Source organism: Pseudomonas sp. 3-2 (assembly GCF_019710535.1).
Classification (GTDB): Bacteria; Pseudomonadota; Gammaproteobacteria; order Pseudomonadales; family Pseudomonadaceae; genus Aquipseudomonas; species Aquipseudomonas pharyngis.
On record NZ_CP081200.1, the window covers coordinates 5,935,515 to 5,991,899 of the forward strand.

Consider the following 56,385-nt stretch of genomic DNA (forward strand, 5'->3'; position numbering starts at 1 on the left):
CTCGACCGGATTCTCGGCGACGAGCGCAATTACGCCGGCACCAGCTTCGTCAAAGCCTCGGATTTCGGCAGCCTGCAATACGGCTCGAAACTGCTCAATGTGACGTTCGATCCGGACATTCCCGAAGAACTGGCGAGTTACGGTCACGATGACGACGGCTCCAAAGCCAGCAAACAATTCCTGATTCGCGAAGGCCTGCTGGTCCGGCCATTGGGCGGTGCCTTGTCGCAATTTCGCGCAGGTCTCGACGGCGTCGCCAACAGCCGCGCCTGCAGTTGGAACCGACCGCCGATCGACCGCATGGCCAACCTCAACATCGAGCCGGGCGACCAGTCGCTGGAGCAACTGATCGGCGGTATCGAAAACGGCATTCTGATGAGCACCAACCGCTCATGGTCGATCGATGATGCGCGCAACAAATTCCAGTTCGGCTGCGAATGGGGCCAGTTGATTGAAAACGGCGAACTCAAGGGCGTGGTGAAAAACCCGAACTACCGGGGTATTTCCGCGCACTTCTGGAAGAGTCTGCGCGCCGTCGGCAACGCCGCCACCACCCAGGTGCTGGGCACGCCGAACTGCGGCAAGGGCGAACCGAACCAGGTGATCCGCGTCGGCCACGCTTCACCGGCCTGCGTGTTCAGCAATGTTGATGTGTTTGGGGGAGACGCCTGATGAGTATTTCCAAGAGCCAGTCCGAGGCGTTCAAGCTGCTGGTCAACTGGCTGCGCGATGCCGTGCGCGAGCCGGAACAGTTCACCCTGAGTTACGACGCCGAATCGTCGGCCTTCGTCCGTTTCAACCACGCCAAGGTGCGTCAGGCCGGGCAAGTTCAGCAAGCCGGTATCGGTCTGAAACTGATCGACGACGGTCGCCATGCCGATCTGCAGATCACCTTGTCCGGCGATCAGGAAGCCGACCTGCAACGCCTTGCCGAAGGCCTGCAACAGCTGCGTGAAACCCTGCCGCTGCTGCCGCAGGACCCGTACCTGCTGCTCAACCACAACGGCTGGCAGAGCCAGAATGTGCAGGAGCATCCGCTGCCGGACACCGAGCAGGTCGTGGCGCAAATCGCCCAGGCGGCCGAAGGTCTGGATCTGGTCGGCTTCTATGCCGCCGGCCCGATCAGCCGTGGTTTTGCCAGTTCTTCCGGGGCGTACGGCTGGCATCAGGCCAACAGCTTCAACTTCGACTTCAGCCTGTTCCACGAGAACGGCGAAGCGGTGAAGGCCAGCTACGCCGGACATGACTGGAACAGCGAAGACTTCGCCCACCGCTTCCAGCAGGCCCGCGAGCAACTCGAATTTCTCGGTCGCCCGCTGCGCACCTTGCCGCCCGGCCAGTACCGCGCCTATCTGGCGCCGGCGGCGCTGGAAGAAATCATGGGCATGTTGTGCTGGGGCGGTTTCTCGGCGCAGTCGATTGCCAGCAAGAGCAGCCCGTTGCAGAGGCTGTATGCCGGCGATCAGGCGTTCAGCCCGCTGGTGTCCCTCGACGAAAAAGTCAGTGGTTCGCTAAGCCCGGCGTTTTCCGGCGAAGGTTACCCGCGCAGCGATCTGCGGCTGATCATCGAAGGTCAGGCCGGCGAGCAACTGGTCGGTTCGCGCAGCGCCGCCGAATACGGCCTGACCGCCAACGGCGCCGGCGGCGGTGAATCGCCCAGCGCGCTGAACATGGCCGCCGGCGACTTGTCCCAGGCCGAGATCCTCAAGCAGTTGGGTACCGGGTTGTATATCAGCAACCTTTGGTACCTGAACTTCTCGGATCAACCGGCGGCGCGCCTGACCGGCATGACCCGATTTGCCACGTTCTGGGTGGAAAACGGCGAGATTCAGGCGCCGGTCAGCACCATGCGTTTCGACGACAGCGCCTACAGCCTGCTGGGTTCGCAGCTGGAAGCGTTGACCGCCGAGCGTGAGTTGCTGCTGTCGGCGAGCACCTATAGCCAGCGCAGTACCTCGTCGGCGTTGTTGCCCGGGGCGCTGGTGAGCCGTTTGACCCTGACCCTGTAACCCCCGGATCGGCGGAACACCGCAGATCTACTGTGGGAGCGGGCTTGCTCCGGGCGGCGATCCGACGAAGAGGCCACTTCATTCAACATTGATGTCGACTGATTTACCGCTTTCGCGAGCAAGCCCGCTCCCACATTGACCGTGCTCGACCATGGATATGCATTAACCCCAACCACAAGAGGTTCCATGCCCAACCGCCCGCCTCTCGACGCCATCACCGCCCGCTGGTTGCCATGGGTCGTCGCCATCGCTTTCTTCATGCAGTCCCTCGACGGGACTATCCTCAACACCGCCTTGCCGGCCATGGCCCGGGACCTGGCCGAAGACCCGCTGCGCATGCAGGGCGTGATCATCGCCTACATGCTCACCGTGGCCCTGCTGATCCCGGCCTCGGGCTGGATCGCCGACCGCTTCGGCACCAAGAAGATCTTCTTCGGCGCAATCCTGCTGTTCAGCCTGGGCTCGCTGCTCTGCGCCTTGTCGAGCAGCCTGAGCATGCTGATCGGCGCGCGCGTGATCCAGGGCCTCGGCGGTGCCCTGATGCTGCCGGTCGGACGTTTGGTGGTGCTGCGCGCCTACCCGCGCTCGGAACTGGTGCGGATCATGGGCTTCATCACCATTCCCGGCCTGCTCGGCCCGCTGATCGGCCCGACCATGGGCGGCTGGATGGTGGAATACCTGACGTGGCACTGGATCTTCCTGATCAACCTGCCGGTCGGCGTCATCGGTTGCTATGCGGTGTGGAAGTTCATCCCCGACCTGCGCGGCACCGAGCGCACGCGTTTCGATAGCCTGGGGTTCCTGCTGTTCGGCGCGGCGATGGTGCTGATCACCATCGCCATGGAAGGCCTCGGCGAACTGCACCTGCCGCACCTGCGAGTGATGCTGTTGCTGTTCGGCGGCATGGCCTGTCTGGCGGCGTACTGGCTGCGCGCCGGGCACATTGAAAACCCGCTGTTCGCGCCGTCGCTGTTCAAGACCCGCACCTTCGCGGTCGGCATCCTCGGCAACCTGTTCGCCCGCCTGGGCAGCGGCGCCCTGCCGTTTCTGGTGCCGTTGCTGCTGCAAGTGGCGCTGGGTTATTCGCCGTCCCAGGCCGGGATGAGCATGCTGCCGCTGGCGGCTGCGGCGATGGTCGCCAAATGGGGCGCGCGGCCGCTGATCGAGCGCCTGGGCTATCGCATCGTGCTGACCGGCAACACCCTGTTTCTGGGGATCATGCTGGCGAGCATGGGGCTGGTCAGCGAGCAGACGCCGTACTGGCTGCTGCTGTGCCTGCTGGCGGTTCTCGGGGCGATCAACTCGCTGCAATTCACCGCGATGAACACCGTGACCCTGATCGACCTCGACGACGCCAGCGCCAGCAGCGGCAACAGTTTGCTGTCGGTGGTGGCGCAGTTGTCGCTGAGCCTTGGCGTGGCGTGTGCCGGTGCGCTGCTCGGCGGCTTTACGGCGGAGATCGGCAACGATGGCGTCGAGACCGTGTTGGGCGCTTTCCAGCTCACGTTCGTGACCGTCGGGATCATGGCGATGCTGGCGGCGACCATTTTCTCGCAGCTCTCGAAAGAGGACGGACGGCGCGCCAAGCGCCGGGAGGAACACATCGAGCATTGACCGGGGTCTGCGTGGCGAGGGAACCGGCCCTCGTCACAGGCTTTGCGTTCGTCCAGAACTTTCGAGGAAAGTGGCCAGAGGCTGCTACACTGCGCGACATTTTGTTTTGCAGGCCAGTCCCGTGACCACCATCGCCACCGCTTTTAATACTTTGCCGCTGTCCGCCGCCATGCTGGCTAACCTCGACTCCCTCGGTTATGCCCAGATGACGCCGATCCAGGCGCAGAGCTTGCCGGTGATCCTCAAGGGGATGGACCTGATCGCCCAGGCCAAGACCGGCAGCGGCAAGACCGCCGCGTTCGGCATCGGCCTGCTGAACCCGATCAATCCGCGCTACTTCGGTTGCCAGGCGCTGGTGATTTGCCCGACCCGTGAGCTGGCCGACCAGGTCGCCAAGGAAATCCGTCGTCTGGCCCGTGCCGAAGACAACATCAAGGTCCTGACCCTGTGCGGCGGCGTGTCCTTCGGCCCGCAGATCGGCTCGCTGGAGCACGGCGCGCACATCATCGTCGGCACCCCGGGCCGCATCCAGCAACATCTGCGCAAGGGTTCGCTGGTCCTCGACGGCCTCAACACGCTGATCCTCGACGAAGCCGACCGCATGCTCGACATGGGTTTCTACGACGCCATCGAAGACATCATCGAACAGACCCCGGCCCGCCGTCAGACCCTGCTGTTCTCGGCGACCTACCCGGTGGGCATCAAGCAGCTGGCGTCGAAGTTCATGCGTGATCCGCAAACGGTGAAAGCCGAGGCGTTCCACGACGACACCCAGATCGAACAGCGCTTCTACGAGATTTCCCCGGAAGAACGCATGAGCGCGGTGACCAAGGTCCTGCACCACTTCCGTCCGGCCTCCACCGTGGCGTTCTGCTTCACCAAGCAGCAAGTGCAGGAAACCGTCGATCACCTGACCTCCAAAGGCATTTCCGCCGTCGGCCTGCACGGCGACCTGGAACAGCGCGACCGCGATCAAGTACTGGCGATGTTCGCCAACCGCAGTACTTCGGTACTGGTCGCCACTGACGTTGCCGCCCGTGGTCTGGACATCGATGCGCTGGACATGGTGATCAACGTCGAACTGGCCCGCGACTCGGAAATCCACATTCACCGCGTCGGCCGTACCGGTCGTGCCGGCGAGAAAGGCATCGCGGTCAGCCTGGTGGCGCCGTCCGAAGCGCACCGCGCGCAAGCCATCGAACAACTGCAGAAAACCCCGCTGAACTGGGATCAGGTGGATAACCTCAAGTCCCAGGGCGGTGCCCCGCTGCAACCGCCGATGAGCACGCTGTGCATCGCTGGCGGCCGGAAAGACAAGGTACGTCCGGGCGACATTCTTGGCGCACTGACCGGTGAGGCCGGGATTCCGGGCGCCCAGGTCGGCAAGATCGCGATCTTCGACTTCCAGTCCTATGTAGCCGTTGAACGCACCGTGGTCATGCAGGCGCTGCAGCGCTTGAACAACGGCAAGATCAAGGGCCGTTCGCTGCGCGTTCGGGTCTTGTAAACGATCTACCATCCAAAGTAGATCCTTGTGGGAGCGGGCTTGCTCGCGAAAGCGGTCACTCAGGCGACCTATGTGTCAACCGACACACCGCCTTCGCGAGCAAGCCCGCTCCCACAGTTTGTTTTGTGGTGAACAACGTGAGGACACCGTTTTGCGCTCTACCGAAGTCGTGATCATTGGCGCTGGCGCCGCAGGGTTGATGTGTGCACTGACCGCCGCGGGGCGCGGGCGTCAGGTGTTGCTGCTCGACCACGCGAACAAGGCCGGCAAGAAAATCCTGATGTCCGGCGGTGGACGCTGCAACTTCACCAACATGTACACCGAGCCGAGCAATTTCCTCTCGCAGAATGCGCATTTCTGCAAATCCGCGCTGGCCCGCTACACCCAGTGGGATTTCATCGGCATGGTCGCCAAGCACGGCGTGCCGTATCACGAGAAGAAACTCGGCCAACTGTTCTGCGATAACAAATCCAGCGACATCCTCGGCATGCTGCTGGACGAGTGCGATCAGGTCGGCGTCAACCTGCACCTCGACACCTCGATCCAGACCATAGAGAAAATCGAGGGCGGTTACCTGCTCGACACGACTCTCGGCCAGATCCAGTGCCAGTCGCTGGTAATCGCCACCGGCGGCCTGTCGATCCCGACATTGGGCGCGACCGGTTTCGGATATCAGGTCGCCAAACAGTTCGGCCATGAACTGCTGCCGACCCGCGCCGGTCTGGTGCCGTTCACCATCACCGATCAGCTCAAGGATTTGTGCACCGAACTGTCCGGCACCTCGGTGGATTGTCTGGTCAGCTGCAACGACCAGAGTTTTCGCGAGAACATCCTGTTCACTCACCGCGGCCTCAGCGGCCCGGCGATTCTGCAGATTTCCTCGTTCTGGGAACCGGGCGACACGGTCGAAATCAACCTGCTGCCCGATCATGACGCCGCAAGCTGGCTGCAACAGCAGACCGCCGAGCGCCCGAACAGCGAACTGAAAACGTTGCTCGGTGAAATCTTCACCAAGAAGATGGCCAACCTGCTGGCGGACAACTGGTTCGTCTCCAAACCGATGAAGCAGTACACCCACGCCGAACTGGCGGACATCGCCGAGAAGCTCGGCAGCTGGAAAGTCGTGCCGGCCGGCACCGAAGGCTACCGCACCGCCGAAGTCACCCTCGGTGGCGTCGACACCCGCGAAGTGTCGTCCAAAACCATGGAATCGCTGAAAAGCCCGGGCCTCTACTTCGTCGGCGAAGTGCTGGACGTCACCGGGCATCTGGGCGGGTTCAACTTCCAGTGGGCGTGGGCCTCTGGCTACGCTGCCGCGCAGTACGTCTGACCCAAAGCCATACACAAAACCCTGTGGGAGCAAGCCCGCTCCCACAGTGGTGTGTGGTGCATGAAAGGAACACTTTTTGCTGTCAGATGTGATCGGCGCCATTGCGTCGGCGTCATTACTGGCTCAATTTAGCGGCATCGCCTCGGAAGGCCTTCGCACTTCATGTCCTCGACCTCGTTTCGTCAGTCTTTGCGGCGCCTGTGGGCGCTGGATAAATTCAGCTACAGCGTGCGGGTGTTCATCGCCCTGACCGGCAGCATGGCGCTTTGCTGGTATCAGGATGAAATGGGGCTGCTGATCCCGTTGTTCCTCGGGATCATCGCCAGCGCCCTGGCCGAGACCGACGACAGTTGGCAGGGCCGTCTCAACGCACTGGCGGTGACGCTGGTGTGTTTCAGCGTCGCGGCGCTGTCCGTTGAATTGCTGTTCCCCTACCCCATCGTGTTCGTGATTGCGTTGGCACTGGCCAGTTTCAGCCTGACCATGCTCGGCGCACTCGGCGAACGTTACGGGGCGATTGCTTCGGCGACCCTGATTCTTTCCGTCTACACCATGATCGGCGTCGACCAGCGCGGCGGCGCGGTCACGGATTTCTGGCATGAGCCGATGCTGCTGGTGGCCGGCGCCGCGTGGTACGGCCTGTTGTCGGTGCTGTGGCAGGCGATGTTTTCCAATCAGCCGGTGCAGCAGAGTCTGGCGCGGCTGTTCCGCGAACTCGGCTATTACCTGAAGCTGAAATCCTCGCTGTTCGAGCCGATCCGTCAGATGGACGTCGAAGCACGGCGACTGGAGCTGGCCCAGCAAAACGGCCGGGTCGTCGCAGCCCTGAACAGCGCCAAGGAAATCATCCTGCACCGGGTCGGCAACGGTCGTCCGGGCTCGAAAGTCAGCCGTTACCTGAAGCTGTACTTCCTCGCTCAGGACATTCACGAACGCGCCAGTTCTTCGCACTACCCGTACAACGCCCTGGCTGATGCGTTTTTCCACAGCGATGTCTTGTTCCGCTGCCAGCGCCTGCTGCGCCAGCAAGGCAAGGCCTGCCGGGCGCTGGCGGAATCGATCCAGATGCGCCAACCGTTCACCTACGACGCGAGTTTCGCCGAAGCCCTGAGCGACCTGCACGCCTCCCTCGAACACCTGCGCATCCAGAGCAACCCGGCCTGGCGCGGACTGCTCCGTTCGTTGCGCGCACTGGCGGCCAACCTCGGCACCCTCGACCGTTTGCTCAGCGACGCCAGCAACCCCGATGCCCTGGCAGATGCCACCGACAGCAGTCTGCTTGACCGCTCGCCGCGCAACTTCAAGGACGTGTGGATTCGTCTGCGCACGCAGCTGACGCCGACCTCGCTGCTGTTCCGCCATGCCCTGCGCTTGCCGCTGGCGTTGAGCATCGGCTACGGCATGGTGCACCTGATACACCCGTCGCAGGGTTACTGGATCATCCTCACCACGCTGTTCGTCTGCCAGCCGAACTACGGCGCCACCCGGCGCAAACTCGGCCAGCGGATTTTCGGCACGGCGATCGGCCTGACGATTGCCTGGGCGCTGTTCGATCTGTTCCCAAGCCCGCTGGTGCAGTCGTGCTTCGCCATCGCCGCCGGCGTGGTGTTCTTTACCAACCGCACCACCCGCTACACCGTGGCCACCGCCGCGATCACGATCATGGTGCTGTTCTGCTTCAACCAGGTCGGTGACGGCTACGGGCTGTTCGTGCCGAGACTGTTCGATACCTTGCTCGGCAGCCTGATTGCGGGGCTTGCGGTATTCCTGTTCCTGCCGGACTGGCAAGGTCGGCGCCTGAACAAAGTGCTGGCCAACACCCTCACCTGCAACAGCATCTACCTGCGCCAGATCATGCAGCAATACGCCGCCGGCAAGAGCGACGACCTCGCCTATCGCCTGGCCCGGCGCAACGCGCACAACGCCGACGCCGCACTATCAACAACCCTGGCGAACATGCTGATGGAGCCGGGGCATTTCCGGAAGGAAGCCGATGTCGGCTTCCGCTTCCTGGTGCTGTCGCACACCTTGCTCAGCTATCTGTCAGGCCTCGGCGCGCACCGGGAAACCCAACTGCCGGCGGAAGTGCGCGAACACCTGATCGACGGCGCCGGGGTGAGTCTGGCGTCGAGCATCGATGAGATCGCCCAGGGTCTGGCGAGCAAACAGCCGATTGCCATTCAAAGCGATGAGGAAGAAGCGCTGGCCAATGAGCTGGAGCAGATGCCGGACGAAATCGACGAAGGCCAGCGACTGGTGCAGACGCAACTGGCGCTGATCTGCCGCCAGCTCGGCCCGTTGCGCACGCTGGCGGCGCATCTGATCAAGGACACAGCCGAAGATTGAGCCGCCTCACATCCCGTGCTGCCTGAGCAACTTGTCATAGCTGCCATCGGCCTTCATCGATGCAATCGCCTTGTCGAACCCGGCCACGATCTGTTCGTGCTGCGGGTTCTTCAGGCTGACCAGAATATGCAGGCTGTTCTCGCTCAGCGGCTTGGGCAGAAACTCCACCGCGTTACGTACCTTCTGTGATTCCCGGGCCAGGTAATAGCGGGCCACGTATTCGTCTTCCAGGGTCAGCTTGACCCGGTCCGCCGCGAGCATGCGCACGGCCATGGCGAAGTTATGCACAGGGACTTTCTGCAACGCGGTGTCGGCATCGAACGGCGCCGAATAGGCATAGCCGCGCACTACCGCAACCGGATAGGTGTGCAGTTCCTGCAGGTTGTTGTATTCGATGGGCGCGTCTTTGCGCTTGAGGAAGCGCACGCGATTGAGCAGGTACTCGGCGGAAAACTGCCCGATCTTCGTGCGCTCGTCGTTGTACCAGGCGTTGACCAGCACGTCGTAACGCCCTTCGCCAACACCCAGCAACGCCCGCGCCCACGGCACCTGCTCATAACCGCTGGCATAACCGGCACGGGCCAGGGCCGTGCTGACGATGTCGGTCGCCAGCCCACCGTTGACCAGCGTGTCATCGGTAAAGGGCGGCCAGACGTCGAACACCAGACGCAATTTCTCCGCTGCCGCGCTTTGACCCAGCAACAGCAATCCGATCAAAGCAAAGGCTCGATGCAATCGCGGCATGCTTGAAAATCCTTAGCGGGCGGGCCGCCCGGCGTGTTTTCAGTCAAAACCCCAAGGCCCCTTACCGGCGAATCCCAGGCCCTAACCTTAGCTCATTGAAGCCATTGCACAGTGCTTCCCAGCAGATTACACAAAGTACGGCGAGCCGCGATATTGGAATGATGGCATTTTGGCCTTTGTCACAGATTTCTCAGCCATACAGACATATTTCGGCGGGACGCTTAGTATCGGGCGACGTTGTTCAAGGAATCGGAAGATGACAATCGAGTGGGTCTGCAAACATCACAGCGATCTGGGACTGGAGCAGCTGTACGCCATCTTGAAATTGCGCTCGGAAGTGTTCGTGGTCGAACAGCGCTGCGCGTACCTGGATCCGGACGGTCAGGATCTGGACGGTGACACCTGCCATTTGATGGGCTGGGACGATGATCAACTGGTGGCGTACCTGCGCCTGCTGGACCCGGAATCCCAGGGTGGCGACGTGGTGATCGGCCGCGTGCTGACCGCGCCGGCCGGGCGTGGCAAAGGGTTGGGGCATGAAATGATGGAGCAGGCGCTGAAACAGGCGCAGAAGCGTTGGCCTGAAGTGCCGATCTATCTGTCGGCGCAGGCGCATTTGCAGGGGTATTACGGGCGGTACGGGTTTTTGGTGGCGGGTGAGGAATATCTGGAGGATGACATTCCGCACATCGGGATGCGGCGCTCCTGAGATTCCCCCTTCGCGGGCTTGCCCGCGAAGGGGCTGCAAAGGTCAGGGATACTCGAGAACAGCCTTGATCTGCCGCAAATTCCGCTCGATCCACCCCCGATCAATCGCCCCCCAGTCGCGAATCCGATAGCGCCCCGCATGATTGCGCGCGCCCTCTTCCTGTTCGAACTCACAGACGATATCCAGATCCGCCAGCGCCGCAATCGTGTCCTGCGCCGTACGCCGGGGCATGCCGGTGACCTCGGTCAACGCCGGCACGCTGCTGGCCAGGCCGCTGTCGATCAGGTACGCCACGTACAAGCGCCGGTAGAAACTGCTCTTTGTCTTGCTCACGTCCATGCATGCGCTCCGTTGTTTGATGTCTTATTGCATGTCCCGCCACGTCAGGTACACCCGCAGGTCGAACTCGACCTGGTGGTAGCCCGGCAGCATGTGCTCACATAACTTATAGAACGCCTTGTTGTGATCCGACTCCTTGAAGTGCGCCAGCTCGTGCACGACGATCATCTTCAAAAACTCCGGCGCGGCGTCCTTGAACAGCGAGGCGATGCGAATCTCTTTCTTGGCCTTGAGCTTGCCGCCCTGCACCCGCGACACCGTGGTGTGCAGGCCGAGGGCGCGATGGGTCAGGTCGAGGCGGTTGTCGAACAGCACCTTGTCAATGGCCGGGGCGTTGCGCAGGTATTCCTGCTTCAAGTCCAGCGCGTAGCCGTACAACGCCTTGTCGCTCTGCACATCGTGGCGGCCCGGGTAGCGTTGGCTCAGGTAATCACCGAGGCGGTTGTCGGCGATCAATTGGCGCACCTGATCCTGCAAATTCGCGGGATAGGCCTGGAGGTATTTCAACGCAGTCATGGGGCGGCACGGGTCATGAAAAGGCCGCCAGTGTAGCGAATTCAACCGGCCAACGCGCTCCAGTCGAACGGCTCGGTAAAGCGTGCGGTGTCCTCGGCGACCAACGGCCGCGCCACCAGAAAGCCTTGCACGTACTGACAACCATGGGCTTGCAGCCACTGGTATTGCTCGACGGTTTCCACGCCTTCGGCAATCACCAGCAAGCCGTATTCCTTGCATAAGTCGATGACCGTGCGCACCAGTGAAGCGTCGCGGGACGAGTCCGGCAATCGGGCGATCAGGTGGCGATCGAGTTTGAGGGTATCCAGCTCCAGATCACGCAGATGCGCCAGCGAGCAGGCGCCAGAACCGAAATCATCCAGCGCCACCCGCACCCCGAGATTGCGCAGCAGCTTCAGCTGCTTGCGGGTCTCGTCCGGGTTGATCGTCAGCGCCTCTTCGGTGACTTCCACTTCCATCTGGTGCGGCTGCAAACCATGGCGCTCCAGCACCTGGCGCAATTCAGTCACCAGATTCGGCAGGCCGAACTGAGTGTTGCTCAGGCTCACGCCGATCACCAGATCCTTGGAGAACGCGGCCTCCCACGCCTTACGCTGCCCGGCGCTGCGGTGATAGATCCAGCTGCCGAGGCGGCTGATCAACGTCGCCTCTTCCAGCAACGGCAAAAACAACCCCGGCGGTACGTCGCCGACGCTCGGGTGCTGCCAGCGCAGCAACGCCTCGAAACCACGAACGCGACCATCGCCAATGGCCACCTGCGGCTGATACACCAGATTGAAATCGCGGTTCTCGATGGCATTACGCACGCTTTCTTCCAGCATCAGCCGCGACCGCGCGCGGCCGTTCATTTCATGATCGTAGAAGCGATATTGCTGACGCCCGGCACGCTTGGCCTCGTACATGGCGATGTCCGAGGCGCGCAGCAAACCGTCGAGGTTGTTGCCGCAATCCGGATAAGTGGCGATGCCGATACTCGCACCCAGCGCAATATCCAGCCCTTCAATCTGCTGACAGATCGACACCCGCTCGATGAGCTTCTCGGCGATCTTCGCCGCTTGCTCGGGGAATTCCAGATCCAGCAGCGCGGTGAACTCGTCACCGCCCATCCGCGCCAGAATGTCGAACGGCCGCAGGCAGGCTTTCAATTGTTCGGAGACCCAGCGCAACACCCGGTCCCCGGCATCATGGCCGAGGGAATCGTTGACCCTTTTGAAGCCGTCGAGATCGAGGTACATCAACACCCAACTGCTGTCCGTGCGCTCGCCGCGCAACAGCAGGTTTTCCACAGTCTGGTAAAAACCCCGTCGATTGAGCAGCCCGGTCAGCGGGTCGGTCACAGCTTGAAATTCCAGCTGCTGATGCAAATGACGCACCACCGACATGTCCAGCACCGTCACCACCATCGCGTGCTGTTCACTCGGCAGCGGCGCACAGGACAAGGCCACCGGCACCTGCTGCCCCGGTGCGGTGCGCAGCGACGCATCGTGTAGACGCAGCGTCTCGCCACGTTTGTAACCGGCGTAAAACTCGGAATCGGCCCACAGCGGAATATGCGGTTTCTGCAGGTAATCGAGAAACTCCTGCCCTTCCAGCTCCTTCACCGGCGCATTGAGCAGCCGGGAAATCGCCGGGTTGGCGAAGCGGATCAAGCCATCCTCACCCAACACCAGAATGCCTTCGGCGGCGTTATCCAGCACCGAGGCATTGAAGGCCCGCGCCGATTCCAGATCCTGACTCAAACGCTGCAACGCCCGACGATTGCGCTGGTGTTCCAGCAGCGCCTGGACTTTCGGCTTGAGAATCTGCGGATCGAAGGGTTTGAACAGGTAATCCACCGCACCGCTGGCGTAACCCTTGATCACGGCGTCCTGGGACTGCTCGTTGGCGGTAAGGAAAATGATCGGGGTCAGGCGCGTGCGCTGACTGCCGCGCATCAGCCGCGCGACTTCGAAACCGTCCATCCCCGGCATCTGCACATCCAGCAGCACCAGGTCGATGTCGTGTTCGAGCAACAGGTTGAGCGCTTCGTAACCGGAAGCGGCGGTCAATACCTGCCAGTCCTGGCGCTGCAGCAACGCGCGCATGCTGATCAGGTTTTCAGGGTAATCATCGACGATCAAAAGGACTGAGCTGCCTTCACCTGGCTGGGGTTGCGCGCATTCCATGCTGCTTCTCTTGTCGGGACAACTCGTGTCGGGGCATCTCGGGTCAGTGTTCCGGGCGGCTTCTCGTGAAAACCGTACAGTCACCGAGTCTTCACTCTAGTCCGGGATCTGTAAAAGCAATAGCTGTCATCCAGCCATCATTTAAACAAACCAGCAGGCAGCCGACTAACGGTCACCGCTGAAGCCCCCGAAAACCGGGAAAGGTGGCATTTCGACAGGATGTTGACGCCAATCATCTGCCGGACGGCCATTAACAAAAAATCCCTCTACGCTTATAAAGGCCGCCCCCAAGAGGCGCGGGCTAGAGCTTCTGGCACGCGCGTGCAAGAGAAATAGAGTGGAAGAACCGACATGATCGACCTCGCAACCTGGAACCTCAGCGTTCCCGTTGGCAGCCCGCCCTACACCGTCGAAACCTCCAAACTGGTGAACGGCTTCAAGGATCAGTACTTCCATTCCGACACCGGCACCCTGTTCTTCTGGTCCCCGGTGACCGGCTCGAAAACCGAAAACGCCATCTACCCGCGCACCGAACTGCGCGAAACCTACAGCAACGGCACCCTGCGCAACTGGTATTACCCCGACGCCGACAACCTGCTGCGCGCGACCCTTTCGGTCAACAAGGTGCCCAGTTCCGGCAAGATCGTCATCGGCCAGATCCACGCCTACGAAAGCCAGAAGCCGATGCTCAAGCTTGAGTACCAATACAAAGAAAAAACCGAGACCGGCAACCTGGTGATCAAACTGCGCACCCATCCGGATCAGGACGAAAGCCGCGTTATCACCCTCGCCACCGGGATCAAACTCAATCGCGAGTTCAACTACCTCATTCACCTGAGCCCCGGCGGTGCACTGGGCGTGAGTGCGGCCGGGTATCAGTGGGATTCGCAGATCAGCGCGACGTGGCGCAACAAACCGCTGTATTTCAAGGCGGGGGTGTATGTGCAGGACAACACCGGTTACACCAGCGAGGGTGGGCAGGTGACGTTCAGCAAGCTGGATATCGATCACGATAAATAGCAGCCGCGCGACCGTTTAAGGCTTCTGTTTAAAGGCAGTGCGCGTAACGTCCCGAAGCCTACAACGGCTTGCGTCACGGCCTACCGGTACGCCAGAATCCGCCGGCTTGTGCGCCTGGAGGGCCATCGGTAACTTGATTCGGGTCACTGATTCGCAGTGATCGGGTTTAGTAGCCCGTGGCTTCGAGCTTGTGCACAAGCATCTATCAGTCAGGAATTTCGATTCCTGCACCTGATGGCGACTGTGCGCAGGGCACCTTCGGGTGCGCCGGCTTGCTCGAAACCCCGGTCTACTAACCTGCGTACAGTTGCCTCCACTTTGATTAGTAGCCAGAGCGGGGGCACTCCAATCAGGTTTCGAGCAAATGACTAAATCTACGCCTCATCCGCCGGTCACAGACCCGGCCTCCCCCTACGACTCCATCGACCCCAAAAAACTCAACGAAGCCGCCGAACGCGCCCTCGACCACTACCTCTGCCCCGGCGCCCGCATCATGGCCACGGTCAACGAACCGGACCGCATGTACTTCGCCAACCCCGCCTACAACACCGAATCCCTCCTGGCCAACGCCAGCGAAACCCTCGGCTCCGCCAGCGAAATGCTCAACAACTTCGCCGCCTCCCTCACCCCCGCCGACCGCAAAACCGCGATTGGCATTGCGCAGTTGGTAATGCTTGGAGAACTGGCGGTGAATCAGGCGCTGGATCACGTTGAGCCGAAATAATCCGCTCTATCTAAAAAAACCCGCTTCACGGCGGGTTTCTCGAAATGAAATGTTGTGTTTACACAACATGAGCCTTCAAATGTTGCGATAGCGGAACATGGACTACGTCTTATTGATCAGCCGTCTAGGTAATCAACTACGCGAAAAACGTATAGCTCGTGGCCTGACGCAAGTACAACTTGCCGAGCTCGCAGGGCTGACACGATACAAAATCATCGCAGTGGAGAAAGGCGCTCCATCTGTCAGCATGATCACCTACGCACGCACCCTGGCGGCTCTGGATAGTGAGCTTGTTGTCATTCCAGCGGTTATGCCGACTCTTGAAGAGCTCGCGGAGGTATTCAAATGATCTCCGATTTTTGGATAGTTCTTAATCCACGCAAAAATCACCACCCACAAAAAACCCGCCTCACGGCGGGTTTCTTTCAAATCAGCTAAACACCCAGTCTCAATTGACCTTTGCGTTCAACTCACCCTTCAGGTAACGCTGATACATGCTTTCCAGCGAGATCGGCTTGATCTTCGAAGCGTTGCCGGCAGTGCCGAAAGCTTCGTAACGAGCGATACATACATCGCGCATCGCCTTCACGGTTTCGCCGAAGAATTTACGTGGGTCGAACTCGCTCGGGTTGGTGGCCATCAGGCGACGCATGGCGCCGGTGGATGCCAGACGCAGGTCGGTGTCGATGTTGACCTTGCGCACGCCGTGCTTGATGCCTTCGACGATTTCTTCAACCGGTACACCGTAGGTTTCTTTGATGTCGCCGCCGTACTGGTTGATGATCGCCAGCCACTCTTGCGGAACCGACGAGGAACCGTGCATCACCAGGTGAGTGTTGGGGATGCGTTTGTGGATTTCCTTGATGCGGTCGATGGCCAGCACGTCACCGGTAGGTGGCTTGGTGAACTTGTAGGCGCCGTGGCTGGTGCCGATGGCGATGGCCAGGGCATCAACCTGGGTCTTCTTGACGAAGTCAGCGGCTTCTTCCGGGTCGGTCAGCATCTGGCTGTGATCCAGAACGCCTTCGGCGCCGATGCCGTCCTCTTCACCGGCCATGCCGGTTTCCAGCGAACCCAGGCAGCCCAGCTCGCCTTCAACCGAAACGCCGCAGGCGTGAGCCATGGCGACGGTTTGTTGGGTCACGCGGACGTTGTATTCGTAGTCGGTCGGGGTCTTGCCGTCTTCGCCGAGGGAACCGTCCATCATGACCGAGCTGAAGCCCAGCTGGATCGAGCGCTGGCAGACGTCAGGGCTGGTGCCGTGGTCCTGGTGCATGCACACCGGGATGTGCGGGAATTCTTCGATTGCCGCCAGGATCAGGTGACGCAGGAACGGGGCGCCGGCGTATTTGCGGGCACCGGCCGAAGCCTGGACGATCACCGGGGAGTCAGTCTTGTCAGCGGCTTCCATGATGGCGCGCATCTGCTCAAGGTTGTTGACGTTGAAGGCTGGAACGCCGTAGCCGAACTCGGCTGCGTGGTCCAGCATCTGGCGCATGCTGATAAGTGCCATTGTGTGTGTCTCTCCCGGTTTGGGTCGTTAATCGTGCCAGCCTGCCGGAGCGGCGGCGGCTATTCAAGTGATTGCAGATCGGGGGTTGAGGCCCGGCCTGGTGATTCGATAAAGCAAATTCTGTTTTATTCGGCTTTGCAGCCCCGACCGATCAAATCATTGGTGGCGACCCAGTAGACCAGGCCTTCATTACCTTTGATGTGAAACGCCAGCATGTCGTCGCTGTACAGCGCGCCCGAGGCGCCCGGCTCTTCTTTCAGGTGATAGACCTGATCACCGCCGCCCAGACGCACATCGACTTCCTTGCGGGCGGCATCGGTGAAGCGCCACAGCACCTTGGCCTGGCTGTCGCAGGTCCAGGTGGTCCAGTTATCCACAGGGGCGGACGACTGGAACGGGTTCCACTGCGCGCAACCACCCAACAATCCCAGTGCCGCAACGGCGATCAAGCCTTTCATCCGTGTTCCTCGACCGACAGCGCACGCCGCCGGACTTGAGTAAAGAGTCAGACCGGTCAAGGACAACCATGTTCCTTGGCCGGGGTTTGCGTCTCGTATTTGTCCAGACCGTCCGGGCCCGAGCGCTTGTTCAGCACCGGGTTGGTTTCGGCCTGCCAGTCGGCCTGGTAGCAGCCTTTCTGGGCCTCGCCCGGTGCCGGTGTCGGCTCGGCCTTCGGGTTGCTCCCGCAGGCCGCCAGCGTACCGGTCAGCAGCAACAGCGCTAACGACTTGACCATCTGAACACTCCTTTGCCTGGCCAATCGGGCGGCCTCAGGCCTTGGCCCGGCTTTCCAGGACTTCAACGGCCGGCAGTACCTTGCCTTCGACGAATTCGAGGAACGCGCCACCGCCGGTGGAAATGTAGGAGATCTTTTCAGCCACGCCATATTTATCGATGGCCGCCAGGGTGTCGCCACCGCCGGCAATCGAGAACGCCGCGCTTTCGGCGATGGCTTCGGCGAGCACTTTGGTGCCGTTGCCGAACTGGTCGAATTCGAACACGCCGACCGGGCCGTTCCACAGGATGGTTTTCGACGACTTCAGCAGTTCGGCGAAGTTGGCCGCGGTTTGCGGGCCGATGTCGAGGATCATGTCGTCGGCAGCCACGTCAGCGATCAGCTTGACGGTCGCTTCGGCGCTTTCAGCGAATTCCTTGGCAACCACCACGTCGACCGGCAGCGGCACGCTGACCTTGGCGGCGATGGCGCGCGCAGTGTCCAGCAGGTCCGGCTCGTACAGCGACTTGCCGACCGGGTGACCGGCCGCCGCGAGGAAGGTGTTGGCGATACCGCCGCCGACGATCAGTTGATCGCAGATTTGGCTCAGGCTGTTCAGCACGTCGAGTTTGGTCGACACCTTGGAGCCGGCAACGATGGCCGCCATTGGCTTGGCCGGGGCGCCCAGGGCTTTGCTCAGTGCGTCCAGCTCAGCGGCGAGCAGCGGGCCGGCAGCGGCGACTTTGGCGAACTTGGCGACGCCGTGGGTCGAACCTTCGGCGCGGTGAGCGGTGCCGAAAGCGTCCATCACGAACACGTCGCACAGGGCGGCGTATTGCTGGGCCAGTTCGTCGGCGTTCTTTTTCTCGCCCTTGTTGAAGCGCACGTTTTCGAACAGCACGATGTCGCCGGCCTTGACGTCAACGCCGCCCAGGTAGTCGGCCACCAGCGGCACTTCGCGGCCCAGGGCCTTGCTCAGGTAGTCAGCGACAGGCTTGAGGCTGTTCTCGGCGGAGAATTCGCCTTCGGTCGGACGACCCAGGTGCGAGCAGACCATCACGGCCGCGCCTTTTTCCAGGGCCAGCTTGATGGTCGGCAGCGAAGCCAGGATACGCGCATCGCTGGTGACAACACCGTCCTTGACTGGGACGTTGAGGTCTTCGCGGATCAATACGCGCTTACCTTGCAGATCGAGGTCGGACATCTTCAACACGGTCATGGGTCGCACTTCCTACGGTTTTTTTGAAGTCGCTGTTTGCAGATAGTGTTCTGCAACATCCAGCATTCGGTTGGCAAAACCCCATTCGTTGTCGAACCAGGCCAGGATGTTCACCAGCCGAGGGCCGGAAACGCGGGTCTGACTGGCATCGACGATGGCCGAATGTGGGTCATGGTTGAAATCACAACTGGCGTGAGGCAATTCGGTGTAGGCCAGCAGACCTTTGAGCGGGCCGCTGGTGGCGGCGTCGCGCAGGATCCGGTTGACCTCGCCGGCGTCGGTGTCGCTCGCGGTCTGCATCGTGATGTCGAGGCAGGACACGTTGACCGTCGGCACGCGTACGGCTTTGGCCTGAATTCGCCCGGCAAGTTCCGGCAGCAGGCGCTCGATACCACGCGCCAGACCGGTGGACACCGGGATCACCGACTGGAACGCCGAACGGGTGCGGCGCAGGTCTTCGTGGTGATAGGCGTCGATCACCGGCTGATCGTTCATCGCCGAGTGAATCGTGGTGATCGACACGTAATCCAGGCCGACCGCCTGATCCAGCAGACGCAACAGCGGCACGCCGCAGTTGGTGGTGCAGGAGGCGTTGGACACCAGCAGTTCGTCGCCGGTCAGGCAATCCTGATTGACGCCGTAGACGATGGTGGCGTCGACATCCGCCTCGCTGGCCATCGGCTGCGAGAACAGCACACGCGGCGCGCCAGCGTCGAGGAAACGCTGGCCGTCTGCACGGGTGTGCCAGGCGCCGGAGCATTCGAGCACCAGATCGACGCCCAGCGACGCCCAATCGATGCCTTCGGGGGTGGCACTGCGCAGGACCTTCACGCAGTCGCCATTAATATGCAGACAATCGCCGTCGACCTTCACTTCGCCGGGGAACCGGCCGTGGGTGGAGTCGAAGCGTGTCAGGTATTCGATGCTGGCCATGTCGGCCAGATCGTTGATCGCGACAATTTCAAACCCTGCCGCCGGGCCTCGCTCGAACAACGCACGCAAGACGCAACGACCAATCCGGCCGTAGCCGTTGAGTGCAACTTTGTAGGGACGCGGTTGAGGCATGGGGTTCTCGATTACCGTGGTAAATCAGGCAGTGCAATGTTGCCTGAACCACCGCTTTCGCGGGCAAGCCCGCTCCCACAGGTTCTTTGGTGTACACAAAATGTGTGATCAACCTAAAACACTGTGGGAGCGGCGGTGCGACGATTCGACTTGCTCGCGAATACGCCAGTTCAGGCGACACCTTTTCTGGATCAGTCTTCCAGCAGCTCTTCAGCCTGACCCAGGATGTTTTCCAGGGTGAAGCCGAACTCTTCGAACAGTGCCGAAGCCGGAGCTGATTCGCCGTAGGTGGTCATGCCGATCACGCGACCTTCCAGACCCACGTACTTGAACCAGAAGTCGGCGTGGGCCGCTTCGATCGCGATACGCGCGCTGACCTGCAACGGCAGGACCGATTGCTTGTAGCTGGCGTCCTGAGCGTCGAACGCGCTGGTGCATGGCATGGAAACCACGCGCACTTTGCGGCCCTGCTCGGTGAGTTTGTCGTAGGCCTGAACCGCCAGGCCAACTTCCGAACCGGTGGCGATCAGGATCAGCTCAGGCTCGCCAGCGCAGTCCTTGAGCACGTAACCACCACGGCGGATGTCGGCGATCTGGCCGGCATCACGGGTCTGATGCTGCAGGTTCTGACGCGAGAAGATCAGCGCCGACGGGCCGTCCTTGCGTTCCAGAGCGTTTTTCCAGGCCACGGCCGATTCAACGGCATCGGCTGGACGCCAGGTGTCGAGGTTCGGCGTGCTGCGCAGGCTGGTCAGTTGCTCGATCGGCTGGTGCGTCGGGCCGTCTTCGCCCAGACCGATGGAGTCGTGGGTGTAGACGTGGATCACGCGCTGCTTCATCAGGGCGGACATGCGCACTGCGTTGCGGGCGTATTCCATGAACATCAGGAAGGTCGCGCCGTAAGGCACCAGACCGCCGTGCAGGGCAACGCCGTTCATGATCGCGGTCATGCCGAATTCGCGCACGCCGTAGTACATGTAGTTGCCGCTGGCGTCTTCGGCGCTGACGCCTTTGCAGCCTTTCCACAGGGTCAGGTTGGAACCGGCCAGGTCAGCCGAACCGCCCAGCACTTCCGGCAGCAGCGGGCCGAACGCGTTCAGGGCGTTCTGGCTGGCCTTACGGCTGGCGATGGTTTCGCCTTTGGCCGCAACGTCGGCGATGTAGGCGTCAGCCTTCTCGGAGAAGTCGGCCGGCAGCTCGCCGCTCAGGCGACGGATCAGTTCGTTGGCTTCGGTCGGGAACGCGGCGGAGTAGGCAGCGAAACGCTGGTCCCACTCGGCTTCGGCGGCGCGGCCTTTTTCCTTGGCATCCCACTCGGCATAGATGTCGGCCGGGATTTCGAACGGGCCGTGGTTCCAGTTCAGCGCCTGACGGGTCAGGGCGATTTCCGCGTCACCCAGCGGGGCGCCGTGGCAATCTTCCTTGCCTTGCTTGTTCGGCGAACCGAAACCGATGGTGGTCTTGCAGCAGATCAGGGTCGGCAGCGGGCTCTTGCGAGCGGTCTCGATGGCGGTCTTGATCTCTTCCGGGTCGTGACCGTCGACGTTGCGGATCACTTGCCAGTTGTACGATTCGAAACGCTTCGGCGTGTCGTCGGTGAACCAGCCTTCGACTTCGCCATCGATGGAGATGCCGTTGTCATCGTAGAAGGCAATCAGCTTGCCCAGGCCCAGAGTGCCGGCCAGGGAAGCGACTTCGTGGGAAATGCCTTCCATCATGCAGCCATCACCCAGGAACACGTAGGTGTGGTGGTCGACGATGTTGTGGCCTGGACGGTTGAACTGCGCGCCCAGTACTTTTTCTGCCAGGGCGAAGCCCACGGCGTTGGCCAGACCCTGACCCAGCGGGCCGGTGGTGGTTTCAACGCCCGGGGTGTAACCGAATTCCGGGTGGCCCGGCGTACGGCTGTGCAATTGACGGAATTGCTTCAGGTCGTCGATCGACAGGTCGTAGCCGGTCAGGTGCAGCAGCGAGTAGATCAACATCGAGCCGTGGCCGTTGGACAGCACGAAGCGGTCACGGTCGGCGAACGATGGATTGCTCGGGTTGTGCTTGAGGTAGTCGCGCCAAAGCACTTCGGCGATATCTGCCATACCCATAGGGGCACCGGGATGGCCGCTGTTGGCTTTTTGCACGGCATCCATGCTGAGGGCACGAATGGCGTTGGCACGCTCACGACGGCTAGGCATCGCTGATCTCCTGGGTGTGAATAGATTGAAACGGAAAAAAGGAGGGCATTTTCCCTCACCCGAGCGCCTCGGGGCAATGACAGATAGTCATCCGGAGACGTTTTTCCAATGGATAACATCGGTTTCGGTTGGTGAAACCTTTCCGCTGTTGGTTTGTAGAGTTAACCGGGCGGTGAGAAGTGCAATCGAATGCGCCATCCATCGAGCAATATCAAAACTTTTTGATATAGACCTTGCGATGCCTTCAGGCCGTCACTAGACTGCCAGCCCTATGAACCTACGCGTGCCTTCCATTCGCCATGACGATTGCGACGAGCTGGCGGCCCTGTGCAAGGCCGGCGGCGATCCGCTGCGGCTGAATGTATTGCGCGCTCTGGCCAACGACTCGTTCGGCGTACTGGAACTGGCGCAGATTTTCGGTATCGGCCAGTCCGGCATGAGCCATCACCTTAAAGTGCTGGCGCAGGCGGATCTGGTGGCGACTCGCCGCGAAGGCAATGCGGTGTTCTATCGCCGCGCCCTGCCCCACACCGAGTTGCTGGGCGGCAAGTTGCACGCTGCATTGTTAGAAGAAGTCGACAATCTGCCGCTGCCGGCCGACGTGGAAACCCGGATCGCACAGGTTCATGGGCAACGCGCGGCCAACAGCCAGGACTTTTTCGCCCGGGTCGCGGAGAAATTCCGCGCCCAGCAAGATTTGATTGCCGGCCTGCCGCAGTACCGTGAAAGCGTGCTGGCCCTGCTCGACAAACTGAATTTCGATGGCGCAGCCACGGCCATTGAAGTCGGCCCCGGCGATGGAGCTTTCCTGCCGGAACTGGCGCGTCGCTTCGGCACCGTAACCGCACTGGACAACAGCGCGGCGATGCTCGAACTGGCCCGTCAGGTATGTGAACGTGAACAGCTGGCTAACGTCAGCCTGCAATTGGCCGATGCATTGAATGGCGTGAGCCTTCAGGCCGATTGCGTGGTGTTGAACATGGTGTTGCACCATTTCGCCGCGCCGGCCGAAGCGCTCAAGCACATGGCCAGCCTGCTGCAACCGGGCGGTAGCCTGCTCGTGACAGAGTTATGTAGCCACAACCAGAGTTGGGCCAGGGAGGCCTGCGGTGATCTGTGGTTGGGGTTTGAACAGGACGATCTGGCCCGTTGGGCCACCGCTGCGGGACTCGTTCCCGGGGAAAGCCTCTATGTAGGCTTACGTAATGGTTTCCAGATCCAGGTTCGCCATTTTCAGCGACCGGCTGGCGACACTCACCATCGGTAAATTCAGGAAAACATCGAGATGAGCGAATACTCCCTCTTCACCTCCGAGTCCGTGTCTGAAGGACATCCGGACAAAATCGCCGACCAGATTTCCGATGCAGTGCTGGACGCCATCATTGCCCAGGACAAGCACGCACGCGTTGCGGTGGAAACCCTGGTCAAGACTGGCGTGGCCATCGTTGCCGGTGAAGTGACCACCAGTGCCTGGGTCGACCTGGAGCAGATCGTTCGTGACGTGATCTGCGACATCGGCTACACCAGCTCCGACGTCGGCTTCGACGGCGCGACCTGCGGCGTGATGAACATCATCGGCAAGCAGTCCCCTGACATCAACCAGGGTGTTGACCGTGCCAAGCCTGAAGATCAGGGCGCCGGCGACCAGGGCCTGATGTTCGGCTACGCCAGCAACGAAACCGACGTGCTGATGCCGGCACCGATCACCTTCTCGCACCAGCTGGTGCAGCGTCAGGCCGAAGCCCGTAAATCGGGTCTGCTGCCTTGGCTGCGTCCGGACGCCAAGTCGCAAGTGACTTGCCGTTACGAAGGCGGCAAGGTTGTCGGTATCGACGCCGTGGTTCTGTCGACCCAGCACAACCCTGAAGTGTCGTACAACGACCTGCGCGAAGGCGTGATGGAGCTGATCGTCAAGCACGTGCTGCCTGCCGAACTGCTGAGCAAGGACACCCAGTTCCACATCAACCCGACCGGCCAGTTCATCATTGGCGGCCCGGTAGGTGACTGCGGTCTGACCGGTCGCAAGATCATCGTCGACAGCTACGGCGGCATGGCCCGTCACGGCGGCGGCGCGTTCTCCGGCAAGGATCCATCCAAGGTTGACCGTTCGGCGGCCTACGCTGGCCGTTACGTTGCCAAGAACATCGTGGCGGCCGGCCTGGCCGAGCGTTGCGAGATCCAGGTTTCCTACGCGATCGGTGTGGCCCAGCCTACCTCGATCTCGCTGAACACCTTCGGCACCGGCAAGATCAGCGATGACAAGATCATCAAACTGGTCCGCGAAGTGTTCGACCTGCGTCCATACGCGATCACCACCATGCTCGACCTGCTGCACCCGATGTACCAGGAAACCGCAGCCTACGGCCACTTCGGCCGCGCTCCGCAGACCAAGACCGTTGGCGAAGACACCTTCTCCACGTTCACCTGGGAAAAAACCGACCGCGCCGACGCTCTGCGTTCCGCTGCCGGCCTGTAATTTTCCTGGCGGTACAAAAAGCCCCGCACGGTTCGCCGTGCGGGGCTTTTTCATGGCCGCGAAACAACCGGCAAAACAGCCGCCCGGCCCGCTTGGAAATCCCGGCTAGCCTTGAGGTATCTCTCTGAGCAAGGACGCTCACGATGCTTGCCACACTGCGCCTGTTTCTGTTTTTCCTGCCGTTTTTCCACCTCAACACCTTCGCTGCCGACTGCCCCGACTGGGCCGCCGCCCGGGCTTCGAGCGAAGTCGCCGCCCTGCAACAACAGATCGACCGCTGGGACGACGCCTATCATCGCGAAGGCCGGTCGGTGATCGCCGATGAGCTCTACGATCAGTCACGCCTGCGCCTGAACGAATGGCGCCGGTGCTTCAAGCTTCCCGCACCGCCCGAGCCGGTGCGCACCGCATCAGGCCCGGTTGCGCACCCGGTCGCTCACACCGGTCTGGACAAACTTCATGACGCGGCGGACATCGCCACCTGGCTGCACGACCGCCAAAACGTATGGGTGCAACCCAAGGTCGACGGCGTGGCAGTCACCCTGATCTATCGCAACGGCCGACTGCATCAGGCGATCAGTCGCGGGGATGGGGTTCGCGGGCAGGACTGGACCGTATCGGCAAAAAGGATCGGAGCCATTCCGCAACAGCTGACGCAACCGCAGGATCTGCTGGTGCAAGGCGAACTCTACTGGCGTTTGAACGGCCATAAGCAGGCACGTGCCGGCAGCGCCAACGCCCGCGCCACCGTGGCCGGTTTGTTGGGGCGCAAGGAAATCGACGCGGAACACGCTGCCGGCATCGGGCTGTTTGTCTGGGACTGGCCGCAAGGGCCGAAGGACTTGCCGGAGCGAATCGCGGCCCTTACGCAGTTCGGTTTTCCTACCACGGAGCCCTACACCCAGGCCGTCGCCAGCCTGAACGACGCGCAACACTGGCGCGATCACTGGTATCGCTCGCCACTGCCATTTGCCACGGACGGAGTGGTTCTGCGCCAAAGCCTGCGGCCACCGGCAGAGCGCTGGCAGGCTCGTCCGCCCTACTGGGCTGTCGCCTGGAAATACCCTTTTGCCCAGGCACTGGCCGATGTGCGCAAGGTGAACTTCAAGATCGGCCGCACCGGGCGCATCACGCCAGTGCTCGAACTGTCGCCGGTGATGCTCGATGACCGGCAGATCAAACGGGTCAGTGTCAGTTCGCTCAGGCGCTGGCAGGAACTGGACATTCGCCCCGGCGATCAGGTCGCGATCAGCCTGGCCGGACTGACGATTCCGCGCCTGGACAGCGTGGTGCTGCGCAGCACCGAACGCGTGGAGCTGAACGTTCCGCTCGCCCGCGACTTTCACGCCCTGAGCTGCTGGCAACCGACGCCGGGCTGCGAAAGCCAGTTCCTCGCCCGCCTGACCTGGCTCAGCGGCAAGCAGGGACTGGCCCTGCCCCATGTCGGTCGCGGCACCTGGGAGAAACTTCTGGAAACAGGCCGCCTGAACAGCCTGCTGGATTGGTTGACCCTCGACGGGCCGGAGCTTGCTAACATTGCCGGTCTCGGCGAGCGCAGCAGTGCCCGCCTGCTGCACAGTTTTCACAGCGCCCGCCAACGGCCGTTCCTGCAGTGGCTCAAAGCCCTGGGGCTGCCACCGACCGGTCAGGCAACACTCGCCGGTTCATGGCAAACGCTGGCACAACGCAACACCGAACAATGGCAGGCAGAAGCCGGAATCGGCCCGGGTCGCGCGGCGCAATTGAGCGCCTTTTTTCGTGACCCGCAGGTACTGGCCCTGAGTAAAACCTTGCAAGCCGCCGGTGTCGACGGCTTCTGAACACGCAATCCCCGGCCCACCGGGAACCCAAGTCCGCCGGAGCGCTCCAACAGCGCAGTGCTTCACCGATACGATTGCCTTTGCACATGGAGCTTTTATGAAATTTCTCGCACCGCTCGCCCTGCTGTCTTTCTGCGCAGTCCTCGCCGCCCCCGTGATGGCCGACGAAGACGCGCCGGGCCTGACCGGTTGTGCTGCCAAGAAGCAGGGCATCATCAATCAGATCGAACAGGCCAAGTCCCGCGGCAATGCCGACCAGCAGGCCGGCCTCGAAACCGCCCTGCGCGAAGTCACCGAACACTGCACCGACGCCGGCCTGAAGAAAGAGCGGGAAAACAAGGTACTCGACGCCAAGCACGAAGTGAGCAGGCGTCAGGCTGATCTGGACAAGGCCATGAAGAAGGGCGATCCGGAGAAGATCGACAAGCGCAAGAACAAGCTCGCTGAATCGCGCAAGGAATTGCAGGACGCGCTGGACGAACTCGACAAGTAAGAAAGCCGGGGATCACGGCCAAAGGCTGTGATCCCTTGAACATCAGTGGTCGCGAAACTCTTTATGGCAGGCACTGCAGGCTTCTTCGACTTTCTGCACGGCCGGCCCCAGGTTGCTGGCCTTGTAGGGTTGAACCTTGCTGGCGATCACCAGTTCACCGGTGGCCGCCTCAAGGGTGCGGGCCATTTCCTGGAAACGGGCCTGTTTCTGCCAGACATCGTCCTTGGCGCTGGTGTGATCTTCTTCGCGCACCTGCGGAAAATGTTTCCACGGCTCATGAGACAACGCATCGAGCTTGACCGCGCCTTCGGCGAATTTCGCTCCGTCGAACGGGATGCGCCCACGCAACATGCCACCCAGGTCTTCGCCGGTCCTGAGCATCTGCTTGAAGATCGCCTTGCGCTGGCCCAGCGGGGAATTCGGGTCGACACCGCCACAGGCGGACAAGGTCAGACAGGCCAGCAATACAACAGAAGTTCTTTTAAGAGTCATGGTGGCTTCAGGTCACGGAAATCGGCGGCCAGTATCCTCGGGTCACCGCCAAACACCAATAGCCCTATTAACAATAAGGGTTGCTTGAGCGCATGGAGCACTTCAGCAACCGGCACAGGAAATTCTCCATGAACAGCCGCTTCAAGGCTTGGCGTCATCCGCTCATCGTCACCCTGCCGCTGCTGGCGATCCTCGCCGGCTGCACCGGTGGCGACAGCGCCAAGCCGAAAACCCACGCCCTGGCCACCTACTCCAGCGCCACTTGGGAAGCGTTGCCTGCGGTGTCCGACAGCGATCTGGTGGCCGGTTTCGGTTCGTGGCGCAGCGCCTGCACCCGGCTCAAGGCTGACCCGGTCTGGGGCCCGACCTGTGCAGCCGCCGCCAATGTCCCGCAAAGTGCCGGCGACATCCGCGCCTTCCTCAAGCAGAACCTCGACGTCTTCGGCCTGCGCGCCGAAAACGACAATCCCAACGGCCTGATCACCGGCTACTACGAACCGGTCTATCCCGGCAGCCTGACGCAAACCGCCACCGCCACCGTGCCGGTGTATGGCGTGCCCGAAGACATGATCATTGTCTCGCTGGACAGTATTTACCCGGAACTCAAAGGCAAGCGCCTGCGTGGCCGCCTCGAAGGTCGCGTGCTCAAGCCTTACGACGATGCGGCGACCATCGAAAGCCAAGGCGCCAAGGCGCCGGTCGTGGCGTGGCTGACCGATCCAATGAACCTGCAATTCCTGCAGATTCAAGGTTCGGGGCGGATTCAGACCGATGACGGTCGCCAGCTGCGCATCGCCTACGCCGACCAGAATGGTCACCCGTACCGACCGATCGGCCGCTGGCTGGTGGAACAGGGCGAGCTGAAAAAAGAAGAGGTGACCATGGGCGCGATCAGCAACTGGGCCAAGGCCAACCCATCGCGCATTCCGGAACTGCTGGCGAGCAATCCGAGCTACGTGTTTTTCACCCGCAACCCGGACAGCAACGAAGGGCCGCGCGGCTCGCTGAATGTGCCGCTGACCGCCGGTTACAGCGCGGCAGTGGACCGCAAGGTGATTCCGCTGGGCAGCCTGTTGTGGCTGTCGACCACTCGCCCCGACGGCACGCCGCTGGTACGCCCGGTGGCTGCGCAGGACACTGGCGGCGCGATTGCCGGTGAGGTTCGCGCGGATCTGTTCTGGGGCACCGGCGATGCCGCCGGGCAACTGGCGGGCGACATGAAACAGCAAGGACAGATCTGGATGCTCTGGCCGAAAGGCGCGGCGTTGCCGCAAGTGCCGCAGGTAGCCGACAAGCCGTAAGCACAATGCAAAAGATCGCAGGCCTCGTCAGCCTGCGATCTTTTCAGGTTCAGATCGAAACGAAGAAGAAGCTGGCAATCAGCACCATCCCGACAAACCAGACCAACGAGCGCAAAGCCGCCCAGTCCGCCAGATAGCAAATGATGTAGAGCAGTCGACTGGTGATGAACAGCACCGCCAGCACATTGACCGTCACCAGCTCTGCCGTGCCCACCAGGTGCGCGACGATCACCGCCGCCGCAAACGCCGGGGTCACTTCAAAACTGTTCAGCTGCGCCGCATGGGCACGGCGCGCCACGCCATCCACGCTGTCCAGAAAGTCCCGGGGATCATGATTGTCCCGCAGTCTGAAACCACCCGAGGCCTTGGCCACGACGGTGCACAGATAGGGCAGAAAAATCGCGATCAACACACACCACAAAGCCACCGTCATAACACCGTCCTTCTTTCGAGTTTTAGAGTTGCCGGGCGCTCAGAACTTCATCACCAACATGCCGATCAGCACCAGCCCACAGGCTAAGAGCCGCGGCCGGCCGAAAGGTTCTTTCAGGTAACGCATGCCGAACAGCACCACCAGGATCACGCTGATTTCACGCAACGCCGCTGCTTCGGCAATCGAGCCCAACTGCATCGCCCACAGCACCAGAGCGTAGCTGAACAACACGCAGAACCCGACCGCCAGTCCCAGCTTCCATTGCTCGCGCCAGAACAGCTTGAACGCCGGCCGCTTGGCCACCCACGCCAGCAACGGGAAAGGCCAGGCACTGAGCAGCGTGACCCAGACCAGGTAATCCAGCGGATGCGACCAGCGCCGCAACGCCTGACCGTCGATGTAGGTGTAGCAACCGATGCACAAGCCGATCAGCGCCACTACCGGCAGCATCGCCCACGGCAAATGTTTCCCGCCGCCGCCCTGCCAGAGCAGGCAAGCCATGCCCAGCGGGATCAACAGGATTCCGAAGATTTGCTGGGTGGTCAGCACTTCGCCGGCGAAGATCAGGGTCAGCGCCAGCACCACCAGCGGCGACAATCCGCGCATCAACGGATAGACCAGCCCCAGGTCGCCGACCCGATAGGCCTGGATCAACAGGTAGCGATAAAGCAGCTCGAACGCCGCCGACGCCAGAATCCACGGCCAGATTTCCGCCGGCGGCAGGCTGATGAAAGGCATCGCCAGCGCCACGAACAACAGCGCCACGGTGTCCATGCAGGCCACCACCAGCAGCCGTTCGGCGCTGAACTTGATCAACGTGTTCCACGCTGCGTGCAACAGCGCCGCCACCAACACCAGAGCTGTCGCCAGCACGTGCCACTCCTTTGTTCTTGTTGTTGAACCTGAGCCAATTAGTCAGATTATTGATTCGCGATGTGTCAGCAGCTGTTTATACTGCAAGCGACCACGCCGCACTCAGTTGCGCACAGATAAATTCCAATAATTCCTGCCTGCCCCGTTCTCGCCCGAGACCGGTCGCCGGCCTGCGTATGCCTGATCAAAGCGTCAAGACTACCGACAGAGACCTTGCGCATGCCACTCGCTTTGCTTGCACTCGCTGTTGCCGCTTTCGGCATCGGCACCACTGAATTCGTCATCATGGGCCTGCTGCCCGATGTCGCCCGCGACCTCGCGGTGAGCATTCCCCACGCTGGCCTGTTGATCACCGGCTACGCCCTGGGCGTAGTGTTCGGTGCGCCGATCCTCGCGATCGGCACCGCCAACATGCCACGCAAGGCCACGTTGCTGGGCATGACGCTGATGTTCATCCTCGGCAACGTGCTGTGCGCACTGGCGCCGAACTACGCAACGCTGATGGCGGCGCGAGTGGTCACCGCGCTGTGCCACGGGGCGTTCTTCGGCATCGGTTCGGTAGTGGCCGCCGGGCTGGTCGCACCGAACAAGCGGGCGCAGGCGATTGCCATGATGTTCACCGGCCTGACCCTGGCCAACGTTCTCGGCGTACCGCTGGGCACCGCGCTCGGCCAGTACGCCGGCTGGCGTTCGACCTTCTGGGCGGTCTCGGTGATCGGTGTGATCGCCGCCCTCGCCCAATGGCTGTGGTTGCCGAAACATATCCCGATGGACAAGGCCAACCTCGCCAGCGAGTTCAAGGTGCTGGGCAAGGTCAACGTGTTGCTGGCACTGGGCATGAGCGTGCTGGCATCCACCAGCCTGTTCAGCGTGTTCACCTACATCGCGCCGATTCTGCAGGACATCACCGGCGTAAGCCCTCACGGCGTGACGGTGATGCTGCTGTTGTTCGGTGTCGGTTTGACCGGCGGCAGCATGCTCGGCGGACGCCTGGCCGACAGCCGCCTGCTGCCGTCGCTGGTGGGTGTTGCGCTGGCGGTGGTGGTGATTCTGGCGGCGTTCAGCCAGACCAGTCGCTCGGTGGTTCCGGCGGCAATCACATTGGTGCTGTGGGGGATTTTTGCCTTCGCCCTGTGTCCGATCCTGCAACTGCTGATCATCGATCAGGCGCATGAAGCACCGAACCTCGGTTCGACCCTGAACCAGAGCGCGTTCAACCTCGGCAATGCGGCCGGCGCTTGGATCGGCGGATTGGTGGTGGCCAGTGGCGCGGATCTGGCGGACCTGCCGTGGACCGGCGCGCTGGTAGGCGTGCTGACCGTGCTGACGGCGCTGTTTTTCATCTACCTGCAACGTCGGGGTGTCGCTGCGGTCAATGTGTCCGGCTGATTTTCCCGGGGGACACAATTGTGTCCCCACCCGCCGTCAGCCCATCCAACCCTTGCGTCCATGAATGGGCGCGCTGTCTTTTCACCCCCCATCCAAAGGACCCCGGATGCTTGAACTCGTCGCCGCTTTCATCTGCCTCACCACCCTCCTCACCTTTGTGAATTTCCGCTTCATCGGCCTGCCCCCGACCATCGGCGTGATGGTTACCGCACTGATGTTTTCCCTGTTGCTGCAAGGCTTGAGCCTGCTCGGTTACCCCGGTCTGGAAGAGCGCGTGCAGCAACTGATCGGCCAGATCGACTTCGGCGATCTGCTGATGAACTGGATGCTCTCGTTCCTGCTGTTCGCCGGCGCCTTGCACGTGAACCTGAACGACCTGCGCAGCTACCGTTGGCCCATCGGCCTGCTGGCGACCTTCGGCGTACTGATCGCCACCGCCGTGATCGGCAGCCTCGCCTATTACATTTTTGCCCTGTTCGGCTGGCACGTGAGCTTCCTCTACTGCCTGTTGTTCGGCGCGCTGATTTCCCCGACCGACCCGATTGCGGTCCTCGGCGTGCTGCGTACGGCCAATGCCTCGAAGCCGCTGAAGACCACCATCGTCGGCGAATCGCTGTTCAACGACGGCACCGCCGTAGTGGTGTTCACCGTGCTGCTGGGCATCGCGCAACTGGGCGAAACCCCGACTATCGGCGCCACGGCCATGCTGTTTGCTCATGAAGCCATCGGTGGCGTGCTGTTCGGCGGGCTGATCGGTTATCTGGTGTACCTGATGATCAAGAGCATCGAGCAGCACCAGATCGAAGTCATGCTGACCCTGGCCTTGGTGATCGGCGGTTCGGCGATGGCCACCGAGCTGCACGTGTCTGCGCCGATTGCGATGGTGGTCGCCGGTCTGATCATCGGCAACCTCGGTCGCAACCTGGCGATGAACGACATGACGCGCAAATATATGGACGGTTTCTGGGAGTTGCTCGACGACATGCTCAACGCCTTGCTGTTCGCGCTGATCGGGATGGAGCTGTTGCTGCTGCCGTTCAACTGGCTGCACGTGGCGGCGGCGAGTTTGCTGGCGCTGGCGATTCTGCTGTCGCGCCTGCTCACCGTGGCCCCGGCCATCGTCTTGCTGCGGCGCTGGCGCACGGTGCCGCGCGGCACGATCCGGATCCTGACCTGGGGCGGATTGCGCGGCGGTGTTTCGGTGGCACTGGCCCTGGCCCTGCCGTTGGGCCCGGAGCGCGATCTGCTGCTGAGCATCACTTACATCGTGGTGCTGTCGTCGATCCTGTTGCAGGGCCTGACCATCGGCAAACTGGTCAAGCACGCAACCCGCGATGAGCCGGCGACCGCTGCCGAGCCCGCGCACCATTGATCATTTCTTGATCCGCTGCGGATCGGGCTTTTCGGCCTGGTCCGCAGATTCCTTCGGCGCATCCGTTTCTTTCGGCGCACCGCTTTCACTGCGGATCTGCGCATGACTGATCAGGGCAAAGATGAAACTGCCGCCGATGATGTTTCCCGCCAGCGTCGGCCCGGCAAACACCGCCCAGAAGTCACTCCACGGCAACTCGCCGGCAAACACCAGATACGACACCTCCGCCGACCCCACCACGATGTGAGTGAAATCGCCCAGTGCCATCAGATAGGTGATGAGGATGATGATCCACATCTTCGCGCTTTCCATGGACGGGATCATCCAGACCATGGTGGCGATCATCCAGCCCGAGACGATGCCCTTGGCGAACATCTGACTCGCATGGTTCTCCATGACCTTGCGGCCGATTTCGAGGAAGGCCTCGTCGGTCTTGCTGTCGAAGATCGGCAGTTCGAGCATCACGTACGCCACCAGAATCGTCCCGCACAGGTTGCCGAACAGCACCACGGTCCAGAGCCGGATCAACCGGCCGAAATTGGCCAGGGTCGGCTTGGTCATCACCGGCAGCACGGCGGTCAGGGTATTTTCGGTAAACAGTTGCTGGCGGGCGAGAATCACCGCGAGAAAGCCTGCGCAGTAGCCGAAGCTGGCAATCACTTTGAATTCGTCGCCGTCGGGCAGACGCGAGTTGAGCAGGCCCATGCCCATCAGCGACAGGCCCATGGTCAGCCCGGCTGCCAGCGCCGACCACCACAGCGCGGCGATGCTGCGCTCCAGTTCCTGGTCGCCTTGTTTGCGGATGATTTCATGCAGGACCGCCGCCCGGGGCGGCTGGTTTTTCTCGACTTCGTGTTGTTCCTTGGCCGAGAGGTCGGGGGTCTTGCCGTCTGTTGGGGTGGTCATGGCGTGGGAACCGTAGAGGGGCTTTTAGCTACGACCCCTGCGGTTCATGGCTGTTCAGTAGCCAGATAAATCTTCGGTGACTGCACAACCGCTTTCGCGAGCAAGCCCGCTCCCACAGTTGACCGAGTTGCGGGAGGAGCACGGGGTCTAATGTGGGAGCGGGCTTGCTCGCGATGGGGGCACCGCCGATATCATTCGGTAACGGGCACGTCATCCTTGAACTGGTCTTTTACGTACCTGATTTCGGTTCGCCCGTGCGGCGCCGGCAGGCCGTCTTCGCCGAGGTTGACGAAGACCATCTTCTCGACGGTCAGGATGCTCTTGCGGGTGATCTTGTTGCGCACTTCGCAGGTCAGGGTGATCGAGGTGCGGCCGAACTCGGTGGCGGTGATGCCCAGTTCGATGATGTCGCCCTGGCGCGAGGCGCTGACGAAGTTGATTTCGGAAATGTACTTGGTCACCACACGCTGGTTGCCCAGTTGAACGATGGCGTAGATCGCCGCTTCCTCGTCGATCCAGCGCAGCAGGCTGCCGCCGAACAGGGTGCCGTTGGGGTTGAGGTCTTCGGGTTTTACCCACTTGCGGGTGTGGAAATTCATCTTCACTCCTGAGCGTCTTGCCGAATGATGGCGCCATCTTGGCAGACTGAGCGGTCATGCTCCATGAGGCTTCTACTATGGTCGCGATTGGCGATCTTCATCTGGCCGACAGAAACCCTTTGGAAGATCAGTCTAGACGGCTATAATCGCCCCCGTTTCAAAACGGTAACCTTCACTTGCTACCGTTTTCCCGCCACCTGTCCGAGGGGCGCTGCAGCAGGTTCAACCTGTCAGGCTCGGATGGGGCGTTGACCGGCTCAGGCCGGACACTAAACGCACAACGGCGCCCATTCGCATACATTACGAATGGAGGCTCTTCATGAGCGCTGTTATCACGCCTGCCGATTTTAACGATTACAAAGTTGCCGACATGTCCCTGGCTGCCTGGGGCCGTCGCGAAACCATCATCGCCGAATCGGAAATGCCGGCCCTGATGGGTCTGCGCCGCAAGTACGCTTCCGAGCAGCCTTTGAAAGGCGCAAAAATCCTCGGCTGCATCCACATGACCATTCAGACCGCCGTGCTGATCGAAACCCTGGTTGCCCTGGGTGCCGAAGTGCGCTGGTCGTCCTGCAACATTTTTTCGACTCAGGACCAGGCCGCCGCTTCCATCGCCGCTGCCGGCATCCCGGTTTTCGCCTGGAAAGGCGAGACTGAAGAAGAGTACGAGTGGTGCCTGGAGCAGACCATCCTGAAGGATGGCCAGCCATGGGACGCCAACATGATCCTCGACGACGGCGGCGACCTGACCGAGCTGCTGCACAAGAAATACCCACAGGTTCTGGACCGCGTCCACGGCGTGACCGAAGAAACCACCACCGGCGTACACCGTCTGCTGGACATGCTGGCCAAGGGCGAGCTGAAAATCCCGGCCATCAACGTCAACGACTCGGTGACCAAGTCCAAGAACGACAACAAGTACGGCTGCCGTCACAGCCTGAACGATGCCATCAAGCGCGGCACCGACCACTTGCTGTCCGGCAAGCAAGCGCTGGTCATCGGCTACGGTGACGTGGGCAAGGGTTCGGCCCAGTCCCTGCGTCAGGAAGGCATGATCGTTAAGGTTTCCGAAGTCGACCCGATCTGCGCCATGCAAGCCTGCATGGACGGTTTCGAACTGGTTTCGCCGTTCATCGACGGTATCAACGACGGCACTGAAGCGAGCATCGACAAAGCGCTGCTGGGCAAGATCGACCTGATCGTGACCACCACCGGTAACGTCAACGTTTGCGACGCAAACATGCTCAAAGCCCTGAAGAAGCGCGCCGTTGTCTGCAACATCGGTCACTTCGACAACGAAATCGACACCGCTTTCATGCGCAAGAACTGGGCATGGGAAGAAGTGAAGCCACAGGTACACAAGATCCACCGTACTGGTGCTGGCTCGTTCGACCCACAGAACGACGACTACCTGATCCTGCTGGCCGAAGGCCGTCTGGTGAACCTGGGCAACGCTACCGGTCACCCAAGCCGCATCATGGACGGTTCGTTCGCCAACCAGGTGCTGGCGCAGATCTTCCTGTTTGGCCAGAAGTACGCCGACCTGTCGCCAGCCCAGAAAGCCGAGCGCCTGACCGTTGAAGTACTGCCGAAGAAACTCGACGAAGAAGTGGCCCTGGAAATGGTTCGCGGCTTCGGCGGTGTGGTCACTCAACTGACCAAGCAACAGGCTGACTACATCGGCGTGACCGTCGAAGGCCCGTTCAAGCCGCACGCTTACCGCTACTGATTGACGCGGCGGCCTGCTCTCCCTGTGGGAGCGGGCTTGCTCGCGAAAGCGGAATGTCATTCAACATTGATGTTGCCTGACCCACCGCTTTCGCGAGCAAGCCCGCTCCCACATCGGCGGTGCAAGCCTCACAGGCTTCGTGTTTCCAAGGGTATTCCCATGTCCCAAGACCGTCGCTACAGCTTCGAGTTCTTCCCGACCAAGACCGATGCTGGGCATGAAAAACTGCTCGCCACTGCCCGTCAGTTGGCCACCTACAACCCTGACTTCTTTTCCTGCACCTACGGCGCGGGCGGTTCGACCCGTGACCGCACGCTGAACACCGTGTTGCAGCTGGAAAGCGAAGTCAAAATCCCCGCCGCCCCGCACCTGTCGTGCGTCGGCGACAGCAAGGACGACCTGCGCGGCCTGCTGAACGAGTACAAGGCCGCCGGCATCAAGCGCATCGTCGCCCTGCGCGGTGACCTGCCGTCCGGCATGGGCATGACCAGCGGCGAGCTGCGTCACGCCAATGAACTGGTTGAATTCATTCGTGAAGAAACCGGCAATCATTTCCACATCGAAGTCGCCGCCTACCCGGAGATGCACCCGCAAGCGCGCAACTACGAGGACGATCTCGCCAACTTCGTGCGCAAGGCCCGTGCCGGCGCCGACAGCGCGATCACTCAGTACTTCTTCAACGCCGACAGCTACTTCTACTTTGTCGACCGTTTGCAGGCGCTGGGCGTGGACATTCCGGTCGTGCCGGGGATCATGCCGATCACCAACTACAGCAAACTCGCGCGTTTCTCCGATGCCTGCGGTGCGGAAATCCCGCGCTGGATTCGCAAGCAGCTGGAAGCCTACGGCGATGACAGCCAAAGCATTCAGCGTTTTGGCGAACAAGTCGTCACGGAAATGTGCGAACGCCTGCTGCAAGGCGGCGCACCCGGCCTGCACTTCTATTCCATGAACCAGGCCGAACCGAGTCTGGCGATCTGGAATAACCTGAAGCTGCCGCGCTAAAAAGACGTCACCGCAGGACCAGAAGATCGTAGCCGCGACAGCGCCAACAGCGTTTTCGCCGCTGCGATCTTTTGCTTTTAACGCCCGAAACAGAGCTTCTGCGGCCAGTTTCTGGCTCTTTGCCGTTTCTCGTCGTAATCTCAAGCCATGCCTTTGATCACGCAGTTATTCGCCGTGCTGGTTTTTGCTTGCCTGAGCTTTGCGGCTCGGGGCGAGAAGCTGCGTATCGTCACCGAACCGTGGGCGCCGTACGTCTATGAACAAGGCGGCAAGAACCTCGGTCTCGATTACGAAACCACCGCCATCGTGTTCAAGCGCCTGGGCATTGAAGTCGAATGGCAGTTCCTGCCGTGGAAACGCTGCCTGTCGATGCTCGAAACCGGCCAGGCCGACGGCGCGCTGGATATCTTCCACAGCGATGAACGCGACGCCACCCTGCTCTATCCGAGCGAACCGCTGTCGGACGTCGAGTTCGTGATGTTTTACGCCAACGACCGCCCGCACCCTTTTCGCAGCCTCGAAGACCTCAAGGGCCTGACCATCGGTACGTCGCCGGGCTATCTGTACAGCCCCGACTTTCGCGAATCGACGCTGTTCACCCGCGAGCCGGCCCCAACCCACGAAGCCAACTTCGGCAAACTGGTGCGCGGGCGTATCGACCTGCTGATTACCGACCGCCGCGTGGGCCAGCATTTGCTCGATGAATTGGATATCCGCAACCAGATCACTGAAAACCCCACGGTCATCAGCCGCCAGAGCCAGTTTCTGGCCGTGCGACGCAATGCGGGGATGGATTTGCTGGTGCAGCGTTTCGGTGCCGAACTGAAGCGTTTCAAGCGCGAACCGGCCTATGCGGAGCTCAGCGCCCGCTACGGCGCAGCCCCCGCCCTGGCGGCACCGCTGGGCAACGCCACCGCCAGCGGCAAAACCGTTGAGCAGCAGGAAAGCGGCGCGCAGTGATTGCTCTGTTATACTCCGGCGTTCCCGCCAGGCTCACGCCCGGACGCCCGGAACCGTAACAGGCCTCCCGACCCGCTACAGCGCAGCTTTTCAGCCCGCGCGAGCGCTCCGGACGTGCCTTCGGAACCGCAGCAGGACCGGACGGGATTGCGTCCTCTTAAACGCCATTCGCGCCAGGCAAGACTCCCATTGGGCCAAGCCCTAACTAAAACAGGATTACTCATGTCCTTTGCTTCCCTCGGTCTCTCCGAGGCTTTGGTCCGCGCTATCGAAGATGCGGGCTATACCGAGCCTACTCCGGTGCAACAGCGGGCCATTCCCGCCGTGTTGCAAGGTCGCGACCTGATGGTTGCGGCTCAGACAGGTACTGGTAAAACCGGCGGTTTCGCCCTTCCGATCCTGGAGCGGCTGTTTCCCAACGGTCACCCGGACAAATCCCAGCGTCACGGCCCGCGCCAACCGCGCGTGCTCGTGCTGACCCCTACCCGCGAACTCGCGGCGCAGGTTCACGACAGTTTCAAGATCTACGCCCGCGACCTGAAATTCGTCAGCGCGTGCATCTTCGGCGGCGTCGGCATGAACCCGCAGGTTCAGGCCATGTCCCGTGGCGTTGACGTGCTGGTGGCGTGCCCCGGTCGTTTGCTCGACCTGTGCGGCCAGGGCAGCGTCGATCTGTCCCACGTCGAAATTCTCGTGCTCGACGAAGCCGACCGCATGCTCGACATGGGCTTCGTCCATGACGTGAAGAAAGTCCTCGCGCGCCTGCCGGCCAAACGCCAGAACCTGCTGTTCTCGGCGACCTTCTCCAAAGACATCACCGATCTTGCCGGCAAGCTGTTGCACAACCCGGAACGCATCGAAGTGACGCCGCCGAACACCACGGTCGAGCGCATCGAACAACGCGTGTTCCGTCTGCCGGCCAGCCACAAGCGTGCGCTGCTGGCCCACCTGATTACCGCCGGAGCGTGGGAACAGGTGCTGGTGTTCACCCGCACCAAGCACGGCGCCAACCGTCTGGCCGAGTACCTGGACAAACACGGCCTGCCGGCTGTGGCGATCCACGGCAACAAGAGCCAGAACGCCCGCACCAAAGCCCTGGCCGACTTCAAGGCCGGTGAAGTGCGCATTTTGGTTGCCACCGACATCGCCGCCCGTGGCCTGGACATCGACCAGTTGCCACACGTGGTCAACTTCGAACTGCCGAACGTCGATGAAGACTATGTGCACCGTATCGGCCGTACCGGCCGGGCCGGTCGTTCGGGCGAGGCGATCTCCCTGGTCGCGCCGGACGAAGAAAAACTGCTGAAAAGCATCGAACGCATGACCAAGCAGAAAATCGCCGACGGCGACCTGATGGGCTTCGATGCCAGCACCATCGAGGCCGAGAAGCCGGAAGCCCGTGAACGTCCGGACATGCGCAACCCGCGCAATGCCCGTGGCCCACGCGGCGACGGCCCGAATGGCGGCGGCGGTGGCGGCGGTCGTAAAGACAAAGGCAAAGACAAGGGCAAGGAAAAACCGGCCGGCGAACGTGGCGAGCGTCCAGCCCGTCAACAGAAGCCGCGTGAAGGCACCCCGGCCCGCGAACAACGCCAGCCAAGCCAGCCGCCACGCGCCGCTGCTGACCGTGCTCCGGACGAATTCCTCGACGACGATATCGATAACTTCGGTAACCGCGTTGATTACGTGCCGAAGCAGGCTCCGGCCGGTGGTCGCAACCGTCGTCCAGGCGCTCCGGCGCAAGGCGCAGGTTCGGGCGCACCACGCGGCGGTCAGTCGCAAGGTCGCCAGAACGGCCCGCGCAACAGCAACGGCTCGAGCACCGGCACCCCGCCAGGCAAACGCAGTGGCCCACGCAACGGTGCTCCGCGTGACGGCCAGGGTCGTCGCGATGAGAACCCGCGCAACCGCCGTCCGGCCCGTGACGACCAGCAACGCGCTGAACCGGCCGTGCAGAACCCGCGCAGCAGCGGCCCGAAGATCATGCACAAGGAATCGAAAGCCGACCGCTTCCCGACGCCTGAGCAGCTGGATCAACTGCCAAGCCGCCCACGCGGTGAAAAACCGGCCTTGCTGACCCGCAATCGCTGAGTTTTCGACTGCAATGAAAAATGCCCCGGCCTGAAAACCGGGGCATTTTTTGTGCGCCGCTGAAACGAAAGTGGCGGCAGGCAATAAAAAACGCCCCCGATCGCAAGACCGGGGGCGTTTTTGTATGGCCGGCGAAAATTACTTCGCTTTGACACCTTCGAACGAGATGTACAGGTCGACTTTGTCAGACTGTGGACCCAGGTCCATCATCTTGCCGAAATCAGAACGCTTGATGCTGGTAGTGCCTTCGAAGCCGGCACGGTAGCCGCCCCATGGATCCTTGCCTTCACCCAGGAAAGTGGCCTTGACCACGATCGGCTTGGTCACGCCGTGCAGGGTCAGGTCACCCGTCACGTCGGCAGTGTCTTTGCCATCGGCGTTCTTGCCGGTGGACTTGACGCTGGTGGAGACGAACTTGGCATCAGCGTATTTGCCCACGTCCAGGAAGTCTTTGCTGGAGATGTGCTTGTCACGCTCGGCGTGGTTGGTGAACACGCTGGCGGTCTTCACGTCGAACTCGATCTTGCTGTCTTCAGGCTTGGCAGCATCGAAGCTGAACTTGCCGCTGATGTCCTTGAAGGTACCGGTGATGTAGCTGTAGCCCAGGTGGCTGATCTTGAAGTCGACGAAGGCGTGCTGGCCTTCTTTGTCGACTACGTAGTCAGCGGCCATCACGTTGGCGGACAGGACGGCAGAGCCGATTGCCAGAGCGGCCAGAGTCTTTTTCAACATGCTTTGTTTTCCTTTGGAGTCGAGGTTGAACATCAGGCTTTGCGTCCCAGCATTCGTGTCAGGGTCGCATCACGATCGATAAAGTGGTGCTTCAATGCTGCCAACGCATGGAGACCGGAAAAAATTACCAGCGCCCACGCCAGCCAGAGATGAATCACACCGGCGGTATCTGCCTGATCCGGTAGTCCGGAAACCAGTGCAGGAACTTCAAACAGGCCAAACACCGGAATCCCGACACCGTCTGCGGTGGAAATCAGGTAACCGGCAATCATCACGGCGAACAGCGCAAGGTAAAGAAACCCATGGCCGAACTTCGCACCGATGCGGGTCATGCGGCTGTAGCTTTGCAACGTTGGCGGCGGTGGACTGACAAAGCGCCACAACACCCGCAACACCATCACACCCAGCAGCACCAGACCGATGCTCTTGTGCAGATCCGGCGCGTCTTTGCGCCAGGTGCTGTAGTAATCCAGCCCCACCATCCACAGACCGAGCGCGAACAGCCCGAAGACCGCCAGCGCCACACCCCAGTGCATGAAGATGCTGACCCAACCGTAGCGCGAAGAAGAGTTACGTAGCTGCATTGCCCAAATCCTGTGAGAACTGCGAACCAAGACTAGCGAGTTATCTATCGAATTAAAGCGGAAAATTTTGCTTTGAAATATCGAGAAATACGATCAAGAGTCTTGAACAGGGGAGTTAAGGAAAGATTAAAGACAAAAGTGTGGCGGGATGTTGTGAATCCCACGCAAAAAAAAGCGCGGCTTGAAAGCCGCGCTTTTTCATTCACCGCAAAGCCTTACTGCGCTTTGGTCTCGGTGGTTGCCGCCGGTTTGGCCGCTGGCTTCTTCGCCGGCTCAGCCTTTTTCGCTGCAGGTTTGGCCGGGGTTTTTTTCGCCTCGGTCTTGGCCGCCGGTTTCTTCGCTGCTGGTTTGGCTGCCGCTTTCTTCGCCGGCTCGGCTTTCACCGGGGCCGCTGGCTTCGGTGCTTCCACCGGGGCTGGCGCAGGGGCCGGAGCCGGTGCAGGCGCTGGAGCGGCTGGAGCAGGTGCCGGCTCTGGCGCTTTCACTGGCTCTGGCTTCTTGTCGTCGTCCGAACCGCCGAACAGGTTGGTGAAGAAGTTGCCTTTCTTCGCCGCTACTGCCGCGCCCGCACCCGCTGCTGCGGCGGTGGCCGCTGCCGGGCCGACTTTGGCCGGTTCGAAGGATTTGCCCGCCGCCAGGTCTTCAACCTGACTGGCTGCACGCTGGCCGGTGCGCAGTGCGCCTTCCAGCGTGCCCGGGTACAAGGTGTCGGTGTGTTCGCCGGCAAACGCTACGCGCTGCAGCGGACGCTCCCACAGGCGCCAGTATTTGCTGATCTGGCCAGGGCCGAAGGCCAGGTAGGAACCACCGGTCGATGGATCGGTGCTGTAGCGACGGATTTCATAACCGGTAAACGAACCACGAGCCTGTGGATAAAACGTGTGCAGGCGAATCAGCACCTGATCGACCATCTGCTTGTCGCCGAAGGCCTGCATGACGCGGGCGTTATCGCCGGACAGGTTGATCACCACGTTGGCGCCGCCCTTCAGGGCCGGCTCGATCCACAACATGCCAAGGCCGGTATTGCTGTAGATCTCGCCGGACATCCGCGCCTTGCTTTCCCATACCGGCGTCTTGAACTTCAGCATGATCTGGTCGCGCCAGCCGTAGTTGGTGCCTTTGATCGCGGCCAGGTGCTGGGCGTCCAGCGCCGGAGTCAGCTGGATCTTGTTGAGGGCGCGCAACGGCACCGCCAGCACCACGTAATCGGCCTGGTAGCCGACGCTGCCGACCTTGACGGTCACGCCGTCCTTGTCCTGGGTGATGGCAGATACTGGCGAGTTGGTCTTGATGGTTTTCAGCTGTTTGACGAAGGCCTGGGCCAGCACCGGGCTGCCACCGACCAGACGCGAAGCGCGCAGGTCACGGTCGGACACACCGCGATACACCCGGCTCTGCTGCGCGAAGTACAGCAGCGACAGGCGCGAAGGCTCGTCGTAGTGGGTGCGGATATCCTGGTTGATCAGCTGACGTGCGGTGGCCGGCAGGTTCTGCTTGTCGAGCCAGCTCGAGACGTTGATCTGATCCAGGGCGTGCAGGGTGTTGGTCGCCGCCGGGTTCTGCGGATCGTCGATCGAGCGCGCCAGATCGTCACGGGTTTTCTCGTAACGCTTCAGCGCTTCAGCCGTGGCAGGCTGTTTGGCGGTCAGGTCGGCGGCGGAGAAATACTCGCCGTCGATCAGGTAACCCGGGGTCCGTACGAATTCAGGGGCCGGCGTGGTGCTCAGCTTGAACGTCGAAACGTACTTGTTCAGCACCGGTTGAGTCTTGTCGTTGCCGATCCACTCGCTGGTGGCCATGCCCGAGCGACCGCCCAGGCTCGGCTTGGCTTCGAGCAGCGTGACCTGCCAGCCCTTGTTCTGCAGTTCGTAAGCCGCCGTCAGGCCCGACAGGCCGCCGCCGATCACGATTGCGGTTTTATCCTTGGCCAGCGCCGTAACGCTGAACAGCCCCAACACCACCAGCGCACAGGCGCGCAGCCAACCGACAGACATTCAGCGAACTCCGGAAATACACGTAGGAAAAAGCAGTTTTGCGGGTCAGACGACCCAAAGAACCGCGAAGAATACGTCAGCCATCAAAACGCCGCCAGCGACGTCTATCGGCCCATACAAAGTAGCTCAATCGACACAATGGGTTGTTCCGGCGCGATGCATTGCATAGGCTTGCGCGATTGTTTGCCCGCGCCTGACGCGAGCCGCCTCGAGGAGACTGAACATGGGCCTGAACAACCAGTGGATGCAACGCGATCTCGCGGTGCTGTGGCATCCCTGCACCCAGATGAAAGACCACGAACAGCTGCCGCTGATCCCGATCAAGCGCGGTGAAGGCGTCTGGCTGGAAGACTTCGAGGGCAAGCGTTATCTGGATGCGGTCAGCTCCTGGTGGGTCAACGTGTTCGGCCACGCCAACCCGCGCATCAACCAGCGCATCAAGGATCAGGTCGATCAACTGGAACACGTGATTCTGGCCGGTTTCAGCCATCAGCCAGTGATCGAACTGTCCGAGCGTCTGGTGAAGATGACGCCGGAAGGCCTGAACCGGGTGTTCTACGCCGATAACGGTTCGTCCTGCATCGAAGTCGCGCTGAAAATGAGCTTTCATTATTGGCTCAACCGCGGTCAGCCGAACAAGAAACGCTTCGTCACCCTGACCAACAGCTACCACGGCGAAACCATGGCGGCGATGTCAGTCGGTGACGTGCCGTTGTTCACCGAAACCTATAAAGCGCTGCTGATGGACACCATCAAGGTGCCGAGCCCGGATTGCTACCTGCGCCCGCAGGGCATGAGCTGGGAAGAGCATTCGCGCAACATGTTCGCGGCCATGGAACAGACGCTGGCGGAAAACCATGACAGCGTCGCTGCGGTGATCGTCGAGCCGCTGATCCAGGGCGCCGGCGGCATGCGCATGTATCACCCGGTGTACCTCAAGCTGCTGCGCGAAGCCTGCGACCGTTACGGCGTGCATCTGATCCACGACGAAATCGCCGTCGGCTTCGGCCGCACCGGGACGATGTTCGCCTGCGAACAGGCCGGCATCCGCCCGGACTTCCTGTGCCTGTCGAAAGCCCTGACCGGCGGCTATCTGCCATTGGCCGCGTGCCTGACCACCGACGAGGTGTACAGCGCGTTCTACGACGACTACCCGACCCTGCGCGCCTTCCTGCATTCGCACAGCTACACCGGCAACCCACTGGCGTGTGCGGCGGCGTTGGCGACTTTGGATATCTTCGAACAGGACAACGTGATCGAGAACAACCGGGCGTTGGCTCAACGCATGGCTTCGGCCACGGCGCATCTGGTGGATCATCCGAATGTTTCGGAAGTCCGGCAGACCGGCATGGTCCTGGCGATCGAGATGGTCAAGGACAAAGCCACGAAAGAGGCTTATCCGTGGCAGGAACGTCGCGGCCTGAAGGTGTTCCAGCATGCGCTGGAGCGTGGCGCGTTGCTGCGCCCGCTGGGCAGCGTGGTGTATTTCCTGCCGCCGTACGTGATCACCCCGGAGCAGATCGACTTCCTCGCCGAAGTCGCCAGCGAAGGCATCGACATCGCCACTCGTGACAGCGTCAGTGTGGCGGTGCCGAAGGATTTCCATCCCGGGTTTCGTGATCCGGGCTGATCCAAATTATTCAAGATCTGTGGTGCCTGGACTTCCGCTTTCGCGAGCAAGCCCGCTCCCACATTTGGAATGCATTTCCCTGTGGGAGCGGGCTTGCTCGCGAATGAAGTCGACACCGTTTTAACTGATTCACATCTTTCCAGAGACTCCGAATGAGACTGTCCCGCTTTTTTATCGACGCCCCGCTGAGCACTGGCGAACACGAACTGCCGGAAGCCCAGGCGCACTACATCAGCCGCGTGCTGCGCATGGCCGAAGGCGATGCGGTGCAGTTGTTCGACGGCTCCGGCCATGAGTTTCGCGGATCGCTGGTGGAAGTCGGCAAGAAGCGCGTGGTGGTGCAGATCGACGAGCAGTTCGCCGGTCAAGTCGAATCTCCGCTGCACATCCACCTCGGCCAGGGCCTGTCCCGGGGTGAGCGGATGGACTGGGCGATCCAGAAAGCCACCGAACTGGGCGTGACTGAAATCACCCCGATTTTCAGCGAGCGCTGCGAAGTCCGCCTCAAGGACGAACGCGCCGACAAACGCCTGCTGCACTGGCGTCAGGTGGCGATCAGCGCCTGCGAGCAATGCGGTCGGTCGCGGGTGCCGGTGATTCATCCACCGCTGTTGCTGGCCGATTGGCTGAAACAGACGCAAGCCGAACTGAAACTGGTGCTGCACCCGGTGGCCGAACCGCTGATCAGCCATGCCAAACCATCAACGCTGGCGTTCCTGATCGGCCCTGAAGGCGGCCTGTCCGACGCCGAAGTCGAGCAAGCCAAGGGCAACGGCTTCCACGCCGCCCGCCTCGGCCCGCGTGTGCTGCGCACCGAGACCGCGCCGGTTGTGGCACTGGCGGTGGCGCAGCAACTGTGGGGTGATTTCTAACCCGTCACTGCACCGGATCACTGGTTGGTCTGGCGATGATTGCCTTGAGTTCGCCGGTCATCGGGAATTCAAGGTTCAAACCCTTCGGCGGGATCGGCTGCTCGAACCACTTGCGGTAGATCCCGTTGATCTCCCCCGAGCTGTACAGGTCGGCCAACACGCCATTCACCAGCGCAAGAAACTGCGGATCATCCTTGCGCACCATGCAGCTGTAGATTTCCCGCGACTGCTCCTCCCCCACAACGACCCAGTTGTGCGGATCGCGTGCCTTGGCCCGCTCGCCGTAGAGCAACGCATCGTCCATGTAGAACGCCGCCGCGCGCCCCGATTGCAGCATCTGGAATGCCTCGCCGTGATCCTTGGCGCTGATGACGAACATGTTCAGTTTGTGGTCGAGGTTGTAGCTCTTCAGATAACGCTCGTTGGTGGTGCCGGCGGTGGTCACCACGTTCTTGCCGCGCAGGTCATCGAAGCTTTTGATGCCGCTGTCCCTGGCAGTCAGCAGCTGACCTTTGACGTAGATAAAACCGTAGGAGAACGCGACCTGCTTCTGCCGTTCGGCGGTTACCCCGGTGGAGCCGCATTCAAGGTCGACTGTGCCGTTCTGAACCAGCGGAATCCGCGTCTGCGACGTCACCAGGTTGTACTTCACCTTCAGCTCCGGCAGCGCCAGTTGCTGCTTGATGCGCTCGACGATCTTGCCCGCAAGCTCCACCGAATACCCCATCGGCTGCCCGGTGTGATCGCCCACATACGAGAACGGCACCGACGCATCGCGATACCCCAGGGTAATGCTGTTGGCGCTGGCAATCTTGCCAAGCGTACCGGTCAGCGGCACTTCATTGGCCTGAGCCTGAGCACCGAAAACCAGCGCCAGAGTGCAGCCGAGCAACGTGATTTTTTGCATTGTTATTCTCCGTTGTGGGTGGGGTGTTTTAGCAGAAACCGTCACGCCGCACGGGGATTGAACCCGTGCAGATCAATGGATGTGCGCTGCTGGCCGATCAGTTCGCTGAGCAACTGCCCGCTGCCGCAGGCCAGGGTGAAACCGAGCGCGCCGTGGCCGAGGTTGAGCCACAGATTGCGATAGGCCGTGGCGCCCAGCAGCGGAACGCCGGTGGGGGTGGCCGGACGCATGCCGGCCCATTCGACGGCGGCGTCATAGTGGCCGGCGTCGGGAAAGGTGTCGCGGGCCTGGCGCTTGATCAGCGCCAGTCGCTCGGGGTCCACCGCCGGGTCGAAACCGACGATGTCGACCATCGCCGCCACCCGCAGTTGTTCGCCGATACGCGCGTAGACGATCTTGCGGTCGTAGTCGGTGATGCTCACGCCCGGCGCCCGGTGCTCGTTGCCAATCGGCACGGTCAGGCTGTAGCCCTTCAGCGGATACAGCGGCAGGCGCAGGCCGGGCAGCGCGAGCAACGGGCTGCGATGGCCGGCGGCGATTACCAGTTGTTCGACCGGCAGGGTCTCTTCGCCAAGTTCAATGGCCGATACCGCGCCGTGGCTGTGACGAATGCCGGTGACTGCCTGACCGAGACGAAATTCGCAGCGGCCCGACGCTTCCAATCTCGCCGCCAACTGTTGGCAGAAACCGTGACAGTCACCGACTTCTTCATCCGGCGTGTAGATCGCGCCTACAAACGGCGCATCGGTCAGTGCCGTTTCCAGTTGCGCACATTCGGTGGCGGACAACACCTGCTGTTGCTGCGGATCGGCGAGGCCTTTGCGTGCATGCTCGAAGCTGGCGGCGTTGCGGAAGGTCACCAGTTTGCCGTTGCGCCGCCAATTGAAACCGGTGAGCCCGTCGTCCTCACGCCAGCGTTTCAGGGTGCTCTGGCTGAACAACGCCAGACGCAGCAGATGCGCAGCGTTCTCACGGTTGACCGAGGTGCGGCACGCGGCGAGAAACAAGGCCATCCAGCGCCACTGCGCCGGGTCCAGGCGCGGGCGCAATTTCAGCGGTGAATCGCCGCGCAGCATCCAGCCGATCGCCTGCAACGGCACGCCGGCATCGGCCAGCGGCGCGACGTAGCGGTAGGACAACTGGCCGCCGTTGGCGAAGCTGGTTTCGCTGCCCAGCGACTGCCGCGCCTCGACCACCGTCACCTCGAAGCCGTCGCGCACCAGCGCCCAGGCCGTTGCCAAGCCGATCACGCCGCCGCCGATGATGCACACACGCTGAGCCATGTCCGTCCTTAATCGTTCTTGAAGACGAGGCCGAGGTTAGGGCGAGGTGACAGGCGCCGAACAATGAATAAAGATGCCAAACCTATAAACAAAGGTTATGGGATCGTCATGCGCCTTCGACATATCGAGATTTTCCAGGCCATTCGCCAGACCGGCTCGATCAGCGCCGCTGCGCAGTTGCTGCACGTCTCGCAACCGGCGGTGACCAAGGTGTTGCAGCACGCCGAGCAGCAGTTGGGTTTTCCATTGTTTCTGCGGGTGCGCGGCAAGTTGCAGGCGACTCCGGAAGCGCTGGAACTTGAGCGCGAAGTCGACAAGGTCACCGAAAGCCTGCAAGGCGTGCGGCGTCTGGCCCAGAGCCTGCGCCGCGAACCCGGCCACAGCCTGCGGATCGGCGCGACCCCGGCGCTGGCGCTGTCGTTGCTGCCGCCGGCGATCCGGCAATGGACGGCACAGTTCCCGGACATCGCCTGCGAACTGTCGAGCGCCCACAGCCGCGAGCTGATGCAGAACCTGCTGATGCGCGAAGTGGACGTGGCCCTGACGTTGCAGTTGCCGGACCATCCGGGGCTGAAGGCCCAGGCATTGGCCTCGGGAGTTCTGGTGGCATTGGCACCGAGAGGTTATTGGCCGCAGGAAGATGCCGGTCAGCCGTTGCCGCTGATGGCGTTGGCGGGAGCGCCGCTGATCGGGCTGTCCAGCGCCGACCCGCTGGCCGCCCGCCTCGATAGTTATCTCGAAGCGGTCGAGCCACCGCCGCGTGTGCGGATTGCCGTGCAGACGTATTCGCTGGCGCGGGCGATGGTGGAGTCCGGCGCCGGGGTCGCGGTGATCGATCCGTTCACCGCGCTGGGTGCCTCATCGGCCACCACCACTATTCGCCCTCTCGCCCCGCCGCTGCCGATCACGCTGTACGCCGTGACCCGCGCCACCGAGCCACCGCCGCATACGCTGCATGATTTGCTGCAGATCTTCAGTCAGCGCGCCGGCGAACAACTCAACAACCTGAACCCTGCATAGATCTAATGTGGGAGCGGGCTTGCTCCCACAATGAATTGGGGATAACCCTGGTTAAAGGACGTAAAACAGAATCGCCACAAAATGCAGCAGGCTCCCGGCGATCACGAACAGATGCCAGATCCCGTGGGCATGCCGCAACCGATGGTCGAGGGCGAAGAAGATGATCCCCACGGTGTACAGCACGCCGCCCGACGCCAGCCAGGCAAACCCCGCCGTCCCGAGCGCTGCGATCAGTGGCTTGACCGCCACCAGCACGATCCAGCCCATCACCGCGTAGATCACGATCGACAGGATCCGCGCCTCCGAGCGCGGCTTGATCTCCTGCAGGATGCCGATCAGCGCCAGCCCCCAGACAATCCCGAACAGCGTCCAGCCCCACGGCCCGCGCAGGGTCACCAGGCAGAAAGGCGTGTAACTGCCGGCGATCAGCAGGTAGATCGAAAAGTGATCGACCTTCTTCATGATCGCTTTCTTGCGCCCGCGCACGCTGTGGTACACGGTGGACGCGCTGTAGAGCACCAGCAACGTAAAGGCATAAATCGCCACGCTGACGATCTTCCACGGGCTGCCGTCGAGGCTGGCAATCACCAGCATCCAGACGCCTCCGACAAACGCCGCTACCGCCCCGACCAGATGCGTCCAGGCGTTCAGTTTTTCTCCGTGATACATGTGTCGCACACCTCGATTTCATTTACTGCAGCGCGCAAGGCTCGGGCCTTGAGCGTAAAAGCGCAATGTTTCCGTTCAACGCAGGCAGGCACCTGTCCTGATATTTGGGCACAATCGAGCGATACCAAGAAGAGTCCGCGCCATGCTGATCGACGAAGAATTGACCCTGAAGAAACTCGAGGTGTTCCTCGCCTTCATGCGCACCGGCAACCTCGCCCGCGCCGCCGCCGAGTTGCAGACCAGCAACGTCAGCGTGCACCGCGCGATCCATTCGCTGGAAAGCGCCCTGCGCTGTCCGCTGTTCAAACACGAAGGGCGCAACCTGACACCGCTGGAAAGCGCCTACGTGCTCGAAGAGCGGGCGCAGAAGCTGATTCAGGACGTGGTCGAAAGCGTGCGCCTGACCCGCGAAGCCGCCGGGTTCTCGGCCGAGCGCTTCAAGCTCGGCTCGCTGTATTCGCTGACGGTGAAGACCGTGCCGCAATTGATCATGGGTTTGAAGATCCGCCGCAGCGAACTCAACATCGACCTGATTCTCGGCTCGAACATCGACCTGCTCTACAAGCTGAAAAACATGGAAGTCGACGCAATCCTGGTGTCGCTGGACGACACCGTCAACGACCCGGACTGCGAGCAGATTCCACTGTTTTCCGACGACATTTTCCTCGCCACCCCGGCCGATTCGCGCTTCGCCCAACGCAGCGAAGTGGACCTGGCGGAGGTGCGCGACGAAACCTTCATCACCCTCACCCAAGGCTTCGCCACCCACCAGGACGGCATCCGAGTGTTCCGGCAGGCGGGGTTCGAGCCGAAGGTAGCGATGCAGGTCAACGACATCTTCACCCTGCTGAGCATGGTCAGTTCCGGGGTCGGTTATGCGTTGCTGCCGGGGAGGATTGCGGCGGTGTACGAGAACCGGGTGAAGCTGATTCCGCTGCAGGAGAAGTACCGGTTGCAGCAGCACATTGGCGTGGTTTTTTTGAAGGCTAAAGAGCGGGATCCGAATTTGCTGGCGTTGCTGGCGGAGTGTCGGATGTATGCGAATCGCCAAGGCTCACAATGATCGTTCCCACGCGAAGCGTGGGAACGATCATCCAAACCTAACCCACAATCCCGCGCACGATGAAGAACAGCAACGAAGGCCCAAGCAGACAACCCAATCCGGTGTGGAAAGTAGCCGTCAACGCCCCATAAGGCACCAACCGCCGATCCGTCGCCGCCAGCCCCGCCGTCACGCCACTCACCGTCCCGGCCAGCCCGCCAAACACCATCGCCGAGCGCGGGTTATCCAGGCCCATCCAGCGCGCCGCCACGGGCGTGCCGACCATCACCAGAATCGCCTTGATCAACCCGGTGGCAATCGACAGCGCCATCACATCCGAAGTCGCGCCAATCGCCGCACCGGTCACCGGCCCGACGATGTAAGTCACCGCACCCGCGCCGATGGTGGTCATGCTCACCGCATCGCGATAACCGAACGCGTAAGCCATGCACGCACCGACAATGAACGGCAGGATCGTGCCCAGCAGCAGCGCAATCACGCCGATCATCCCGGCCTTCTTCGCCTCGGTGGCCTGCACCTCAAATGCGGTAGCGACGATGGCGAAATCCCGCAGCATCGCGCCACCCATCAGGCCGATGCCGGAGAACAGCGTCAGGTCCGCCAGGCCCTTCTGCCCGCCGGTCATAGTGCCGCCGACCCAGGCCAGCACCAGGCCGATGACGATGGCAATCGCCGAGCCGTGAATCCGTCCGAAGGTCAGGCGTTTGGAGAGAATCACCGAGACCCACATGATTACGCCGACGAAGGCGAACGCGGTGATCAGACCGTTGTGTTCCAGACCCTTTTCAATGAGATCCCACATGTCAGCGACCTCCTACCGGTGTGCCGACCGGGGAGATTTCCGCCGGCTCGTCGGGCAAAGGCTCGCCTTTATGGGTGCGGCTGATCAAAGCAATCGTGCAGCCACAGACCACCACCGAACCGATCGCCGCCAGCACCGCCACCGGGCCGCCGTGCAGGGCGGTGACGACGTTCTGTTGCGCGGCCATCGCCACCACCACGGGAATGTACATGGCGCCCCAGAAGCCGACGCCCATCTCGCAATCCTTGGTCATGCCGCCGCGTTTCTGCATCCACAACCGCGCGCAGATCAACAGGATCATCGCGATGCCGACCCCGCCGACGTTGGATTTGACGCCCAGAAGAACACCGAGCATGTCACCCATGATCACCCCTGCCAGCGTACAGATCGCCAGCAGCGCCACACCGTAAATAATCATTGTTGTAGTCCTCAAAGTGCATCGTCGAATTGTTTTTGTTGTTCGAAGCCTGAGTCGCAGCGGTCTAGAGTCGGCGGCCCTCCTCTTCACGCAACAGCGCCTGCAAGGTGTCGAGCCGGGCACTGTCGAAGGCAGTGACAGTCCCCTGTTCGAACACCCGGCGCGCCAGCCCGGTCAGCACCGCACCGGGCGGCAGTTCGATCTGTAGACGTACGCCGCGCTCGTAGGCGCTTTGTACGGTGCCGCGCCAGTCCACCACGCGGCACATGTTGAAGGCGAGGTCGTCGCGCAGCGCTTCTACCTTGGTCACAGGCCTGGCGCGACTGCCGCTCAGGTAAGCGATGTTCGGTGTTTTCAGTTCTACCCTGGTGAACGCTTCGGCGAGGGTTTGCGCAGGCTCATCCAGCAACGGGCAGTGCGACGGCACGCTGACCGCCAGCCGTTTTGCCAGACCGGCGCCACGACTGCGCGCCAGCTCGGCGACCGCTTGCATCGCCTTGTCGCTGCCGGCAATCACCACCTGGTTATCGGCGTTTATATTGGCCAGGTACACCGGTGTTTCTGCGCCGTGCACCTGCGCCAGCAGCATTTCGACTGTGGATAATTGCAGGCCGATGATCGCGGTCATGCCGAAGCCCTGTGGATAAGCCTGCTGCATCAACTCGCCGCGCAGGCTGACCAGATGCAGCGCATCGCTGAAGCTCAACGCTCCGGCGACCACCGCTGCCGGATACGCTCCAATGGACAGGCCGGCGACGTAATCTGCGGTGAGTCCGTCCTGCAACAACTGCCGCGAGGCTGCAACGCCGGCGATCAGCAAGCAGAGCTGAACCGCCCGGGTGCTGCGCAGCGCTTCGCTGGAATCCAGCCGCAAGACATCTTCACTGAGCTCGTCGCTGGCCTCGATCAGCGTTTTGCGAGGCAAACGCTGAAGCATGCCGGGCTGTTGCGCGCCCTGGCCGGGAAACACCAGCAGGCTGCTCACGCTGCCTGCTCCTGCGGGTTCCACGGATCAGACACCAGACAGGCTTCATGGGCGTTTTTCAGCAGCACCCGCGAAGCATTTCCGGCCCATTCGCGCAGGGCGACGGCACCGAACGGCGTCTGCAATTGCAGGTCGACCCGGCAGATCGCCTGATCGAAATGCGCCACCAGTTTGCGCGCCTGGTTACGGGTGATGAGTTGCGGTGTACGCAGAATCAAGTCGAGATCGCTGCGCTCGTGCATTGCCGTAAATCCACTGGCCAGCTCAAACCCGACACTGCCACTGACACCCCAGATCCAACCGCAATCATCGAGCACCGGCCGCAGTTGCCGCAGCGCCTGCATGACCGGCAGATCACGCGCGCTCTCTACATGACAAAGCGCTTCCGGGCTGACCCGACAGGCAATCGAATCGACAGACATAAACGCCGCCAACCGCTGCTCGCGCAACCGACCGCGAACGCCCACCGCCACGAATCCGTCTTCACTCAACGCCCGCCGCACCACCACCGGTTGCCCGCCAGCCAGCGAATCAATCGCCCACTGCGGCGCATCCGCCGGCAACTGCGCCGGCGTCATGCCCCACAGCAGGTCGTGGGCGAGAACGCTGTTCACCACTGCGCCCTCAGCAATTCACGTACACGGCTGGAGGCTTCGCGGTTTTTCGCGCCGAGACGATTGCTCAAATCAGTCGCACCAACATCTTCGATGGCTTGCTTCAGGCATTCGCCGACCCGCGCCAGATCCTCCGCCGTCGGCTGTTCGATCTGCTGCACCGACAAGGTTTCCCAGAGCAATCCGAGGCCGGCATAGCTGTCGATGTCATAGGCCATCGGCGGCACGCTGGACGCCAGAGCTTCCAGTTCTTCGACGCTGCGCAAGGTCACCCGCGCCGCCGAAGCCTTGCCCATCGCATGCACCATCACCCCCGGATCACGCAGGGCGATCAAGCGATTGGCCTGATAACCGTGGGCCAGAAACGCCCCGGACATGGCCTTGCCCACCAGCAGCGCAATCACCGGATGCCCGGCCAGCCGCGCGCGGGCATAAGCGTCTGCGGCGCCGGCCAGAGCCTGATGAATGCCGAGGGCTTCTTCGCGGCGACCGTAGGCCTGGCTCGGCACATCGACAATGGCGATCAAAGGGCGTTTTTGCGTCTTGTCGCGGTCAGCGGTGATCGCGTCATCCACCGCCTTGGCCAGGCCCCAGCCTTCGAGCAAACCGACTTCGCCGTTGCAAGCGCGAGGGAAACGGTTTTGCGGATCGGCGACCACCGCGATGAAGCGCCCGAGTGGCCCGTCAGCGACCTTCAGCGAGGGCGGTAAACCTTCAACGGCATTCGCGCCAGCGCTCAAGGCGTTGAACCAGTTCAAACCGCGCACGGAATAACCACTCATGAGCGCTCTCCTTGATACAGATCGCGAACCACCGAAGGCTCGATTTGCTTGTCAGTGTCCAGGCTCGTCAGGCGTTGCAGGAACCACTCGGCCCGTTGACTGCGCGGTTGCGCTGGCAGGCCCTGTTGCAGCAACTCGCCGACCTGCCCGCGAATCTGCGCCACGTCATCGGCGACATAGCGATCCACCAGGCCGCTGGCAAACCGTTGCTCGCCACCGGTCAGGCTCCAGATGAAGGGCCGGTCGCGGGAGTCGTATTCCTCGATCCCGGCTTCCTGCTCGATCACCTGCGGGCCGTTCAGGCCGAGGCGTGCTTCCTGGGTCACCACCAAATAGCTGCACAGCGCGGCGGCAATCGACATCCCGCCAAAGCAACCGACGCTGCCGGCCACCACGCCGACCACCGTTTGGTACTGCTGCAGATTGACAATTGCCGCGTGGATATCGGCAATCGCCGCCAAGCCAAGGTTGGCCTCCTGCAAGCGCACGCCGCCGGTTTCCAGCAGCAGGATGGCGCGGGTCGGGATGCCTTTGCGGTTGTCCTCGGCGGCCAGTTCCAGCGCGCCGGCGATTTTCGCGCCGCCGACTTCACCGAGGCTACCGCCCTGAAACGCACCTTCGATGGCCGCGATCACCACCGGCAAACCGTCGAGACTGCCCTTGGCGATCACCACACCGTCATCGGCCTGGGGCACCACGCCCTGGCGTTCGAGCCACGGCGACATGACGCGTTGAAACGGATCGAGCAGTTCGCGGAAGGTGCCGGTGTCGAGCAAGGCTTTCGCCCGCTGCCGTGCGCCGAGTTCGACGAACGAATGTTTGTGCAAAAGCGCTGAGGTGTCAGTCATGGCCGATCTCCTCGAAGCCTTGTTCCAGACGCAGGCGCACCACACCCGGGGTCGCACCGAAGTCGTGGATATCGATGGCCATCGCCGGTGGCGTGGTGCCGTCGAACATCCGCGCGAACAGATGCTGCCAGCGCTGCTGCGCACCGTTGACCGAGGTCTGCACATTGATCGTCAGCTTGCCGGCCAGGCCCGGTTCGATCAGCACTTCCAGATCGCCGGAGCCGACACAACCGACCAGCGCCCGACCGCGCGGCGGCTGCCCGGCGGGGAATTCAAAGGATAAGGTTTCCATCAAAACGCTCCCTGAAGGATGCCGTCGCGCTCGATTCGATCAAGCAACAACGTGGCGGCGAGCAAGTCGGCGGCGCCACCGGGCGAGGCATTCAATGCGATGAGTTGTTGATCGAGTTCGTGCAGGCGACGGCGACCGGTGAGGCTGGCGCTGCCGCCGGCGTCGAGCACTGCCTGGGCGCCGTGTTGCATGGCGTGCAGGCCCTGTTCGCCGGCGCGGTACAGCACGCAGGTGTCGGCCAGCTCAGTCATGATTGCGAGCAAGCCATCGAGCCGGGCGTTCTGTTCGCCATGGCCGGCGGCGCGGCTGCGTTTGAGCTGCGGCAGGCCACGCTGCACTACGGACGGGAAGCCGAGTTGCGCTTCTTCCCGGGCGCCGCGAGCGCCATAGCGTTGGGCGACTTGGGCGCCATGGCTCAGCGGACGCGGCGCATAACGGTCATCGAGCAACGCCAGACGCGCAACGCGCAGAGTGACGGCACTGGCGCTGGTGGATTTCGTGTCCAGCGCAGCAGCCGTGACCAGCAGGCCCAACGCCCAGATTGCCCCACGATGGGTGTTAACGCCGTGGGTGGTGGTGAGCATCGCTTGCTCGCCTTCCCGGCCGATGCGGCCGATGGCTTCGCGCAGCGGTAAGCCGATCTCGCCGAATTCAAGCGCGGCCTCGGCCATTTCCTTGAACGCCGGCCACAATGCCAGCGCCGAGGCGTGCATCAATCCCAGGTGCAGGTCGGTATGCGCGCCGTTGCCGCGACGGTCGACCAGCGCCGGTTTCGGCGACAGGTCGGCTTCGTCGATCAGCGCGTCCACGGCCAGGTCCGCCAGCCGTTCCGCAAGGGTGATGGTTTTCGGTTGCAGGTTGAATGCGTGCATTACCAGCTCCTGAACTTGGCGGGCGGGTTGTAGAGGCCGCCGGACCACTCGACCAGATCGGCCACGCTTTTCGCCGCCAGCAATTCGCGGGTGGCGTCGGTGCGACGGATGCCGAGGTCTTCGGGCAAGGCAATCAGGCCTTCGCGGCGCATGCGTTCGGTGTCTTTCGGGTTGTGGCGCAGGCCGATGGCGGTGACGCCGGCCACCGCTGCGATCATCGCCTGACGCTCCTCCAGCGAACGTGCCTTGTACAGGTAGGCGATGCCTTCTTCGGTCAGCAGGTGGGTGACGTCGTCGCCGTAGATCATGATCGGCGCCAGCGGCATGCCGCTTTTCTTCGCCACCTCAACCGCGT

At 61.9% G+C, this 56,385-nt stretch carries 55 protein-coding genes and 1 riboswitch (2 of these 56 running past the window's edge); of the genes, 25 read left to right on the forward strand and 30 right to left on the reverse strand.

Features of this window, described 5'->3' with window-relative positions:
- From K3819_RS26985 to yccS, 6 genes are all read left to right on the forward strand, one after another.
- Positions 1-672: the end of a TldD/PmbA family protein gene (locus tag K3819_RS26985; protein WP_221398244.1), read on the forward strand. Its footprint begins 771 nt before the window's first position; the window shows 672 of its 1,443 coding nt (coding positions 772-1,443); the start codon falls outside the window, past its left edge; the stop codon is at positions 670-672.
- Complete coding sequence (locus tag K3819_RS26990) at positions 672-2,009, forward strand: TldD/PmbA family protein (protein WP_221398245.1); 1,338 nt, start codon at positions 672-674, stop codon at positions 2,007-2,009. Before K3819_RS26985 ends, K3819_RS26990 begins: the two co-directional genes overlap by 1 nt.
- Positions 2,010-2,195: 186 nt before the next feature.
- Positions 2,196-3,623 carry a multidrug transporter subunit MdtD gene (mdtD, locus tag K3819_RS26995; protein ID WP_039767988.1) on the forward strand — a complete coding sequence of 476 codons (1,428 nt, stop codon included), beginning with the start codon at positions 2,196-2,198 and terminating at the stop codon, positions 3,621-3,623.
- A 121-nt stretch (positions 3,624-3,744) separates the two neighbouring features.
- Positions 3,745-5,130 (forward strand): ATP-dependent RNA helicase DbpA, encoded by a 1,386-nt coding sequence (gene dbpA, locus K3819_RS27000; protein WP_007959732.1) that lies wholly within the window; start codon positions 3,745-3,747, stop codon positions 5,128-5,130.
- A 151-nt stretch (positions 5,131-5,281) separates the two neighbouring features.
- Entirely contained in the window at positions 5,282-6,460 is a 1,179-nt protein-coding gene (locus tag K3819_RS27005; RefSeq protein ID WP_085667407.1) for an NAD(P)/FAD-dependent oxidoreductase, read from the forward strand.
- A gap of 162 nt (positions 6,461-6,622) precedes the next feature.
- Positions 6,623-8,806 (forward strand): YccS family putative transporter, encoded by a 2,184-nt coding sequence (gene yccS, locus K3819_RS27010; protein ID WP_085611943.1) that lies wholly within the window; start codon positions 6,623-6,625, stop codon positions 8,804-8,806.
- Positions 8,807-8,812: 6 nt separating this feature from the next.
- Here yccS and K3819_RS27015 read toward each other — a convergent pair whose 3' ends face one another.
- Positions 8,813-9,550 (reverse strand): ABC transporter substrate-binding protein, encoded by a 738-nt coding sequence (locus K3819_RS27015; protein WP_039767985.1) that lies wholly within the window; start codon positions 9,548-9,550, stop codon positions 8,813-8,815.
- A gap of 256 nt (positions 9,551-9,806) precedes the next feature.
- On the opposite strand from K3819_RS27015, the gene K3819_RS27020 reads away from it, so the two are divergent.
- Positions 9,807-10,259, forward strand: coding sequence for a GNAT family N-acetyltransferase (locus K3819_RS27020; RefSeq protein WP_221398246.1), 453 nt, complete (start codon positions 9,807-9,809; stop codon positions 10,257-10,259).
- Between the two features lie 42 nt (positions 10,260-10,301).
- Here K3819_RS27020 and K3819_RS27025 read toward each other — a convergent pair whose 3' ends face one another.
- Genes K3819_RS27025 through K3819_RS27035 form a run of 3 tightly spaced genes read right to left on the reverse strand, consistent with a single transcriptional unit; the run spans position 10,302 to position 13,279 of the window.
- Complete coding sequence (locus K3819_RS27025; protein ID WP_064380184.1) at positions 10,302-10,598, reverse strand: helix-turn-helix domain-containing protein; 297 nt, start codon at positions 10,596-10,598, stop codon at positions 10,302-10,304.
- A gap of 24 nt (positions 10,599-10,622) precedes the next feature.
- A complete protein-coding gene (locus tag K3819_RS27030; protein ID WP_007959720.1) occupies positions 10,623-11,114 on the reverse strand; it encodes a M48 family metallopeptidase in 492 nt (163 codons plus the stop codon).
- A 41-nt stretch (positions 11,115-11,155) separates the two neighbouring features.
- On the reverse strand, positions 11,156-13,279 hold the full coding sequence (locus K3819_RS27035) for a bifunctional diguanylate cyclase/phosphodiesterase (protein WP_221398247.1): 2,124 nt from the start codon (positions 13,277-13,279) through the stop codon (positions 11,156-11,158).
- A gap of 351 nt (positions 13,280-13,630) precedes the next feature.
- Here K3819_RS27035 and K3819_RS27040 point away from each other — a divergent pair, with 351 nt between their 5' ends.
- The 3 genes from K3819_RS27040 (at position 13,631) to K3819_RS27050 (ending at position 15,372) form a co-directional block, all read left to right on the forward strand.
- Positions 13,631-14,299 (forward strand): polysaccharide lyase family 7 protein, encoded by a 669-nt coding sequence (locus K3819_RS27040; protein ID WP_011336318.1) that lies wholly within the window; start codon positions 13,631-13,633, stop codon positions 14,297-14,299.
- A gap of 364 nt (positions 14,300-14,663) precedes the next feature.
- The gene (locus K3819_RS27045) at positions 14,664-15,023 is read left to right on the forward strand and encodes a DUF6124 family protein (RefSeq protein WP_221398248.1); all 360 of its coding nucleotides are present in this window, start codon (positions 14,664-14,666) and stop codon (positions 15,021-15,023) included.
- 97 nt (positions 15,024-15,120) lie between these two features.
- Positions 15,121-15,372, forward strand: a complete 252-nt coding sequence (locus K3819_RS27050) for a helix-turn-helix domain-containing protein (protein WP_085611946.1) — start codon at positions 15,121-15,123, stop codon at positions 15,370-15,372.
- Positions 15,373-15,471: 99 nt separating this feature from the next.
- Here the strand turns inward: K3819_RS27050 and fba are convergent, their stop codons facing one another.
- The 6 genes from fba to tkt all read right to left on the reverse strand — a co-directional run bounded on the left by fba (position 15,472) and on the right by tkt (position 21,724).
- The gene (fba, locus tag K3819_RS27055) at positions 15,472-16,536 is read right to left on the reverse strand and encodes a class II fructose-bisphosphate aldolase (RefSeq protein WP_007959708.1); all 1,065 of its coding nucleotides are present in this window, start codon (positions 16,534-16,536) and stop codon (positions 15,472-15,474) included.
- A 125-nt stretch (positions 16,537-16,661) separates the two neighbouring features.
- The gene (locus K3819_RS27060) at positions 16,662-16,994 is read right to left on the reverse strand and encodes an MliC family protein (RefSeq protein WP_221398249.1); all 333 of its coding nucleotides are present in this window, start codon (positions 16,992-16,994) and stop codon (positions 16,662-16,664) included.
- A gap of 56 nt (positions 16,995-17,050) precedes the next feature.
- Positions 17,051-17,272, reverse strand: coding sequence for a hypothetical protein (locus K3819_RS27065; RefSeq protein WP_007959706.1), 222 nt, complete (start codon positions 17,270-17,272; stop codon positions 17,051-17,053).
- Positions 17,273-17,306: 34 nt separating this feature from the next.
- The gene (locus K3819_RS27070) at positions 17,307-18,470 is read right to left on the reverse strand and encodes a phosphoglycerate kinase (RefSeq protein WP_221398250.1); all 1,164 of its coding nucleotides are present in this window, start codon (positions 18,468-18,470) and stop codon (positions 17,307-17,309) included.
- Between the two features lie 12 nt (positions 18,471-18,482).
- Entirely contained in the window at positions 18,483-19,535 is a 1,053-nt protein-coding gene (gene epd, locus K3819_RS27075; protein WP_064600007.1) for an erythrose-4-phosphate dehydrogenase, read from the reverse strand.
- A 191-nt stretch (positions 19,536-19,726) separates the two neighbouring features.
- Positions 19,727-21,724, reverse strand: coding sequence for a transketolase (gene tkt, locus K3819_RS27080; protein ID WP_039767973.1), 1,998 nt, complete (start codon positions 21,722-21,724; stop codon positions 19,727-19,729).
- Positions 21,725-21,995: 271 nt separating this feature from the next.
- Between tkt and K3819_RS27085 the strand changes: the two genes are divergently transcribed.
- The 4 genes from K3819_RS27085 to K3819_RS27100 all read left to right on the forward strand — a co-directional run bounded on the left by K3819_RS27085 (position 21,996) and on the right by K3819_RS27100 (position 26,513).
- Positions 21,996-22,991, forward strand: coding sequence for a metalloregulator ArsR/SmtB family transcription factor (locus K3819_RS27085; RefSeq protein WP_221398251.1), 996 nt, complete (start codon positions 21,996-21,998; stop codon positions 22,989-22,991).
- Positions 22,992-23,009: 18 nt separating this feature from the next.
- Positions 23,010-24,200 (forward strand): methionine adenosyltransferase, encoded by a 1,191-nt coding sequence (gene metK / locus K3819_RS27090; protein WP_011336330.1) that lies wholly within the window; start codon positions 23,010-23,012, stop codon positions 24,198-24,200.
- A gap of 143 nt (positions 24,201-24,343) precedes the next feature.
- A complete protein-coding gene (gene ligB / locus K3819_RS27095; protein WP_221398252.1) occupies positions 24,344-26,020 on the forward strand; it encodes an NAD-dependent DNA ligase LigB in 1,677 nt (558 codons plus the stop codon).
- Between the two features lie 97 nt (positions 26,021-26,117).
- Positions 26,118-26,513, forward strand: a complete 396-nt coding sequence (locus K3819_RS27100; protein WP_039767970.1) for a DUF1090 domain-containing protein — start codon at positions 26,118-26,120, stop codon at positions 26,511-26,513.
- Between the two features lie 42 nt (positions 26,514-26,555).
- Here K3819_RS27100 and K3819_RS27105 read toward each other — a convergent pair whose 3' ends face one another.
- Positions 26,556-27,005: a cytochrome c gene (locus tag K3819_RS27105; RefSeq protein ID WP_085611952.1), complete on the reverse strand. Its 450-nt coding sequence runs from the start codon at positions 27,003-27,005 to the stop codon at positions 26,556-26,558.
- Positions 27,006-27,133: 128 nt separating this feature from the next.
- Between K3819_RS27105 and K3819_RS27110 the strand changes: the two genes are divergently transcribed.
- A complete protein-coding gene (locus K3819_RS27110; protein ID WP_221398253.1) occupies positions 27,134-28,306 on the forward strand; it encodes a murein transglycosylase A in 1,173 nt (390 codons plus the stop codon).
- A 49-nt stretch (positions 28,307-28,355) separates the two neighbouring features.
- Here the strand turns inward: K3819_RS27110 and K3819_RS27115 are convergent, their stop codons facing one another.
- Together K3819_RS27115 and K3819_RS27120 are read right to left on the reverse strand one after the other, a co-directional pair.
- Entirely contained in the window at positions 28,356-28,739 is a 384-nt protein-coding gene (locus K3819_RS27115) for an MAPEG family protein (RefSeq protein WP_039767967.1), read from the reverse strand.
- Positions 28,740-28,778: 39 nt separating this feature from the next.
- Positions 28,779-29,612: an EamA family transporter gene (locus tag K3819_RS27120; protein ID WP_064600018.1), complete on the reverse strand. Its 834-nt coding sequence runs from the start codon at positions 29,610-29,612 to the stop codon at positions 28,779-28,781.
- A 219-nt stretch (positions 29,613-29,831) separates the two neighbouring features.
- Here K3819_RS27120 and K3819_RS27125 point away from each other — a divergent pair, with 219 nt between their 5' ends.
- Together K3819_RS27125 and K3819_RS27130 are read left to right on the forward strand one after the other, a co-directional pair.
- The gene (locus K3819_RS27125; protein ID WP_007959692.1) at positions 29,832-31,001 is read left to right on the forward strand and encodes an MFS transporter; all 1,170 of its coding nucleotides are present in this window, start codon (positions 29,832-29,834) and stop codon (positions 30,999-31,001) included.
- Between the two features lie 106 nt (positions 31,002-31,107).
- Complete coding sequence (locus tag K3819_RS27130; protein WP_221398254.1) at positions 31,108-32,373, forward strand: sodium:proton antiporter; 1,266 nt, start codon at positions 31,108-31,110, stop codon at positions 32,371-32,373.
- Here K3819_RS27130 and K3819_RS27135 read toward each other — a convergent pair whose 3' ends face one another.
- Positions 32,374-33,279, reverse strand: a complete 906-nt coding sequence (locus tag K3819_RS27135; RefSeq protein WP_085646948.1) for a formate/nitrite transporter family protein — start codon at positions 33,277-33,279, stop codon at positions 32,374-32,376.
- A 191-nt stretch (positions 33,280-33,470) separates the two neighbouring features.
- Positions 33,471-33,878, reverse strand: a complete 408-nt coding sequence (locus K3819_RS27140; RefSeq protein ID WP_011336338.1) for an acyl-CoA thioesterase — start codon at positions 33,876-33,878, stop codon at positions 33,471-33,473.
- A gap of 197 nt (positions 33,879-34,075) precedes the next feature.
- Positions 34,076-34,174, forward strand: a riboswitch (S-adenosyl-L-homocysteine riboswitch).
- Positions 34,175-34,197: 23 nt separating this feature from the next.
- On the opposite strand from K3819_RS27140, the gene ahcY reads away from it, so the two are divergent.
- The 4 genes from ahcY (at position 34,198) to K3819_RS27160 (ending at position 39,663) form a co-directional block, all read left to right on the forward strand.
- Positions 34,198-35,607: an adenosylhomocysteinase gene (ahcY, locus tag K3819_RS27145; RefSeq protein WP_039767963.1), complete on the forward strand. Its 1,410-nt coding sequence runs from the start codon at positions 34,198-34,200 to the stop codon at positions 35,605-35,607.
- 159 nt (positions 35,608-35,766) lie between these two features.
- Complete coding sequence (gene metF, locus K3819_RS27150; protein ID WP_007959683.1) at positions 35,767-36,612, forward strand: methylenetetrahydrofolate reductase [NAD(P)H]; 846 nt, start codon at positions 35,767-35,769, stop codon at positions 36,610-36,612.
- Positions 36,613-36,759: 147 nt separating this feature from the next.
- A complete protein-coding gene (locus K3819_RS27155; protein ID WP_221398255.1) occupies positions 36,760-37,572 on the forward strand; it encodes an ABC transporter substrate-binding protein in 813 nt (270 codons plus the stop codon).
- A gap of 222 nt (positions 37,573-37,794) precedes the next feature.
- Positions 37,795-39,663 (forward strand): DEAD/DEAH box helicase, encoded by a 1,869-nt coding sequence (locus K3819_RS27160; RefSeq protein ID WP_064600025.1) that lies wholly within the window; start codon positions 37,795-37,797, stop codon positions 39,661-39,663.
- Positions 39,664-39,801: 138 nt separating this feature from the next.
- On the opposite strand, the gene K3819_RS27165 is transcribed toward K3819_RS27160, so the two are convergent.
- The 3 genes from K3819_RS27165 to K3819_RS27175 all read right to left on the reverse strand — a co-directional run bounded on the left by K3819_RS27165 (position 39,802) and on the right by K3819_RS27175 (position 42,973).
- Entirely contained in the window at positions 39,802-40,395 is a 594-nt protein-coding gene (locus tag K3819_RS27165) for a YceI family protein (protein WP_039768113.1), read from the reverse strand.
- A 32-nt stretch (positions 40,396-40,427) separates the two neighbouring features.
- On the reverse strand, positions 40,428-40,979 hold the full coding sequence (locus K3819_RS27170) for a cytochrome b (protein ID WP_074692051.1): 552 nt from the start codon (positions 40,977-40,979) through the stop codon (positions 40,428-40,430).
- 215 nt (positions 40,980-41,194) lie between these two features.
- On the reverse strand, positions 41,195-42,973 hold the full coding sequence (locus tag K3819_RS27175; protein WP_221398256.1) for a flavin monoamine oxidase family protein: 1,779 nt from the start codon (positions 42,971-42,973) through the stop codon (positions 41,195-41,197).
- Between the two features lie 223 nt (positions 42,974-43,196).
- On the opposite strand from K3819_RS27175, the gene K3819_RS27180 reads away from it, so the two are divergent.
- Together K3819_RS27180 and K3819_RS27185 are read left to right on the forward strand one after the other, a co-directional pair.
- The gene (locus K3819_RS27180; protein WP_085611958.1) at positions 43,197-44,603 is read left to right on the forward strand and encodes an adenosylmethionine--8-amino-7-oxononanoate transaminase; all 1,407 of its coding nucleotides are present in this window, start codon (positions 43,197-43,199) and stop codon (positions 44,601-44,603) included.
- 152 nt (positions 44,604-44,755) lie between these two features.
- Positions 44,756-45,475 (forward strand): 16S rRNA (uracil(1498)-N(3))-methyltransferase, encoded by a 720-nt coding sequence (locus K3819_RS27185; RefSeq protein WP_085611959.1) that lies wholly within the window; start codon positions 44,756-44,758, stop codon positions 45,473-45,475.
- Between the two features lie 4 nt (positions 45,476-45,479).
- Here the strand turns inward: K3819_RS27185 and K3819_RS27190 are convergent, their stop codons facing one another.
- Both K3819_RS27190 and K3819_RS27195 read right to left on the reverse strand, forming a co-directional pair.
- Positions 45,480-46,382 carry a transporter substrate-binding domain-containing protein gene (locus K3819_RS27190; protein WP_085611960.1) on the reverse strand — a complete coding sequence of 301 codons (903 nt, stop codon included), beginning with the start codon at positions 46,380-46,382 and terminating at the stop codon, positions 45,480-45,482.
- Positions 46,383-46,423: 41 nt separating this feature from the next.
- Complete coding sequence (locus K3819_RS27195) at positions 46,424-47,665, reverse strand: D-amino acid dehydrogenase (RefSeq protein WP_221398257.1); 1,242 nt, start codon at positions 47,663-47,665, stop codon at positions 46,424-46,426.
- Between the two features lie 108 nt (positions 47,666-47,773).
- On the opposite strand from K3819_RS27195, the gene K3819_RS27200 reads away from it, so the two are divergent.
- A complete protein-coding gene (locus K3819_RS27200) occupies positions 47,774-48,685 on the forward strand; it encodes a LysR family transcriptional regulator (protein ID WP_221398258.1) in 912 nt (303 codons plus the stop codon).
- A 51-nt stretch (positions 48,686-48,736) separates the two neighbouring features.
- Here the strand turns inward: K3819_RS27200 and trhA are convergent, their stop codons facing one another.
- Complete coding sequence (gene trhA, locus K3819_RS27205; protein WP_011336351.1) at positions 48,737-49,354, reverse strand: PAQR family membrane homeostasis protein TrhA; 618 nt, start codon at positions 49,352-49,354, stop codon at positions 48,737-48,739.
- Between the two features lie 142 nt (positions 49,355-49,496).
- Here trhA and K3819_RS27210 point away from each other — a divergent pair, with 142 nt between their 5' ends.
- A complete protein-coding gene (locus K3819_RS27210) occupies positions 49,497-50,417 on the forward strand; it encodes a LysR substrate-binding domain-containing protein (protein WP_064380129.1) in 921 nt (306 codons plus the stop codon).
- Positions 50,418-50,454: 37 nt separating this feature from the next.
- Here K3819_RS27210 and madM read toward each other — a convergent pair whose 3' ends face one another.
- The 9 genes from madM to mdcA form a co-directional block, all read right to left on the reverse strand.
- The gene (madM, locus tag K3819_RS27215; protein WP_007953314.1) at positions 50,455-51,219 is read right to left on the reverse strand and encodes a malonate transporter subunit MadM; all 765 of its coding nucleotides are present in this window, start codon (positions 51,217-51,219) and stop codon (positions 50,455-50,457) included.
- 1 nt (position 51,220) lies between these two features.
- On the reverse strand, positions 51,221-51,637 hold the full coding sequence (gene madL, locus K3819_RS27220; RefSeq protein ID WP_008063455.1) for a malonate transporter subunit MadL: 417 nt from the start codon (positions 51,635-51,637) through the stop codon (positions 51,221-51,223).
- A gap of 64 nt (positions 51,638-51,701) precedes the next feature.
- Positions 51,702-52,622: a malonate decarboxylase subunit epsilon gene (gene mdcH, locus K3819_RS27225; RefSeq protein WP_221398259.1), complete on the reverse strand. Its 921-nt coding sequence runs from the start codon at positions 52,620-52,622 to the stop codon at positions 51,702-51,704.
- On the reverse strand, positions 52,619-53,239 hold the full coding sequence (locus K3819_RS27230) for a malonate decarboxylase holo-ACP synthase (RefSeq protein ID WP_221398260.1): 621 nt from the start codon (positions 53,237-53,239) through the stop codon (positions 52,619-52,621). The genes mdcH and K3819_RS27230 overlap by 4 nt, the downstream gene beginning before the upstream one ends.
- A complete protein-coding gene (gene mdcE / locus K3819_RS27235; protein WP_221398261.1) occupies positions 53,233-54,018 on the reverse strand; it encodes a biotin-independent malonate decarboxylase subunit gamma in 786 nt (261 codons plus the stop codon). The genes K3819_RS27230 and mdcE overlap by 7 nt, the downstream gene beginning before the upstream one ends.
- On the reverse strand, positions 54,015-54,866 hold the full coding sequence (locus tag K3819_RS27240) for a biotin-independent malonate decarboxylase subunit beta (protein WP_221398262.1): 852 nt from the start codon (positions 54,864-54,866) through the stop codon (positions 54,015-54,017). Before K3819_RS27240 ends, mdcE begins: the two co-directional genes overlap by 4 nt.
- Positions 54,859-55,158, reverse strand: coding sequence for a malonate decarboxylase subunit delta (locus K3819_RS27245; protein WP_003229075.1), 300 nt, complete (start codon positions 55,156-55,158; stop codon positions 54,859-54,861). Before K3819_RS27245 ends, K3819_RS27240 begins: the two co-directional genes overlap by 8 nt.
- Positions 55,158-56,030 (reverse strand): triphosphoribosyl-dephospho-CoA synthase, encoded by an 873-nt coding sequence (locus K3819_RS27250; RefSeq protein WP_221398263.1) that lies wholly within the window; start codon positions 56,028-56,030, stop codon positions 55,158-55,160. The genes K3819_RS27245 and K3819_RS27250 overlap by 1 nt, the downstream gene beginning before the upstream one ends.
- Positions 56,030-56,385: the 3' portion of a malonate decarboxylase subunit alpha gene (gene mdcA, locus K3819_RS27255; protein ID WP_085611967.1), read on the reverse strand. It continues 1,315 nt past the right edge of the window; the window shows 356 of its 1,671 coding nt (coding positions 1,316-1,671); its start codon lies off the right edge, out of view; the stop codon is at positions 56,030-56,032. Before mdcA ends, K3819_RS27250 begins: the two co-directional genes overlap by 1 nt.

Bases quoted from the DNA above. Each gene is read 5' to 3' on its own strand.
- K3819_RS27035 (WP_221398247.1), bottom strand. From the start codon at position 13,279: ATGGAATGCGCGCAACCCCAGCCAGGTGAAGGCAGCTCAGTCCTTTTG.
- mdtD (WP_039767988.1), top strand. From the start codon at position 2,196: ATGCCCAACCGCCCGCCTCTCGACGCCATCACCGCCCGCTGGTTGCCA.
- K3819_RS27015 (WP_039767985.1), bottom strand. From the start codon at position 9,550: ATGCCGCGATTGCATCGAGCCTTTGCTTTGATCGGATTGCTGTTGCTG.
- ahcY (WP_039767963.1), top strand. From the start codon at position 34,198: ATGAGCGCTGTTATCACGCCTGCCGATTTTAACGATTACAAAGTTGCC.
- K3819_RS27200 (WP_221398258.1), top strand. From the start codon at position 47,774: ATGCGCCTTCGACATATCGAGATTTTCCAGGCCATTCGCCAGACCGGC.
- K3819_RS27020 (WP_221398246.1), top strand. From the start codon at position 9,807: ATGACAATCGAGTGGGTCTGCAAACATCACAGCGATCTGGGACTGGAG.
- K3819_RS27070 (WP_221398250.1), bottom strand. From the start codon at position 18,470: ATGACCGTGTTGAAGATGTCCGACCTCGATCTGCAAGGTAAGCGCGTA.
- K3819_RS27165 (WP_039768113.1), bottom strand. From the start codon at position 40,395: ATGTTGAAAAAGACTCTGGCCGCTCTGGCAATCGGCTCTGCCGTCCTG.
- K3819_RS27185 (WP_085611959.1), top strand. From the start codon at position 44,756: ATGAGACTGTCCCGCTTTTTTATCGACGCCCCGCTGAGCACTGGCGAA.
- K3819_RS27030 (WP_007959720.1), bottom strand. From the start codon at position 11,114: ATGACTGCGTTGAAATACCTCCAGGCCTATCCCGCGAATTTGCAGGAT.
- fba (WP_007959708.1), bottom strand. From the start codon at position 16,536: ATGGCACTTATCAGCATGCGCCAGATGCTGGACCACGCAGCCGAGTTC.
- K3819_RS27160 (WP_064600025.1), top strand. From the start codon at position 37,795: ATGTCCTTTGCTTCCCTCGGTCTCTCCGAGGCTTTGGTCCGCGCTATC.
- epd (WP_064600007.1), bottom strand. From the start codon at position 19,535: ATGCCTCAACCGCGTCCCTACAAAGTTGCACTCAACGGCTACGGCCGG.
- K3819_RS27240 (WP_221398262.1), bottom strand. From the start codon at position 54,866: ATGACTGACACCTCAGCGCTTTTGCACAAACATTCGTTCGTCGAACTC.
- K3819_RS27100 (WP_039767970.1), top strand. From the start codon at position 26,118: ATGAAATTTCTCGCACCGCTCGCCCTGCTGTCTTTCTGCGCAGTCCTC.
- K3819_RS27180 (WP_085611958.1), top strand. From the start codon at position 43,197: ATGGGCCTGAACAACCAGTGGATGCAACGCGATCTCGCGGTGCTGTGG.
- K3819_RS26990 (WP_221398245.1), top strand. From the start codon at position 672: ATGAGTATTTCCAAGAGCCAGTCCGAGGCGTTCAAGCTGCTGGTCAAC.
- K3819_RS27140 (WP_011336338.1), bottom strand. From the start codon at position 33,878: ATGAATTTCCACACCCGCAAGTGGGTAAAACCCGAAGACCTCAACCCC.
- K3819_RS27065 (WP_007959706.1), bottom strand. From the start codon at position 17,272: ATGGTCAAGTCGTTAGCGCTGTTGCTGCTGACCGGTACGCTGGCGGCC.
- K3819_RS27045 (WP_221398248.1), top strand. From the start codon at position 14,664: ATGACTAAATCTACGCCTCATCCGCCGGTCACAGACCCGGCCTCCCCC.
- metF (WP_007959683.1), top strand. From the start codon at position 35,767: ATGTCCCAAGACCGTCGCTACAGCTTCGAGTTCTTCCCGACCAAGACC.
- madM (WP_007953314.1), bottom strand. From the start codon at position 51,219: ATGTGGGATCTCATTGAAAAGGGTCTGGAACACAACGGTCTGATCACC.
- yccS (WP_085611943.1), top strand. From the start codon at position 6,623: ATGTCCTCGACCTCGTTTCGTCAGTCTTTGCGGCGCCTGTGGGCGCTG.
- K3819_RS27175 (WP_221398256.1), bottom strand. From the start codon at position 42,973: ATGTCTGTCGGTTGGCTGCGCGCCTGTGCGCTGGTGGTGTTGGGGCTG.
- K3819_RS27110 (WP_221398253.1), top strand. From the start codon at position 27,134: ATGAACAGCCGCTTCAAGGCTTGGCGTCATCCGCTCATCGTCACCCTG.
- K3819_RS27130 (WP_221398254.1), top strand. From the start codon at position 31,108: ATGCTTGAACTCGTCGCCGCTTTCATCTGCCTCACCACCCTCCTCACC.
- K3819_RS27040 (WP_011336318.1), top strand. From the start codon at position 13,631: ATGATCGACCTCGCAACCTGGAACCTCAGCGTTCCCGTTGGCAGCCCG.
- K3819_RS27050 (WP_085611946.1), top strand. From the start codon at position 15,121: ATGGACTACGTCTTATTGATCAGCCGTCTAGGTAATCAACTACGCGAA.
- K3819_RS27190 (WP_085611960.1), bottom strand. From the start codon at position 46,382: ATGCAAAAAATCACGTTGCTCGGCTGCACTCTGGCGCTGGTTTTCGGT.
- ligB (WP_221398252.1), top strand. From the start codon at position 24,344: ATGCTTGCCACACTGCGCCTGTTTCTGTTTTTCCTGCCGTTTTTCCAC.
- K3819_RS27170 (WP_074692051.1), bottom strand. From the start codon at position 40,979: ATGCAGCTACGTAACTCTTCTTCGCGCTACGGTTGGGTCAGCATCTTC.
- K3819_RS27115 (WP_039767967.1), bottom strand. From the start codon at position 28,739: ATGACGGTGGCTTTGTGGTGTGTGTTGATCGCGATTTTTCTGCCCTAT.
- K3819_RS27250 (WP_221398263.1), bottom strand. From the start codon at position 56,030: ATGCACGCATTCAACCTGCAACCGAAAACCATCACCCTTGCGGAACGG.
- K3819_RS27135 (WP_085646948.1), bottom strand. From the start codon at position 33,279: ATGACCACCCCAACAGACGGCAAGACCCCCGACCTCTCGGCCAAGGAA.
- mdcE (WP_221398261.1), bottom strand. From the start codon at position 54,018: ATGAGTGGTTATTCCGTGCGCGGTTTGAACTGGTTCAACGCCTTGAGC.
- K3819_RS27245 (WP_003229075.1), bottom strand. From the start codon at position 55,158: ATGGAAACCTTATCCTTTGAATTCCCCGCCGGGCAGCCGCCGCGCGGT.
- tkt (WP_039767973.1), bottom strand. From the start codon at position 21,724: ATGCCTAGCCGTCGTGAGCGTGCCAACGCCATTCGTGCCCTCAGCATG.
- K3819_RS27105 (WP_085611952.1), bottom strand. From the start codon at position 27,005: ATGACTCTTAAAAGAACTTCTGTTGTATTGCTGGCCTGTCTGACCTTG.
- K3819_RS27155 (WP_221398255.1), top strand. From the start codon at position 36,760: ATGCCTTTGATCACGCAGTTATTCGCCGTGCTGGTTTTTGCTTGCCTG.
- trhA (WP_011336351.1), bottom strand. From the start codon at position 49,354: ATGTATCACGGAGAAAAACTGAACGCCTGGACGCATCTGGTCGGGGCG.
- K3819_RS27210 (WP_064380129.1), top strand. From the start codon at position 49,497: ATGCTGATCGACGAAGAATTGACCCTGAAGAAACTCGAGGTGTTCCTC.
- K3819_RS27085 (WP_221398251.1), top strand. From the start codon at position 21,996: ATGAACCTACGCGTGCCTTCCATTCGCCATGACGATTGCGACGAGCTG.
- metK (WP_011336330.1), top strand. From the start codon at position 23,010: ATGAGCGAATACTCCCTCTTCACCTCCGAGTCCGTGTCTGAAGGACAT.
- K3819_RS27025 (WP_064380184.1), bottom strand. From the start codon at position 10,598: ATGGACGTGAGCAAGACAAAGAGCAGTTTCTACCGGCGCTTGTACGTG.
- madL (WP_008063455.1), bottom strand. From the start codon at position 51,637: ATGATTATTTACGGTGTGGCGCTGCTGGCGATCTGTACGCTGGCAGGG.
- K3819_RS27125 (WP_007959692.1), top strand. From the start codon at position 29,832: ATGCCACTCGCTTTGCTTGCACTCGCTGTTGCCGCTTTCGGCATCGGC.
- K3819_RS27060 (WP_221398249.1), bottom strand. From the start codon at position 16,994: ATGAAAGGCTTGATCGCCGTTGCGGCACTGGGATTGTTGGGTGGTTGC.
- K3819_RS27195 (WP_221398257.1), bottom strand. From the start codon at position 47,665: ATGGCTCAGCGTGTGTGCATCATCGGCGGCGGCGTGATCGGCTTGGCA.